A 44,461-nucleotide genomic window follows, 5' to 3' on the forward strand; every position below is an offset into this window, starting at 1 on the left:
TACTTAAATTCAATCAGCTTGGGATCACCCATGATGTGGGGATTTGCGCCTTGCTCGAAGGGCAATTGAATATTGAGGCCAAAGGACTTCTCTGCCCCGGCACCTTCATTGCCCGCCTCCATGATGCCCCCGCCTGCCCCGGTCATCACCATGAATCCCTGAGCCGTAATACAGCGAGCAAAGTCCACGGCCATCTGGTATTCCGGGTTGGAGGCCGAAATTCGGGCGGAACCGAAAATGGTCACTTTACGGACATGGCGATAGGGATAAAACACCCGAAAGGCTCGCTCCATATCCTGTAGAGCCGCACTCAGGATTTTCCAATCCAGGCGATCGGCTTCGACTTCTGCCATACCAACCAACACGGAGAGCGCCCGCTGGATCAGCTCACTGTGGGGCATCCCTGGCAATTGATCCAGTAAATGGTTAACCTCATTACGCAGAGCCGCTAGATTAGAAGAAGAGGTTGATGGAACCATAGTGATCTCAGAAGGAGTGGCATTCTATTTTAGCGAGATTTTAGGCTCCCTGTAAGTTACGGGGCGATCGCCCCACGTTCTACACGCACTAAAAAAGCCTTGATAAAACTTACCAAAGCTTTTCATGCTATAGCTAGAAACTTCAGGGCGAGGAGGATTTACCTCCTCTCAATCTGCGGTCACCATGAAACAAAATGTTGGAAGATCTAATGCTTCATACACCATGCCTAGAGATACTTTTCCAGCGTATTGGCGAGAGTCATCTTTGGCACAGCACCCACAACCATATCGACACGCTGACCACCTTTAAAAATCATCAGAGTGGGAATGCTACGAATGCCGTACTGGCTCGCCACGGCTGGATTTTCATCGGTGTTAACCTTAACAACTTTAACTTGACCCGAATATTGCTCAGAGATTTCGTCAACGACAGGAGCAACCATTCGGCAAGGACCACACCACGGTGCCCAAAAATCGACCAGAACAGGGAGCTCGCTCTCAAGAACTTCTTGCTTGAAGGTGGAGTCTGTAACTTGCGCGGCTTCTGACATTCCTCAATAATCCTTGCTCAATCTACCTTTGCAGAATTCTACCATAGCGAAAACTGGGTTCCGAATGCTACTTCAGGGCTGAAGCAGACACAATAATTGACAAATCCCGCAGATACCGAACAAGCTCCTTTGTTTGGTTCGATGCAGTCCCTAGATGAGCCTCTATGTGAAATCCCAGCTAATTTTTCCATTATTTTTGATCAGTCTTCCATGCCGGGATGCAAGGCTTGATATCAGCACGTAAGCCATAAGAAACGCCTGAACAATATGTCCAGGCGGAGTGTGGTGTGAGGAGTGAACGGAAACATTTGTCTCCGCCATCTTTATTATAATGACACGAACTCAGAAATAGTTGGATGTTCTATTGACAACATATGGTGATTTCATCAACGAAATTGGGGATAAGCAGCGATCGCTAGGCGATCACAGACGCTTCCGGTTTCGCGAAAATCATGCGCCCTGCCGAGGTCTGCAACGACCCTGTAACCACCACTGCAAGCTCATCTCCAACGTAATCACTCGCCTCTTCGACCACCACCATCGTGCCGTCATTGAGGTAGCCGATTCCCTGGGTGGGTTCCTTGCCAGGTTTGAGAATCTTAATATCGATGCTATCTCCCGGTGCATAGTTTGGCCTGACCGCCTGAGCGAGATCGTTAACGTTTAAGACCGTCACTTTCTGAAGACTGGCAACTTTGTTGAGGTTGAAATCATTGGTCAGCAGCGTACCGTTAATTTCCTGCGCTAGCCGCACCAATTTGGCATCCACCGTCGCGATATCGTCGTAATCCGCCGGGTGAATCACAATCCGTTCTGGATGGGTCGCCTGAATCCGATTGAGGATATCTAACCCGCGCCGCCCCCGAATCCGCTTTTGATCATTGGAGGCATCGGCCACCCGCTGAAGTTCGAGCAGCACAAACTGGGGAACCAAAACCTGACCCTCAATAAAGCCCGTATCCAGCAGATCCTCAATCCGTCCATCAATGATGCAGCTTGTATCGAGAATTTTCGTCGTTGCCGGACGGAGCGTTCCCTCCGCAATCAGCATAGACTCGACGCTGTGGGGATTAATCAACCGCAGGAGCGTCCGTCCGTGGGTGTCAGCTAAGTTGATGCCGGAGAAAGCAAAGATCAAACTCGCGAGAACAGCCGTTAGAGGTTTGATAAAGGCAAAATCGTCGGGAATGGGGAGCAAAAACAGGGGAGCCAGCATTAAGTTTGCGATCAAAAGCCCCAAGACCAAGCCCACCGATCGCCCCAAGAGGATATCAACAGGCATCTCCCGAATTTGTCGCTGAATTCTGCGATAGCCTGCTTGGGCCACCAAGCCAATAGCAAACCCGATTAATCCGCCAAAACCAGCAATCACAACACTCAACCCTTCCAAGTTGCTGACTTGGCGAAGGGCATCATCTGGAAGCAGATCAACGCTGTAAAAGCCTATCCCTACCCCTGCTAGAATGAAGGACAAAACTATGATGGCATCAAGCATAGTGGCACTCTGCACTGGGATGTATATGTATTGCGTTCCCGCACTTGGACAAATAACACTGATGCATCAGCGACTTTGCAACTTAGGGCGGGATTGTTCAGATATTAGCTTTGATGTCGTCAAATTGACACCGTTCGCTTCTTTAAATCCACAGTCCAAAGGCTGAAATTGTCGATAAGTGGGGATGATATCTGCAATAAAACTTAGCTTTACATCATCATTATATCCTCCCAGTCAAAATAGCTTTGGAACTGTGCTGAACTTAAACTGGCAGGGCGATCGCCCATGATTTCGTTATCGAGCACCTTTAAAGGCAATTCTCCAAACGAGCGCACCTATCCGCCCTCACCCACGGCAGCCTATCTCCACATTCCCTTTTGCCGCCGTCGCTGCTACTACTGCGATTTTCCGATTGTGGTCGTGGGCGATCGCCCGCCCCTAGCGCGTCAAGGTCAGCCATCCTACGGTGTGATTGACCAGTATCTTCCCGTACTTCAGCAGGAAATTCGAGCCACGCCCTCCCTCGGCACACCGCTGAAAACCGTTTTCTTTGGGGGTGGTACACCTTCGTTACTGACGGCTGAACAACTCAAGGCATTAATGGACACTCTGGATCACCAGTTTGGTCTAGAACCAGATGCGGAATGCTCCATCGAAATTGACCCAGATACGATCAAACCGCAGCAACTAGCGGGATACATTGATGCAGGTATTAACCGAATTAGCCTGGGTGTACAAGCCTTTCAGCCGAAACTCCTCGCCGCCTGCGGACGCACCCACAGCCCCGACGATATTGACGTGGCCGTAGGGCTAATTCGGCAGATGGGTGTGACCAATCTCAGCTTGGATCTGATTTCCGGCTTGCCCAATCAAACGATGGATCAGTGGATTGAGAGTTTAGAACGGGCGATCGCCCTAGAACCGACCCATATTTCAGTCTATGACCTAATCGTGGAACCCATGACCGCCTTTGCCCGCTGGTACGAACCAGGACAGTCGCCTCTTCCATCGGACGAACTGACCGCCGAGATGTACCGCACCACCTCAAATCTTCTGGCGCAGGCAGGCTTTGAGCATTACGAAATTTCCAACTATGCCAAACCGGGCTACCCGTGCCAGCACAATCGCGTGTATTGGGAAAACCGCCCCTATTACGGATTCGGCCTGGGAGCCGCCAGCTTTATCCACGGGCACCGGTTCACCCGTCCCCGCAAGCGACAAGCGTATGAGGAATGGGTGCAAGGTTTGACTGAAACGCGTGTCATACAACAGGTTCAGACCATGGGCGATCGCCTGTTGGATACGCTCATGCTGGGACTACGACTGGCAGAAGGGATAGATCTAACCGTAATCGCAGCAGACTTTGGCGACGCAATCCTGAATCGCCTGCTATCCGTAGTCGCTCCGTTTCAAGAGCAGGGATGGGTCGCGGTGGATGCCCCAAAGGAGGGAAAAGAAGCCCAGGCGCAACATCTCCGACTCACTGATCCAGAGGGTTTTCTCTTCTCGAACGTTGTCCTAAGCACCCTGTTCGAGGCGTTTATGGATGAGGATTCGGTTTTGCGTGCCTAGTTCAATCTCACAATCATTTCCCGCACCGCCAACTCCATCTCCTGAAATGCAGGCGTATCTGAAGGGAACAATTGCTCTCCCATCACAGATTGGTACTGTTCCGTGAGGCCAGCATTCTCCACAGTCGAACCCAGACGCAGGATTAGGTTTTCTTTGTAGGGTTCTAAAACGGTTCCATCCAGAATCATTGTGCCGCCATAGTCCCAGCCAAAGCCATATAGCTCAAATTCCCCCAATTTTTCCCGTAGTTCCGATAAAGACGTACCCACGCCAATCCCAGGATCAACCTGCCACGCCACGCCAAAATCCCGAACGGATTGCACCGCCGTGCGGCTTTCGTCTGTCCAAACCACGGAAAAGGACTGTGCCCCTTGATTCACCCGTGTTCCGGGGGCAACCATGCCTTCACCCAGATGCACCTCCACAGGCTCAAGACTATCCACTCCGTAGAGTGCCACCAAATCGTCGTAGGTCGTTGTAGCCGTTACCGCTCCAACGCGATCGCCCGGAACGATGGTGGTATCGAGTTCGGGGGTATCAAGCGAAGAGGAATCCGCCGGATTTCCCATGCTCTGCGCTTGGGATTCCGTGGGTTGCGGAGTCACAGAGGGTTGGGACTCAGACAACGAACAAGCCGATAGGAACAGACTTGCAGCGAGGAGTAAGCCTGATGCCCGATACAGGGGTTGAACACCAGCGTATAAGCGAATTGTCGTCACAATCTTGACCGTCTAGGGTACTGTTTGCGTCCATCGCCATAGGGGATGGCTCTGACCCTGTTGACGAATTTTTAGCGCCTGCTGTTTCAGGCGCTGACGCTCAGAGGCGGGCAAACCAAACAGGATGGTGCGACTTTGAACAATTAGCACCGCTACCGTCATACCCACACACAAGCCCAGTCCTGCCGCCGCTAAAGGGTTGAATTCGAGGGCAAACCGAGCAGCAGCCCAGGTGAAATACTGGTGCATGAGCTGAATATCATGGCGGAACGTCCACAAACTCCAGACTCCGACCGTTAGCCACAACAGGCCAACCACAACCCACCGGGCATAGATCGTCAGTTCGTAGAGGCGCTGAATATCTGTCTCCAACGATGGATCAAGGAGTTCAGGGCGATCGCCTGATTCAGAAATGGGTGCAAAGTCGTCCATACGGGTGATGACTGAATAGACCGTGTCCCCAACCTAACATTTTTGACCTGCCCTGAACCTTAAAACCGACTGGGAAGGGCGATCGCTCCTCTGCCCAAACCCACTCCTAACTCAAGCCATAAAAAAGCAGTCCCCCGGGATGGACCGCATAGAGCATGATTCAATCTGCAAGTTAGTCTGAAAGTCATTTTAGTACATATATACTATTTTAGCAAGTTATATCTAAATTCTGTTAAGCAATGATCCATCTCAGATAGCTAGGGGCGGATTTTGCCCTCGCCCCTGGTATGTGCTGGGTTCTGTCTGCTAAACCCGCCCGTACAAATCATGGGTATTCAGGCGGATTTGCTATGAGGCGGATTCGTTCCGTTCAATCAGCAGCGAACCGTCATACCCAAAAAGTCAGCTATGGATAAAAGGCTGAATTCCCTGATGGTGAAATGCATTCACAACTCAAAACTGAGAACTTAAAACTCAAAATTGGTATTAGGGATTCACAGGTTGAGTCTGCCACTGTTCATCCATGCGCGTGTACAACGTGCGGTTTTGCGGATCTCCTTTGAGTTCCAAATGATCCACCTCTTCCGGGTCAAGCAGCAACAGACAAAAGGTATCGAGGGGTTGGACAGGATCGGGGGTGGGGGGCGAGAACGCCTCCTGAGAACTGCGGGGATTGCCGGGATGCGGCCACGCAAACTGAAGACGGGCACTGTCCGATAAGGCCACCCACTGCTGCTGACGCGCCCGTTGTAACGCCCTATCGCGGTGATCCGCCGACACGAAGTTTAAAGCCCCACGCAGGCGAAACTGTTCGCGGCTTTTCGGAAAATACCAGCACACTTCTGCCCAGGGGTTCCCTTGGATCTGCCCAAACTTATAACTGCGGCGATCGGTAATAAACTTAAGCTGATTTCCAGGTTCTAAAAACCCGCGAAAAACGACCGTGCGATTGGCAGGGCGACCGCTGGGTTGAACCGTTGCTAACTGCACATAGCGAGCATAGACCAGGGAACGGTTGCGATGCAGCGCACGGGCAAGGGGCGATCGCCAAGGGGCAAGAGCAGACATAGCCAAGCATTCCTCAAATCACACACGTTACCGCAATGTCAGAATAGGCAAAGGCAACTTTTTTGCAAATCACTCGTCAGTACTCTTTGCCGTAGGATTCCTTGCGGTTGTCTAGTTCTTCGTAAAGCATTATGACCTTTTCTCTTCCCCTTCGGTGTGCTAGCGGTTTATTGCTGATGGCGTTGAGCGCTATTGGAGCCGCCGCCCCTGCATTGGCTGCCGATACGATTGTCTTGACCTACGGTGTACTGGAGGCATCCATTTCGGTTGACGAGCTAACCACCTTTGCCGAAACGGGGGAGCAGTCCAGTCGGCTTAAGCGCTACGTGCGGATGTCGGGACAAGAACCGGGAGAGATTCGCCGGACGCTGACCCGCGAAGTCGAAATTGATGGGGTCACGCTGGATGCCGCCCTCAATAATCCGATCGGCGAAGCTGCCCTCGATCAGGTTGGGGACGTGATTCACATGCGCTCAGGCTCGGCCAATCGACAAGCGCTGCGTTCCGCGTTGGTACTCTCTGCGAGTGATGACGATAAACTCAGTCTGTTGGAAGTGATGCAGAACTATCCCACCTCGGAGGTGATGGTAGACGGGAAACGGTTGGCCTCCGCCTACGAACGTATTGCCGATTTGAGCGATCGCGCCCAGGATCTGATGGATCTGCTCAACATCGACTTACTGAACCTTTTGGGGCAGACAACACACTCGCTCTGGGGACGTTAATAGGATTATCGTTGTTGCAGTTGTAGCAGACGGTGCGCTGTCATTGCCAAGCCTCATCGGTACGCATGCTGCCGTTGAAAAATGATGCTATGGTCTTCTGTGATACCCGTGCTAGGGGTAGAAACCTGTAATTCGCGCATTACCTCCCATGTCCAAGCGTTCGTTGTCTCAATAATCATCGCTAGCCTTTGCCAGTGATAGTTCTAAACCTTTTCAAGCGTTGGTTTCTCAGCGCCGGATCCGCAGCAGCGCGGCTGGCAATAGCTTGGATACCGCAACGTCAATTCCGGCCTACAGGGGCGAACAGACCTATCGCGATCGGGTCAGCGCGAAGAGTCCCGATTTTTATAAGCTCCGATTCCTGGATGAGAGCGATATCAATGCTCTATTTCGTAATCGATCGTCATCGACCCTCCTGATCACCGCCTTGGATCGGGATGGAAATCCTGCAAGCTTAGGGGGTACAGATGCCAAGCTCAGAGTTCGGGCGGGCAAGTCTGTTCCAATCGCCATTGTTGAGATTCCCTCTGGAACCTACTACCTCAAGGTATCGACTAGGGGTGGGGAATCGGCATATCGTCTAAATATTGCTATTGAGCGTTCCTGCGGATGCGGCTGAACCAGCCCAAGCATGAGCCTCTAGCAGAAGATGGGCAAAATTTAAAGCAAATCTGGAACTTCTCCCCTCAAAAACTATTCAAAGACAGTGAGCATAGATGTTCACATGTTTCGGCAAGGTCAGTGTGAAAGTATGATTACGTTCCATCGTCACGGGTTTCAATTCCGTCTCTCCAAAGGTCTCAGCCAAGGGTTAGTGGTGCTAGCGTTGGCTGCGGGTGGTATCCTGGCAGATGCAATTCCAACCTTTAGCGTCTCCTCCGGTCTCCAATTCGGCTCCGATGCCTACGCTCAGTCTGCGGTCAGCAGCAACGAGCTCACCAATTACGCGCGATCGCTCCTCGTGATTGAACCCATGCGTCAACAGGCATACGCCGATATTCAGGATATTGTCGGGGCTGGCAACGTGCCCTCCATCGCCTGTCATCGTCCCGATAGCGTTGATAGTTTGCCGAGCAATATCAAACCCATTGCCCGCAATTACTGCGATCGGGCGATCGCCGTTGTAGCAGAGAATAACCTCACCATTCAACGGTTTAACGAGATTACGGTCTTCCTCAATCAGCAGGGCAGCGATTCGGATCTGCACAATCGCCTAGAGCAAGAACTGATCCGCTTACAGCAGTAGCCAACTTGAAAAAATCCCCCACGCCAAGCGTGAGGGACGGGTTCATAATGCACGTATCCAGCAGGTGATGCCCTCTATCCCTAAGCCCTAAGCTTTAGAATCTCGGCAGTGACAGCCAAGCTTTCTTCGTAGAGAACATCGCGCCCCCAGCGACGAAGCTGGCTACTCATGAGTTCTTCCGCTTTCTGGTCGGACAACGTCGTGACCTGCTCCGTCCGGCAATCCTGGGCACTGCCGCCCGCCTCCATCCGCATACAGCCCGTTGACTCCGAGCAGAGGATCGTACAACAGTCTGCCTGAAGGTTTGTAGAGGTCAGCCGCAAGCCCACTAAATCGCCGCTGATTTCGCCCCAATCAGCGGTGGGAATGGCCGCTAATTCCGCATCGATAATGCGTTGGTGGGAGTTTTCAAACTTAACGTGTTTGATATCGTAATCGCCGCCCGTTTCGATAAATTCGATCGGTTTCCACTCTAGGCGACTGGCTAGCCATCCCAAAAACATTAGCGCTTGGGCATCGTTTCCTTTTTCATAATCAATCGAAACTTGATCAACCTCTACAAGTGCCGCGCGGCGTTCAGGGGGATCAAAGGCCGCCGCCGTCAGTTCTTGCCAAGGAAACAGCCGATGCCAGTTCAAGTCAGCGATGTAAATATCTGACTCAATTAGCTCATTCATTTTGGTCAGTTCAGCCTCGGCATCACTGAAGTAACTGGAATCCACGATGATGCAGTTTGCAACGGTGGACAAGCACTTAAACAGTTCTTGCTCTGGGTTGGGCGTTGCTTTCCACCAGACGAAGCGAGGTAGATCGGGAATCATCAGCGACTCAATCAGGTCGGCCACCCGTTCTAGTGCGGCTTTCGTGCCCCGTAAGGTGATGTACTCGCAGCAGACGAGGTTGCTACCCGCGCTGCTTTTCTGCACCGGACAATAGGCCGACACTTGAGCTGTAACCCCCGTATCCTCGCCCATGACGGGACAAAGGGTAATAATGCGACAGGGATTTTCAGCAGCGATCGCCTCGCTAATGCTAAACCCGCGCATATCAATATTAGGAATCACGCGATCGCCCGGTGACTTGTCCGCCACTTCTGACCGCAGGCGATCGACGGTTTCAGGATCCATACGCCCCGTAATCCGCAGGCCGTAGTGCTTTTGAGCATCACGGATGGCTTCTTTGGTCACATTGCCGTGGATACCGTCAATCGGGCCGTCGTAGAAACCAAGTGTTGCCAAGATCTGCTGAAACTCTTCTGGTTCGTAGACAACCATGCTGAAGGTCGCCGCTCGGATAGCCACCGGGGTAGTGCGATCGCCCGAATTTTGGCTGAGCCAGATTTTACTCAGCTCGGCCTCAATCTCATCGAGCGAGATATCAATAGGTTTTTGGAGCGCAACAAGGGGAGTACTCATAGCCTTATAAGAGTCCTTTAATTACAACCGACGCCAATTTCGACCATCCTGGTTTAACAACATCTCTGCCTCAACTGGCCCCCACGTTCCGGCTTCGTACAGCGGAATCGCAGCGGGATCACTAGGCGCATCCCACACCTCCAGCAGCGGGGTTAACAACCGCCACGACGCTTCCACCTCATCACCACGGGTAAACAGCGTTTGATCTCCTAACATACAGTCAACGAGCAGCCGACTATAGGCATCCGTATTCGGTTGACCAAAAGCGGCATCGTAGCGAAAATCCATATTTACAGAGCGAGTCCGGAGTGAAGTTCCAGGCGTCTTCACCTCAAAACGCATGGAAATTCCTTCATTCGGCTGAATCCGCAACGCCAGCACATTACTGTTCATCTGCTTCGCCGCCGACTGAAACATAATGTACGGGACTTCTTTGAACTGGATCGCAATTTCCGATACCTTCTTAGGCATTCGCTTACCCGTTCGCATGTAGAAAGGCACGCCTTTCCAACGCCAGTTATCAATATTGAGCTTCAGCGCGGCATAGGTTGGGGTTGTAGACATGGGCGACGCCCCATCTTCCTCACGGTATGCTGGCACATTTTGTCCTTTCATCCAACCGTTGGTGTATTGTCCTCGGGTGGCCGAACAGAGCAGATCGTCCACATCCGCGAGGTGAGTCGCCTGAAGCACTTTTACTTTTTCACTCCGAATGCTATCGGCATCTAGGGAGTTAGGAGGTTCCATCGCCGTCAGGCAAAAGAGCTGCATCAGGTGGTTTTGCACCATGTCGCGCAGTGCCCCTGAGGTTTCGTAATAGCCTGCCCGTCCTTCCAAACCCACTGTTTCAGCTACCGTAATTTGCACATGATCGACAAACTGACGATTCCAGAGGGGTTCAAAAATGGCATTGGCGAAGCGAAACACCAACAGATTTTGTACCGTTTCCTTACCAAGATAGTGATCGATACGATAGACCTGTTCCTCGGCACACACCTTTTGCACCACTCGGTTCAGTGCCTGGGCTGAGGCCAAATCATGCCCAAAGGGTTTCTCAATCACAAGCCGCTGCTTGCTGGGATTACTGAGCATTCCGGCTGCGCCAAGTTGCAGGGTTGCTTCGGCAAAAAATCGCGGTGCCACCGAGAGATAGAAGACACGATTTCCCCGTGTGCCCCGCATTTCGTCAATTTCGTTCAGCAACGCGTTCAGGTTTTCGTAGCTGCTAGGGTCGTCCATATTGCCAGGGCAGTAGAACAGTCCTTTCGCAAAATCATTCCAAATTTCTTCAGACTGAAGGCCACCACCAAACTCTTCCACACCTTGGCGCAGGTGCTCACGGAAGTAGTCATGGCTCCATTCACGGCGGGCAACACCAACAATGCTAAGTTCGGGGGGCAGTCGTCGCTCTAGCTTCATTTGGTAGATAGCTGGAACCAGCTTGCGCTGAGTGAGATCGCCGGATGCACCAAAAATAGTCAGGATTTGGGGTTCTGGCACCCGATCTTGCTGGAGGCCAACGCGGAGGGGATTTTCGAGAAGAGTAACCATAAGGACATTTCAGAGACTTAGGACACGGGTCAGCAGAGGGATGCTGGAGGTATCACAACCGGAGTTTGTTACGTTGTAGTGTAGTTCAAGACTTTCGGAATCCTAGGAAAGCGAAACGGTTTATTCAGATTCCGCCCGAAATATGGGGGTAAGGCGTATCAGTGGATACTTTATGCGCTTGATCATCTCAACGGTCGCTAGGCTGCTTTCCCTTGGCACTGACTTGGGGGGGATCTATCCAACTCACCCAAAGCGCGGTTGGAATCATCGGTAGCATGGGAATTAGGCAAATCAGCCATTGCTGCCATGTCAAGGGGGCTGTAGCAAAGAGGGTATTCATCACTCGCCACTGGCTGAAGAGCACTTGCAGCACCACAGCAGCAGTAATTCCTAAAAGGAGGATTGGAGCAGGGGCGATCGCCCCCGTTCGCCCTCGCACATACTCAACGATATTTATCCCGAGTTGGCTAATGCTAATCAAATACACAATTCGTGCCGCTACCAGCGCTTGAATTGCCATGGTTCGTGCCACCGTAACGTCCCCCGTCGTAGACGTTGCCCATTCAAAGATTCCAAAAATTAAAGTCCAATTGAAGACGGATACTACCAGAATGCGGCGGAGCAAGTTTGGAGTGAGTAACGGTTCATTGGGGTCGCGAGGGATCTGTTGCATCGTCCCTTGAGATTTCGGTTCAAACGCGAGGGGAACGGTCATGGTGATTGAATTAATCATGTTTAGCCAAAGCACTTGCAAGGACAGGATCGGCAGCGTCCGTGCGAGCAAGGCACTGATCAAAATGGTCATGGATTCTCCGCCATTCACAGGCAGCAAAAAGGCGATCGCCTTCCGCAAGTTCTGATAAACAGTACGACCTTCTTCCACGGCAGCTTCGATAGACGCAAAATTATCATCGGTCAACAGCATGTCCGCCGATTCGCGGGCGACTTCCGTTCCGCCTTTCCCCATCGCAATGCCAATATCAGCCTGTTTGAGTGCTGGGGCATCATTGACTCCATCCCCCGTCATCGCAACGATATGACCCTGGGCTTGGAGGGCTTCTACGAGTTGGAGTTTTTGCGCTGGGGCAACTCTCGCAAAAACAGATCCTTCGGCAGCAGCGGTTTGGATTTCAGACTCGCTCATTGGGGTAAGCTGCTGCCCCTCATAGGCAATCACGCCAGCAGCAGTTTGAATTCCCATCCGTTGGGCGATCGCCCGAGCCGTGGCAACATGATCGCCCGTAATCATCTTGACTTGAATCCCCGCAGACTGACAGGCATGCACCGCGGCGATCGCCTCTGCACGGGGCGGATCAATCATGCCTTGCAGCCCCAAAAATACTAAATCAGTAGCGATGTCTTTATGATCGATCGCATGCTGATGCTCGGCCCTCTTCTGAGCAAACGCTAGCACCCGTAACCCCTGACCTGCCATTGCCTCCACCTCGTGCTGAATCTGGGCTGAAGCCAGAGCGATCGCCTGCCCCTGCCCATCCAGCATCTGGGTACACCAACTGAGCAGTGCTTCTACCGACCCCTTGACATAAATCATCCGCGACGCAGCATCTTGCAGGGTGGCCATATGTTGATAATCAGACTCAAAGGGAATCGCATCTAACCGAGGTATCGCCGCCATGAGTCCCGCTTGACTCAGCCCTGCTTTCTCCGCTACGGCAATCAACGCGCCCTCCGTTGGATCTCCCACCACCGACCAATCGACTCCAGTTTGCTTCAACTGGGAATCGTTGCAGAGAACGCCTGCAACCAAGCACTTTTCTAACGCAGGGGGCAATTCGGCAACATCGAGCGACGTCTCATCGCCGTTGGGTTGATTCACCCGAGAAATGTCGCCTTTAGGACTATAACCACCACCACTGACCCGATACTGCTGTTGACCTGCATAAATGGCTTGAACCGTCATCTGGTTTTCGGTCAATGTCCCAGTTTTGTCAGAACAAATAACCGTGGCACTGCCCAACGCTTCCACGGCTGGTAATTTACGAATAATGGCGTTTCGTTTACGAATAATGGCGTTTCGTTTCGCCATGCGGTTTACCCCAATGGCCAACGTAATCGTTACCACCGCAGGTAAGCCCTCCGGAATGGCACTCACCGCCAACGCCACGGCGGCCTCAAACATATCAATCCAGGACTCGCCTTGCCCCAGCCCAACTACAAAGGTGAAGGCCGCTAAAGTCAAGATGACATAGAGCAGAACACGGCTAAATTTCTCAAATTTACGAGTCAAGGGCGTGCTTAGGCTGACTCGATTTTCCATTGACTGAGAAATCTGTCCCACCTCTGTCGCATTAGCGGTTGCGACCACAATGCCTTGCCCCTGCCCAAAGGTAACAAAGCTGCCAGCGTAAGCCATGTTTCGCCGTTCGGCAAGCGGGGTATCCACCGGGAGAACCTGAACACCCTTCTCCACTGGAACCGATTCCCCCGTGAGGGCGGATTCATCTACCTGTAAATTGCGGACTCGCAGGAGCCGCACATCTGCCGGGACTTTGTCCCCTGAGGTCAGCATCACTAAATCCCCTGGTACCAAATCTCGCGAGGGAATCCGTAGCGGTTGACCGTCTCGCACCACAGTGGTTTCAGTCGTGACCGCCTTTGCTAAGGAAGCGATCGCTCCCTCCGCCTTGGCCTCTTGCACGTAGCCAATGATGGCATTGATCAGGGTTACTCCCCAGATCACCGATGCGTTAGTCCAAGAGCCCAACAACGCCTTCACTATCCCGGCTAGGAGCAAGATGTAGAGCAACGGCTGATGAAATTGCAGGAGAAAACGTAGCCATGCAGGTTTTCCAGGCTTAAATTGCAATTCGTTCCAGCCATACTGTTCATAGCGGCGTGCCACCTCCTCAGGCATTAATCCCGTCTCTGCAAGGCTGCCAAGCTGTTCAAGAATATCCTGGTCAGACAGGGCATGATAGGGGTGGGATTGAGCGAGCATCACATCCTCCACTGAGTAGATACTTTTAGAGTGGGATCCAGTCCCCACCCCTATACCTTAACCATCTTGCAGTCGCCATAACCCCGATCTGAGGGAGGATGTCGAGGGTTAGGGGATGAACAGCGTTTGTTCATCCATTGGCCTACTGGGCAGAAGTGGATTGTGGGGGAGGAGGACTAAGCCCTCTTGAAATACACCATTGGGCGATCGCCCCAGAAGAGTCATCCAGATCAGATCCAAGTCCAATGATCTAAAAGGAAATTCACAGTTATCACTGACATAACAGCTTTCTATCGCCTGATCCCGCGGGTGAGATTTCCTACAATGTAAAAACAAAGTAACATTAGGATGGAAATTCAATAGCGGTCAGTCTAACTGTGTTTGTTCTTAACGGTTACGAGTATTTCCTTGGTTTTCTCATTATTTGCGGGTTGGTTCCAGTCCTAGCCCTCTCAGCATCATGGGTTGTACGACCCAAGCGAATCGGAGCAGAGCGGCGTACCACCTATGAGTCAGGTATGGAACCTGTCGGTGGTGCTTGGATCCAATTCAATATTCGCTATTACATGTTTGCCTTGGTATTCGTCATTTTTGACGTTGAGACGTTATTTCTGTATCCCTGGGCTGTTGCATTTAATCAGCTTGGGATTCTAGCGTTTATCGAGGCACTTGTATTCATTGCCATCCTTGTAGTTGGCTTGGTCTACGCTTGGAGGAAAGGAGCACTGGAGTGGTCATGAACCCAAATTCATCCATTATCGACCCCAAGGTTGAAACGCTGCTAAATCCTGTAGGGGCACCGCAGGTTACCCAGGACTTGTCAGAAAACGTAATTCTGACGACCGTTGAGGACTTACACAACTGGGCACGCCTTTCCAGCTTGTGGCCGCTGCTGTACGGTACAGCCTGCTGCTTTATCGAATTTGCAGCCCTCATTGGATCGCGATTTGACTTCGATCGTTTTGGCTTGGTTCCCCGATCTAGCCCGCGCCAAGCGGATTTGATTATTACGGCGGGCACGATCACCATGAAAATGGCTCCTGCCTTGGTGCGTCTGTATGAGCAAATGCCTGATCCTAAGTATGTAATCGCGATGGGAGCATGCACCATTACTGGCGGCATGTTCAGCACCGATTCTCCCAGTGCAGTGCGCGGCGTGGATAAGCTCATTCCGGTTGATGTTTACATTCCCGGTTGTCCGCCTCGCCCGGAAGCGATCATCGACGCAATTATCAAGCTTCGGAAAAAGATTTCGAGCGAAGCTTTAGCTGACCGAGATGTGATGGATCAAACCCATCGCTACTACACCGTTGAGCACAAGATGAAGGCTGTTGAGCCTATTTTGACGGGTCAGTATCTCCGGTCCAGTACCCGCCAAGCTCCTCCCCGTGAGCTGATGCAGGCGATGGGCATGCCTGTTCCCCCTGCCCTGGAACAAGAAGTGGAGAAGGAGAAGAATCAGTAATGGCGGAAGAGAATACCAAACCATCTGAAGCATTAGCGCCTGAAGGATCGGGCACAATTGTTGAGGCGAGTCCGGTCTCGAAGTGGCTGACGGAAAACGGCTTTGATCATGAGATTATGGAACCCGATCATATTGGCGTTCCGGTGATCAAGGTTGATCCCCAGTTTTTGCTGCCGATTTGTACCGCTTTGTACGCTTACGGGTTTAACTACCTCCAGTGTCAAGGTGGCTATGATGTTGGCCCTGGTGAACCGCTCGTTAGCTTTTATCACTTGATTAAGGTTTCGGATAACGCTACGACTCCAGAGGAAGTGCGGGTCAAGGTGTTTGTTCCTCGCGATAATCCAGTGGTGCCTTCGGTGTACTGGATTTGGAAAGCAGCTGATTGGCAGGAGCGGGAAGCCTACGACATGTACGGCATCGTATATGAGGGGCATCCCAACCTGAAGCGAATTTTGATGCCGGAAGATTGGATTGGCTGGCCGTTACGGAAGGACTACATTTCTCCCGATTTCTACGAGCTTCAAGACGCTTACTAAAGCAAGTAGAGTGTTACGAACCGCGATCGCCCATTGTGCGATCGCGGTTCTGTTTTTCATGGTCAAAAAATTTGGACGATTTGAGCGATCCCTATCCTATTTTTTTATTTTCTTTAAGCGATTCAGGTTTAAGCCTCACGGTGCGGAATAGAGGACTGAAACCATTAACGCTTGTGGCTTCAAGCGGCAGGAACTTTGAAACTGCCGCTTTTTATCTTGGTATCCATTAGGGTTACGGTCAGCATTCCCTCTCAATAAGGACTCTCAGGCAACGGACACCCCAAATTGTGCCATTTCCCAAAGTTTAACGATCAGGTCTTCTAACGGAGTGCTGAGGGAAAATGCAAAAGTACCCTCAACGGTTTCCGGATCACTACAAACCTACACACCGTTAACGCTCACTTCTACATGCCTGGAAGACTCCCTTCATTTGCTCAAGGAATGCAAGAGCAACGCATAATCCCATCGCTACTCTTAGATTTTTGCGAAACAGAAACACTGCCTTGCGGTGACATGGCAAGGTCAGATCGGCACGGGGAATTTTTTCGAGATGAAAATCGCCCTTTCTGCTTAAAACTGTTGGCCTAGAGCCAGGAAATACTGCATTGCGGTGAGCATTGTTGTCCTCCAGTCATGGAATGTAGCCCGTAGCCCTCTAAACGAAGTGCCAGGACTGCAAAGAGTGATCCACTGGCGATCGCCCCCTTTCCGCAATCGAGCCTCAATCGTTCAACATTTTTTTCAAATCAGTCTCGCCCAAGGATGTACCCTTAGCCTCAAGTATTCAAACGCCTAGGGTTTATCTTCAACATCTTGCATCTTGATGTTTAGATACTACACTTGTATTACAAGGATTGTCCAGATTCATGGATCAGTCCCCCCACTCGAACCCTGGGGACGAGTGACGTTATTTGCAAGTTAGACCCTTTGCTGGAGGATGATTATGCCGACAATTAATCGAACAACCGCAACCACCGATATGGAAGTCACCTCGATTCGTTTAGAGCGAGAACTCAAGGAACGGTTGAAGGAGTTGGCCGATAAGCAAGGCTACCAAGCCCTGATTCGCGATATTCTCTGGGACTATGTCCAGCGCAAAGCAGGAGATACGTATCCCGCTCTCTCTATAGCCGATATTCGGGCTAGTGTAGCTGCTACGGCTGAACGAGAAGAAACCTGTGCTTTAACGGGCGATCGCATCTCGCCCCACGAACCGATGTTGCTTGCCCTCACCGTCACTGGTGATATGGTTCCCCTCAGTTCCAAGAGCTTACAGCCGCACAACGGCAAATCGCCTCATTAAATCCCTTGCTGCGGGAAACCACCGTTGCCCCATCAACCTGGCGTGAGCATGATGAGTTGGTTATTCAGGAGCGATCGCACGCCTTCCAGATCCATTGCCGTTTCTGCCATGAGCGTTTTGACAGTTTGCTGACGGTCTTGATTCGCATCGCACGCCTTCAGAAAGACTACCTCTGGTTCCGTCAGGTTGATGACTTGATAATCACAATTAAACAGACAGGGGCTTGGATAGCCCTCAATACACGGGTGCAACGATGGCATCGCAGCCAGTAGTGCTGCATCGGATGACCAATCGGTTCTGGGTAAGGGAAACCGTCCTAAAAAGAATTCGTAATGGGTGATCGCATCCGGGTTCAGCAACTCCAGCAGTCGATACCGCTGGCGATCGCTCAGGTGCGCCACCCGCTCCATCAATTCCGGTGATTCTCCAATCAGGGCGTCCAGCGACCAGGTGCGCGGATTCGAGAACCCCAAAAACTCCAGGCCGGACGCATCAATCAACTCAAACAGCGAATCAATTGAGTAATCAATTTCCTGGGGATGAACGTACATATCTGCAAAGCACTCATCCCGCTGATTTTCCAGCGACCAGCGTTCCTGTTCGCGTCGTACGAGGCGATTCGTATCCGGCAAGGTCGCAAACAGTTTTCGTCCAATGGCCACGCCATCGGTATAGTCTCCTCGTTTCTCACCCTGGAGCAGGGCGATCGCCTCCTGCATCAGCTTAATTTCCCAGCGACCTAGCTCCCCATAGACGAAGATGTGCATGATTCCGCCTGGTGCCAGCTTCCCAGCCAGGGATCGAATCCCTCGAATTGGATCCGGCAAGTGATGAAGCACGCCCACGCAGTTGATCAGGTCAAACTCCCCTGGCAAATTCTCCGCGTCATACAGGCTGAGATGGTGAAATTCCACCCGATCGGCACCCGATCGCTGACAGCGTTCCTTCGCCACCGCTAGCGCCCCAGAACTGAGATCAATCCCCGTTACCTGCGCCTTGGGATTCAGATGAACCAGGTACTCGGTTCCGACACCCGTTCCACACCCCGCATCTAGAATCCGAATATCATCTCTGGATGGTTTCTGTCCGGTGCAAAAGCTATAGGCCGCCTGCCAATTCCATCGCCAGTTATACCCAGGGGGCGGCTCATCTAGAAGCGGTTCAGGCGGAAAGGGATAGGTATCATACAGCTTTTCAACGGCGCGACTGACCGATTGGGCATCTAACATAGCGAAGATTTTTGCTCAGCATTTCTGAGTTTATCGAAAAGGCGATCGCTAAACGCAGTCTTCCCGACTCAAACCTCCAACATGCCACGGCTCAGCTAAACCCTCCACAGGATTACGCCATGACTCCACCTCTACACCTTGAACCATGATGAACAGGTAACAAAACTTATACTTTTTCTCAGGTAGATCACCGTTATCCCCTATGATCGCCTAGGAGACCAAGCATCTGAGGTTAGACACACTTTTTAACAATTCTGTGTGACTTACCCGAAACGTTCTAATCTAAAAATTGAGCTGATTGACCCTAGGTGGTCTTTGGTGGAGCTTTTTCATGAAGCTGTTCATGTGTTTCGGCACGTCTTAGATTAAGAGAGCAGTCAAAAGTGTTCACCAGGTAGCACTCTGGGCATGTTTTATGCAATCAAGATTGATAGGGAGCTTTTGAAATCCAATGAGTGTAAAGGCAAGTGGTGGAAGCTCTGTTGCACGTCCGCTGCTATACCAGACCCTACCCGTTTCAACTATTTCTCAGGCTGAACAGCAAGACCGATTCCTCGGTCTCGGCGAATTGTCGGAACTTTCGAGTTTCTTCGGTTCAGGGCTGAAGCGCCTAGAAATTTCAGAAATTCTTACAAGAAATTCCGAATTGATTGTTTCGCGGGCTGCGAACCGAATTTTTGTTGGGGGATCGCCCATCGCGTTTCTAGAAAAGCCTAAAGATGACGAGCCTGTGCTCATGACGGTGGGTGGTGTTGAAATGAACACCACAGAAGCCATGAAGCTAGGAACAACAACCTACGTAGAAAGCAAGAGTAGCGGTGGTGGCATCTTTGATGGCTTGCGATCGCTCTTTACAGTAACGGGCGGTGGCCCCATCCCCCCTGGTTTTCGCCCCATTAACGTCAGCCGCTATGGCCCCCGCAACATGCAGAAATCCCTGCGTGACCTGAGCTGGTTCTTGCGCTATGTGACCTACGCGATCGTTGCTGGTGACCCCAACATCATCGCGGTCAACGTCCGTGGACTGCGAGAAATCATTGAAAACGCCTGCTCTGGAGAGGCAACCATTGTTGCGCTGCAAGAAATGCGGATAGCGGCACTGGGCTATTTCCGCCAAGATGCTGATGCCGCCGCGATTGTGGCTCAGTATTTTGACGTTCTACTCACCGAGTTCAAGGCTCCAACGCCCTCTGATAAGTTGCGTCAGCGTCCCAGTGCTGATCAGCAGGGTCTACAGCTTCCTCAAATCTATTTCAATGCAGCAGAGCGTCGGCCTAAGTTCGTGATGAAGCCTGGGCTGTCTGCCTCTGAAAAGAACGACGTAGTAAAAGCAGCCTATCGTCAAGTCTTCGAGCGAGACATCACTAGAGCCTATTCACTCGCCATCTCCGACCTTGAGTCGAAGGTAAAAAACAACGAAATCTCGATGAAGGAGTTCATCCGTCGGCTTGCCAAATCGCCGCTGTACCGGAAGAACTTCTACGAGCCTTACATTAACAGCCGTGCGCTTGAGCTGGCATTTCGTCACATTCTTGGTCGTGGTCCTAGCAGCCGCGAGGAAGTCCAGAAGTACTTCTCGATCGTGTCCTCTGGTGGTCTACCCGCGCTCGTGGATGCCCTTGTAGACTCCCAGGAATACGCAGATTACTTTGGTGAAGAAACCGTTCCGTATCTGCGCGGTCTGGGTCAGGAAGCTCAGGAGTGCCGGAACTGGGGACCTCAGCAAGACCTGTTTAAGTACAGCGCACCCTTCCGCAAAGTTCCTCAATTCATCACGACCTTTGCAGCCTACAACCAGCCGCTACCCGATCAACACCCCTACGGTGCTGGCAACGATCCCCTGGAAATCCAGTTTGGCGCGATTTTCCCAAAAGAAACCCGCAACCCGAATTCCAGCCCTGCCTTCTTTGGTAAGGACACCCGCCGGATCTTGATCAACCGTGGCCCTGGCATTAATAACCAGCTCAGCAATCCAGGTGCACGTGGCGTTAATCCGGGTTCTCTCGGTCCCAAGGTCTTCAAGCTGGAGCAAATTCCAACCAAGAAGAACCTCAGCATCAAGTACACCGAAAGCTCGACCCAAGCGGTGATTCGGGCGGCGTATTTGCAGGTCTTTGGTCGTGACCTATACGAAGGGCAACGGCTCAAGGTTGCGGAAATTAAGCTAGAAAACGGTGAAATCACCATTCGTGGATTTATCCGTCAACTCGCGAAGTCGGAAACCTTCCGCAAGATGTACTGGTCGTCTCTCTACATCATGAAGGCGGTTGAATATATTCACCGTCGCCTGTTAGGACGTCCCACCTACGGTCGTCAGGAAACCAACCGCTACTTTGACATCTGTGCGAAGCAGGGCTTCTATGCACTCGTTGATGCCATTATTGATAGCCCAGAGTACAGTGAAGCGTTTGGCGAGGATGTGGTTCCCTACGAGCGCTATGTCACTCCGGCTGGTTTAGCCCTGCGATCGCTCCGGGCTGGCAGCATTGGCTTTACGGGTGCCCTCGTGAAGCCGGAAGAACCCACGCCGAAGTTTATCGAACTGGGAACTCCGGCTGGTGGCGATCGCTCTCAGCCTGATGTTGATTTCCGTTTAGCTCAAGGGGTTAGCAAGCGTCGCGAACAGCGCAAGATCTTCAAGCTCACCAGTACCGTTGATAAAACTCAGGTGAATGGGGTGATTGGTGCAGCCTATCGCCAAATCTTTGAACGCAACATTGATCCGTACATCATTGAGAACGAGTTCTCGGTTCTGGAGAGCAAGTTAGGCAACGGCGAAATCACGGTTAAAGAATTCATCGAAGGGCTAGGCTGCTCGAAGCTCTATATCCGCGAGTTCTACACACCGTACCCGAACACCAAGGTGATTGAACTGGGAACCAAGCACTTCCTGGGTCGCGCACCGAAGGATCAGGCAGAGATTCGTAAGTACAACCAAATCCTGGCAGCCGAGGGTCTTCGCGGCTTCATCGGTGCGATGGTGAACAGCATGGAGTACCTACAAACCTTTGGTGAAGATGTGGTTCCCTACAACCGCTTCCCCACCTTGCCTGCGGCGAATTTCCCCAATACTGAGCGCCTCTACGGTCAACTCACGAAGCAAAACAGCGACTTGGTTGTTCCAAGCTTCACTCCTGTGGTTCCCCGCATGGGTGTTCCCGCAACCGTCTCGCTGACGAACGGTAACCCCCTCTACGTCGATCTCGGTCGTACCCCTGGAAATGATGCGATCGCACCCGTAGTGTCCCAACCTACCCGGATTCACCGCAGAACAGCCAATATGTCCGGTGCTGACGTTGAGGCTCTCATTCAAGCCGTTTATCGTCAGGTCATGGATGTGTACTCCGAGGAGATTCCGTCTGAACTGCGAGTGTTTGATCTAGATAACCAGTTCCGGGTTGGCACTTTGTCTGTCCGAAGCTTTGTGGAAGAGTTGATTAGCTCTGAGGTTTATCGTCGCCGCTTCTATGCAGCCTATCCTACGGAGAAAGTGGCAGAATTCCTGCTACGTCATCTCCTTGGCCGCGCTCCGATGAGTGCTGATGAGTTGACAGCACTGAGCCAAACCATCACTCAGCAGAGTGTTGCGGCGGCGGCTAACTCGATCGTGAATGGAACAGAGTACGCCACCTATTTTGGTCTGGATACGGTTCCGTACAAGCGGTTCTAACCTATGATTCCAACATGCGGTATCCCCAGCGGTGCCGCATGCTTGCTTATCCAGTTAGGTATAAACCCCTTGCCATATCGTTTTCTGGTTGCATAAATGTGCGATCGCTGTCACCCATGTCGGCAATGTTTCCCCTGTGGACAGTGCCTTAGGGTTTGGCTTGCTGTACAGACTGAAATCGATTTTCACGGTGTCAGTCAGTACGTGAGAAACTCGATTACATGGCGTTACAAGCGCGTCAATTAGCAGTAATGTGATCGTCCTGATTCAATGATGAATTGAAGGGGCGATCGCTTTTTGTGAGAACTAAAAGCTTGACAAATCGCGGATTTCGTACATCTTTGCAAAAGATGAGGGGATTATTACGAAATATTGCAACCAGGCGAAGTGGGTGAACTAAATGCCGCAAAATATTTCCGGAAGGTAGCTGAGATTAGGTGCTTGTATCTGTGCTGACATCGATCTGGTGATAGAGGCAGACAGGCTCAAATCAGAAACAGTTCTTCAATAAAATTTAGCCAAGCTACACCACCGTCTTACATGGGGTTGATGGCTCAGGTGTTCCATCGCGATCGCCTGTTTTTGCATATTTGGTTACATCTTTTTTCTGGAGGAATCCATCCATGAGCATTGTCACCAAGGCAATCGTTAATGCCGATGCTGAGGCTCGTTATCTCAGCCCCGGTGAACTCGATCGAATCAAAGCGTTTGTTACCTCTGGCGAAAGCCGTCTGCGGATTGCTCAGGTTCTGACCGAGTCCCGTGAGCGCATCATCAAGCAAGCAGGTGATGCACTGTTCCAAAAGCGTCCTGATGTTGTTTCTCCTGGTGGAAACGCATACGGCGAAGAAATGACTGCAACTTGTCTGCGCGACATGGACTACTACCTCCGTCTGATCACCTACGGTGTAGTTGCTGGTGACGTTACCCCTATTGAGGAAATCGGTATCGTTGGCGTTCGCGAAATGTACAAGTCCCTGGGAACTCCCATCGACGCAGTTGCTGAGAGCGTTCGCGCAATGAAGAGCGTTGCAACCTCTTTGATGTCTGCTGATGACGCTGCTGAAGCAGGTGCTTATTTCGACTACGTCATCGGTGCAATGAGCTAGGTTTTAGCCTTGCTTCTTGGACGGTTACTACTCAAAATTGACGACCTCATTTTTTAAGGAAACGAGATCATGCAAGACGCAATTACTTCTGTTATCAACTCTTCCGACGTTCAGGGTAAGTACCTTGACGGCGCTGCGATGGATAAGCTGAAGAGCTACTTCTCCACGGGTGCATTGCGCGTTCGTGCGGCAACCGCTATCAGCGCTAATGCAGCAGCTATCGTTAAGGAAGCAGTTGCTAAGTCCCTGCTATACTCCGACGTTACCCGTCCCGGTGGAAACATGTACACCACCCGTCGCTATGCTGCTTGCATCCGCGACCTCGACTACTACCTCCGCTATGCAACCTATGCAATGCTAGCTGGCGATCCGTCCATCCTGGATGAGCGCGTTCTCAACGGTTTGAAGGAAACCTACAACTCCTTGGGTGTACCCATCGGTTCTACCGTTCAAGCAATCCAAGCGATGAAGGAAGTAACCGCTAGCCTGGTAGGCGCTGACGCTGGTAAAGAAATGGGCGTTTACTTCGACTACATCTCCTCTGGCTTGAGCTAGGGCAGATTCACGAGTTGAATAGTTTTGGATTCTACGGTTTTAGTTAGGATTCATCGCTAGTAACTCAATCACCTCTAGGGCTGGGAAATTTTGGAGACGTTTTAGGGGGCAAATGGCTTCAATGCTATTGGTCTTTAAGCAATCCCCGAATTCCCAGTCCTACGGGTCTAGATCTACGGAACATAGTCCGTAATTCGATACAAATTTGCTTTAGTTGACACATTGAAGGAGAGCGAGATCCATGCGAATGTTTAAGGTTACGGCTTGCGTCCCTAGCCAGACTCGGATTCGTACTCAGCGTGAGTTGCAGAATACCTACTTTACGAAGCTGGTTCCCTATGACAATTGGTTCCGTGAGCAGCAGCGCATCATGAAGATGGGCGGCAGGATTGTGAAGGTTGAGCTAGCCACTGGCAAGCCCGGAACAAACACAGGTCTGGCGTAACGACGAGACGCTAGGTCTTATTAAAGACAAGTTTTTAATCAAAAAGCATACATAACCCTGTAGTGATACAGGTTTTTATGGGATAGCTGTTCTGTAGCGTTGATGAGAGGCTTTTTAGTCTCTTTTTTTTTATCGGAATTGCCATACATCGCCTCAAAAATCGAACCGCCAACTCCGGTCTAGCTCCCCAATGCAGATGCACATAGGAGGCATGAAGGGAGCGATCGCCCCATCCTTCGGGCACATCGACATGATCCTGGGTGTAGCCGTTGAGATGATACAGCGGTTCTGATGGAACATCAGTGAGGCGCGATCGATGAAATTCGTGTCCCCGGACAGTCTCTTGGGGAATCACCAGGCAAGTCTCCCGTTGAGCTGTTGCCTCTCGATATCCCAGGGTTAGGCGATCGCCCATCACTACCGACGTTGACAACACGCCTGCCATTGACCAAGTATTGCGGTCAAAATCTTGGATACGTTGGCAGAGATACATCAACCCTCCACACTCCGCATAGGTGGGGATACCTCTCTGAATTGCCGATCGGACAGCCTGGAGAGCGTTTTTATTGTTTGAGAGTTCCGCCGCGAAGATTTCTGGGAAGCCCCCACCAAAGTAGAGTCCGTGGATCTCGTCCGGGAAGGTTGAATCGCGCAGGGGACTCCAGGGAACAAGATCCGCTCCTAGCGCGTTGAGCAAGTCCAGGTTGTCCGCATAGTAGAAGTTAAAAGCATCATCCTGGGCGATCGCCACCCTAGGCCGACCAGACACCGGTTCCACCGATCCAAACAAGGATGGAATCGAAGACACCTCGGAACACCTCAGCAGCGGTTCCAGCACTGTCCAGTCGAAACAGGTTGCGCCCAAGGTCGCCAACCGCGAAAAAATTTGCTGCGATTCCGGCAATTCTCCCACCGGAACTAACCCTAAATGGCGATCGCGAATCTGAATCTCATCCTGGCGGCGCAATACTCCCAAGATTGGGATATTTAAAGGAGCGATCGCTTCTTTGAGTAAGGCGAGATGGCGATCGCTCCCGACTCGATTCAGCACTACCCCGGCGATCGTTAGGCGGGGATCAAAGGATCGATAGCCGTGGATAATGGCAGCAACCGATCGGGACAGACGGCTACAGTCCAAAACCAGCGCAACCGGAAGATTCAGCAATCGCGCAATGTGGGCTGTGCTTGCCGTTTCACTTGCCCCGGCTCCATCAAATAAACCCATCACCCCTTCGACGATCGCATAGGCAGCCGTACTCGCATGATGGGCAAAGCAAGTGCGGACGTAATCCTCGGAGGTCAAGACCGGATCGAGATTACGGCAGGGAAGTCCGGTGATGCGCTGATGAAACATCGGATCAATGTAATCCGGCCCCACTTTAAAGGATTGAACTCTCTGCGAGGAGGGCGATCGCCGCTGAGCCAATGCCGCCAACAACGCCAACGTTACCGTTGTTTTACCCGATCCACTGCGATCGCCCGCAATCACTAATGCCACGGCCTAACATTTCCCACTCAGCTTTCGGATCATAAGCGACTGTCGGCTTTTCGGCATACCCAGCATTAACGGGCAAAGGTGCGCCGCCAACGATTCACTTGTAGTTCTCCCAAATGCGCCAGGGTTTGCGATTGACTGAGCTGTTCCTGCAAGGCTACAACCTCTTGTTGAAGGCGATCATGGGCAGTTTGGAGGGTTTGGGTATTTAAACGCTGCATCGATAATTCATGCTGAGCATCGTGTAATTGCTGTTGCAGTGCTGATTTTTCCGATTGCCAGGAATCCTGCATGTCCGTCAAATTAGCAATTTTTTGGTGAAGATGATTCAGCGCTTCGGTGTACTCTGTGTCTTTTTGCTGGAGCTGGGCTTGGAGTTGGGCGATCGCCTTTCCGTTCTCCTCAGCTTGAGTATCCAATTTCATCGTTAGGGTCGCCACTGACGTTTCTAGTTTCGCAGCTTCTTTTTGGAGTTTGGTGTGGGCTTTCTTCAGCACTGCATACTCCTCCACTTGAGCTTCCAGCGCTTGAATTTGGGTTTTGTGGGCGATCGCCTCTTGCTCCAAAGTCTGGCACTGCTGATCCGAGGTCGTTTTCGCATCTTGAGCCGTCTTCAGATCTGCCTGTAGAGCTGCGATCTGGTGCTTCAAGTCCTCAAGTTGAGCCTGTAGCGCTTTATTCTCCTCCTGTTGAACGGCAATTTGCCGATCGCGTTCGTGGATCAATGCCTGGAAATCGGGTGAAGCAGATGGAGCAGGCGCTGCCACCGATGCTTGAGGGGGGGCGATCGCTGCTTCTGCTGGGGGTGTTTCTCGTTTTTCTGGAGCGCTTTCGGGCGTTGAAGTCGGAGACGACGATACCGACGCTGAACCCCGTTTAGCCGTCGATGACGACTGGGTTGCCACACGGTTTTGAGCCGTCGAACCTGCCGATTTAGGTTGTCTTCGTTTTGCCATAACCATCCTCCTTGAAGCATCTAAAATTTAATTCGTTCAGCATACAGTAGGGCTGGAAGTCCTCGGTAAAACTTGACATTTTCTACAATCTTGCGTTGCATATAATGGCTGAGGGTTACGAAATCTCACAAAACGTTAACTAACGATCACCCAGTAGGAGGGATGCGCGTGCAGGTATTAGAGACAGTGGCCGGACGGTCGGTTGAAGATGTATTGGCAATTACCCGATCGATTGGCTGGGGGGCTGCCGACATTTTGCGCGCCTTCTACCGTGGAGAAGCGCCCGATGGTGCAGAACTGGATGTTCACGAAAAGAAAGATGGCCCGATTACCGCTGCGGACTTAGCGGCCAACCATTACATTCTGGATCACCTCACAGACGCCTTAGGTCACGACAGCTTTGGCTATCTCAGCGAAGAAACTTACAAAGCCAAAGGAAAGCAAGAACCGTTTCCCGATCCGTGGCTGTGGATCATTGATCCCCTAGACGGAACTCGTGACTTTATTGATAAGACTGGAGAGTACGCACTGCATATTGCGCTGACCCATCTCGGTCGTCCGGTTCTAACCGTGGTTGTTTGTCCCGAACTGGAAAAACTCTACTTTGCGTCCCTGGGCAACGGTGCGTTTGTAGAAACTCCAGACGGCACTGTAAAGCAATTAACTGTTTCCGATCGCTCAAATCCTGAAGATCTCGTGGTCGTGGTCAGCCGCACCCACCGAGACGAGCGGTTTAACAATTTGCTTAAGCAGTTGCCCTGCCCGAAACAGCTTGCGGTGGGTAGTGTGGGTGGCAAGGTTGCGGCGTTGGTGGATCAGCGGGCGGATATCTACATTTCCCTATCGGGGAAGTCGGCTCCTAAGGATTGGGATATGGCGGCTCCTGAGCTGATTCTGACGGAAGCAGGCGGGAAATTCACCTACCTAGATGGTTCACCGTTGCAGTACAACCGGGGAGATGTGAATCAGTGGGGATGCCTGATTGCCAGCAATGGGCATTATCACGAGTCACTGCTTAAAGAGGCCGCCGAGATTTTAGAAAAAATTGACGCAGGCGTGAAGTAGAGACGGATTGAGCCGATAGATCTTCCTTAAAGATCAGGGTTTCGTTGCAAAACCCGCTTCTAGCGTATACCTCTGTTTCTCCAATAGGTACGGGCGGGTTTAGCCGATCGCTTTTGCTTACTATCAGGGTTTCGTTGCAAAACCCGCCCCTGGCGGTATACATCTATTCCCCATAGATACGGGCGGATTTAGCCGATAATTCTTGCCAAATCTTATGATTTCACCATAAAATCCGCCCCTACATACCTAACATTGAATTCATCCAGGTGAATGCTCCTTACAAAATCTGAACAATTTTCTCCGAAGATAGAAGAAATTTCGCGTAGATATTGCTAGAACCCTTGTCAACCTTCAAGGCTTAACCCAAATTTTACCCCGTCTTGGAGTTCAGCTTTGATAAGCTGAGGATGCCGCGCAAGGAATACGACCTCCGAACGATGCATAAGCTTCTCTCTGGTGCGTTGAGTGTTGAACGGTTAACGATTGAGATTGCCGATTTGCCTGAGCAGTTGCAAGGCGTTACCATTGTCCAGCTTTCTGACCTCCATTACGACGGTTTGCGCTTATCGGATTCGTTGCTAGAAGAGGCGATCGCCCATAGCAATGATATTGATCCGGATATCGTTGTTCTCACCGGAGATCACGTCACGGATGATCCGACGCCAATTAATGCCCTTGTCGAACGACTTCAACAACTACGGAGCAAGGCGGGCGTTTATGCCATTCTGGGAAATCACGATATTGTGCCCAGTTTCGCCAAAGCTCAAATCACCGAAGCGTTTGAAGCAGGTGGGATTTCGGTTTTATGGAATGCGATCGCCTATCCCTTCGAAAACGATCTACCCCTAGTGGGACTAGCCGATTATTGGTCACGGGAATTCAATCCCAGCGCCACCCTCGATCAGCTAGATCCCGCAACACCACGGATCGTTCTCTCCCATAATCCCGATAGTGCCGTCCCCCTGATGCAGTGGCGCGTGGATTTGCAACTGTCCGGGCACACCCACGGCGGCCAAATCGTTTTACCGGGTCTAGGGCCTGTCCCCAGTTGGTATCAACAGGTGCGTCGTCATGTTCCTAAGTCATTGCGTCCTTGGATTCCCTACATGCGGGAGGATTGCCATAAGGTGGTGAAGCACTGGGAGTGGGCACAAGGACTCCACACCGTTGGAAAAAACCAGCTTTACGTGAACCGTGGATTAGGCACATTCCCGCCCGGACGGTTGCTTTGCCCGCCTGAATTGACAGTGATTACCTTAGTTCCTCAAAAGATCCCAACTCCTGCAACCGTTGCACCCAAGCAAGCCGTTAGTCCGGTTTAGAAAATGCATCGTGTCCATCCTCTCCTAATCGTGGGGAATGAAGATTCAAGACTTGCAATCCGATCAGTCTGACCGTATTCAGCAAGCCGCTGTACTACTGCTCGATGGGTTTCAGGACTGGCCGAGCGGATGGAAAACCCTAGAGTCAGCGCTAAAAGAAGTTCATGAGTCGCTAGCCGACGCTCGCCTTAGTCGTGTTGCGCTGGATGCAGCCGGACAGGTGATCGGCTGGATTGGCGCGATTCAAATTAATCCCTATCTCTGGGAACTTCATCCGCTGGTCGTCAAGGAGAGGTATCGAGGGCAAGGGATTGGGCGATCGCTCGTCCAAGATTTAGAACAACAGGTGGCATTGCGCGGAGGCGTCACCCTCTGGCTAGGCACCGATGACGATCATGATTGCACATCCCTCTTCGGAACCGATGTGTATCCCAACGTCTTGGAACGCTTGATGCACCTTACCGCCCATCGTGAGCATCCCTGTGCGTTCTATCGAAAAATGGGGTTCAGCGTCGTGGGCGTGTTGCCCGATGCCAACGGCTGGGGACGCCCCGATATTTTGATGGCCAAACGGATGACGCCCAAGGCTTAATATTCGCTTTACCTGAGCTTCACCTCCGTATGACATAGTGTCTATGCGTTGGCGATCGCCTCTCAACTCCGTATTTCTGCGGCTACTGGCGATCGCCCATAGACTCCGCTCTCCCCGTTGGCTAGCCCTACGTTTATTGTCCTTGAATACACTCAGTTAGAGGCTACGCTGCATCGTCAGCACGCAGCAATCAAAGCTGGCATCGTGAACCCACGGTTTCCGACTCCGCCTTTGGAACAGGCAGCCCCGGCAAGAGCGGTGTCCAACCTTTACTGTTGTTTTCGGTGCAATAAAGCAGATATGGCAAGCCTTAACCTGAAGTTCATTGGACGATATTCTACAGGCGTGTTCGATGAGGGAGCCGCACAGATTTCCACCTATGATCCAAACTCGAAGCGCCTCTTTGCTGTCAATGCGGACAGTCAGACCGTTGATGTTTTAGACCTCAGCAAACCCAATAAGCCCAAGCTGGTGTTCACCATTGATGCGTCTAGTTTCGGAGGCGGCTCCGCAAACAGCGTGGCGGTGAAAGACGGCATTTTGGCGATCGCCATTGAAAATAGTGATACCCAAGCCGATGGCAGTGTTGTCTTCTACGACGTTCGCAAAGAGACACCAAAAGTCCTGAAAACAGTCACCGTAGGCGCACTGCCTGACATGCTGACCTTCACACCGGATGGCAGTAAGGTACTGGTCGCTAACGAAGGCGAACCCAGCAGTGACTACACCGTTGATCCAGAAGGCTCCGTCAGCATTATTGATCTCAGTAACGGAATCAAGCAGGCAACCGTTACCACCGCAGACTTCAGGGCATTCAACGACCAACGTGAGAGTCTTCTGAGTGCAGGCGTACGCATTTTTGGCCCTAATGCAACCGTTGCCCAGGATTTAGAACCAGAATACATTGCCGTTTCACCAGATTCCGCTACCGCATGGGTCACACTCCAAGAAGCCAATGCTCTCGCTGTCGTGGATATCGACGCTGGAACGGTTACCAAGATCGTCCCCTTGGGCTATAAGGATTACTCGGCTCCCGGTAACAAACTGGATGCCAGCAATAAAGATGGCAGAATCAATCTTCAGAACTGGCCTGTATTCGGCATGTACCAACCAGATGCGATCGCCTCCTACAAATCAGGCGGGAAAACCTACCTCGTCACCGCCAACGAAGGCGATACCCGTGACTATGACGGATTCAGCGAAGAAGAACGCATTGCCGACGTTATTCTTGACCCAACGGCGTTTCCCAAGGCCGCAGAATTGCAGGCTGAAGCCAATCTCGGTCGTCTTTTGATCACCAATACGCTTGGCGATACCGATGGAGATGGAGACTTCGACGAACTTTACTCCTTCGGTGGGCGATCGTTTTCGATTTGGAACGCGAAGGGCAACCTTGTGTTTGACAGTGGCGACGATTTTGAAAAGCGTCTCGCAAAACTATTGCCGAATGATTTCAACTCCAACAATGACGCCAACCAGTCCTTTGATAGCCGCAGCGATGACAAAGGCCCCGAACCCGAAGGCGTCGTGCTGGGTTCCATTAACGGACGCACCTTCGCCTTTATCGGTCTGGAACGAATCGGTGGCGTGATGGTATATGACATTACTAACCCAAAAGCCGCAACGTTTGTGGACGACGTGAATCCCCGTGACTTCAGCGTTGTCTTCAATGAGGATAGCGAGGGAAATCCGGATCCAACTGCAGAACAGCTCGCAGCCATCGGCGACCTAGGCCCAGAAGGGCTCACATTCATCGCAGCTCAAGACAGTCCTAGCGGCGTTCCCCTGCTCGTGACCGCCAATGAAGTCAGCGGTACCACCAGTGTTTTCGAGATTAACTACAAGCCCCAAGCCTTCGCTACCAACGGCGATGATCAAATCGAAGGAACCCCGAAGGGCGATCGCATTAAGGGCAAGGGCGGAGATGACACCCTGCTTGGCGTCGCTGGAGATGACAAACTCGTCGGCGATGAGGGCAATGACATCCTGATTGGCGGAAAGGGGGATGACGTAGCCAAGGGCAGCGATGGCAGGGATATTTTTGGCATTGGCGATGGTGATGGCGTTGACCTCATCCGAGACTTCCAGGACGGCAAAGATACCCTCGGACTTCTGAATGGTCTCTCCTTTGGCAGTCTGACCCTAGAAAACGATGGCAAGTTTGCCCTGATTAGCGCCGATGGTAAAGTACTCGCTGAGCTGAAAGGGGTAGACTCAAACGATTTAAGTCGTTCTGATTTTACGAAGCTGTCGATCTAATTGAGCCTGAAGCGTTGATCCGATGCGGTGGTGTGCCCTACACCACCGTTTTTTATGGTTTAGCGACTATGGAATTTCTTGTGCAACCCAGAAATACTTTTGTTTTTCTACTCCCCATCCCCATGCCAGGTACTATGGATTTTGATGTCTCAACGGAATTTATAAATCTTTAGTAAATCATCGTGGCAGGCGTTTACTCTTGACCAGTCGTTGGGAATATTGATTCAATAAGCAGTTTTCTGCTTCAGGGTGTTCATCCAAGTTAGACATATCTTAGACATATCACGGATTGATTGGGTCTGAGCCGTAGACCATAATGCTGAGCGATCGCAGTCTATTGAATCCGTACATGGCGCTGAAGTGTTTCGTAGGCTTCATAGGGCAGCCGCGCATTGCCAGATGAAGCTCTCTAATGGTGATCATTGTGATCGGGTTTGCAGTCTTGACATTGAACACTGCACCCTTGTTGGGCATCTCGCTCATTTGAATCTGGGGAACTAGTTCTTGAGTCAGCTTTCAGGCTCTACCATGACAAACGATTCCACCGATAAGGCTCTGTATGATCAGGGGCGCAAGCTCTATAAGCTCGGTCGCTATGAAGTGGCGATCGCCAAATTTGATAAGCATCTGGCACGCCATCCCGATGACGCCGAGGCGTGGGCCTATCGGGGACATGCTCTCTCGGCCTTAGAGATGCTGCCAGAATCCTTGGAAACCTTTGATCGCGCCATTCGGATTAAATCAAAGCTCGAAACGGCTTGGCATGGTAAAGGTGTGGTCTTAACCAAACTCGAACGCTACAAAGATGCAGTACAAGCCCTGGATCGGGCAACCACACTGGAACGCCAGGATTATCGTGCCTGGTACAACAAAGGTCACGCCTACGTAGGCATGGGACGCCACAAAGATGCGATCGCCTGCTTCGACAAAGCGGTAGAGATCAAACCCGAAAACTACCACGCTTGGTACAACAAGGGGTAGCCCTTTTAGCACTCCATCGCTATGAAGATGCCCTGACCAGCTTTGACATCAGCCTTTCGATCCAACCGAAGTGCTACTACGCTTGGAATTCTCGCGGCCTAGTGCTGGCAAAACTAGAACGGCATGAGGAGGCGATCGCCAGTTTCGATCGTTCGATTCGAGCCAAGTCCGACAATCCTCAAGCTTGGTATGGCAAAGCTCGCTCCTGCGCTGCGCTGGGCGATCTTTCCTCAACAGTTAATAACTTGTATCGAGCCATGATTCTCAGCCCGAACCTGTATAAAGTAATGGCAAAAACGGATTCTGAATTTGACACCATGCGCCATGATCAGAGGTTTCAGGCACTCATGAATACCAGTGGTTAATGTGCCCCAAAACGTCCAACCGCGTATTTTCTAAGCGTGATTAAGCTATAAAAAACTCCGGACAACCCGACCGGAGTACATCACATTTAGGGAGACTTCTGTAATGGAGTTTTGGGAGACTCTATTACCACATTGAGGCTGTAGACAAGAGTTGGCGCAAAACCAACCCTCTATGCCCTTATTTGTAACACAATGTAAACAACTATTGCAATTTTTCACGATGGTTGTAGGCGCTTCTAGCAGCGCTGGGCGATCACCGCATAGAAAGGATCGCCGCTCGGCATCCCCAACAGTTGGAACAGAGAGGGCAACGGAGGCTTGCGCTCAATGACATCTGGCGGACTGAATCCGGCAACCGCATCAAAATAGCCTTTTACAAGCTGAACCCGCCCTTCTTCGGTATTGTCCCGCCAGATCTGGATCGCCTTTTGGTAAAACATCCGGTTTGAGAAGCTGACGATCGCCAGTCCACCGGGTTTCAGCACCCGATAGATTTCGCTAAAGATCGCTTCGGGATATTGCAAATACTGAACTGACACCGTGTTCAGCACCGCATCAAAGGAGGCATCGGGGAACGGTAGTTTTAAATCTTGGTTGAGATTTTGAACGAAATAGTGATCCAATCGTGGGTTTTTAGCCAGTTCCTCTGCATTCAGGCCATGCCCTTCCACATGGGCAAATGCCATCTCATCAGGCAAATGGGACACCCAACTGCTCATCAGGTCAAGAATGCGAGTGTTGGGCGACAGGCGATCGCGATACAGATCCGTAAGCTGGCGAATAAACCCGTCGTCTACGTGGGTGACAAAGCGGGGATAGTCGTAAAAGAACAGATCATTAGTTTCATCAAGTTTGCTGCGGTGATCAGGACGAAGCAGCATAGGGCAGATCGGGCAACGCTACACCTCTTAGTCTAAAGATGTTGTGAAATATTAAGCAAGCGACGGATAGGGCGATCGCCCATCCCATCAAATTCGGTTCATCCATGATTCATCCGTCGTGGAGGGGCGGGTTTTGCCTTTAAACCTTGATGCTGGCTGGGTTCAAGCTGCTAAACCCGCCCGTATAGATAATGGGGATTTCCGTAGATTTGATATCACGTCAAAATCGTGCCGCCCATCAGTTTCTGGTAGCGGTAGACCAGTTCCTTCAGCAAAACCGGATGGGATTGCAGCATCGGGTCGGTCTGGGTGAGGGCTTCGGCGGCCTGCCGCGCAATATCCAACACCGCCTGATCTTCGACCAAACTGGCGAGGGCAAAGTCGGGCAATCCGGACTGACGAGTTCCTAGCACCTCCCCTGGCCCCCGGAACCGCATATCCATTTCCGAAATAAAGAAACCATCCTGTGACTGTTCCAGCACTTTCAACCGCTGGCGTGCTGTTTCCGCCTTGGAATTGCTCATTAGCAAACAGTAGGATTGATCGGCTCCCCGTCCGACCCGTCCCCGCAACTGGTGGAGTTGGGACAGCCCGAAACGTTCCGCGTGTTCAATCAACATTACGCTGGCGTTCGGCACATCAACCCCGACCTCTACCACCGTCGTGGACACTAGAATGTGAGTTTTTTGATCCCGAAATTGGGCGATCGCCTCTTCTTTTTCCGCTGACGACATCCGCCCGTGCAGCAAGCCCACTTGAAACTCTGGAAACACGATCTCCTGCAAGCGATGAAATTCCTCAATCGCCGAACGCAGATCCAGCTTTTCCGACTCATCCACCAACGGCAATACCACATACACCTGGCGACCCTGGGCAATCTCGCGCCGCATTAGATCATAGGCATGGGCGCGATCGCGTCCCCCTAGAACCGTCGTTTGAATCGGTTTCCGTCCGGGGGGCAGTTCGTCAATTTGACTGACATCGAGATCTCCGTGGAGGGTTAAGGCGAGGGTGCGTGGAATCGGGGTTGCGGTCATGGTCAACACGTGGGGGCGATCGCCTTTTTGCTGAAGTTTTGCCCGTTGTGCCACACCAAAGCGATGCTGTTCATCAATCACCACCAGTCCCAACTGCTGGAATTTCACCGGATCTTCGATCAGGGCATGGGTACCAACGAGAAGCGGCAATTCCCCGGTTTCCAGTTCCTGATGAATTTGGCGACGCTTAGCGGTGCGGGTTGATCCCGTCAACAATTCCACCGACAGATGCAGCGCATTAAACCAAGACACAAGCTTGTGGTAATGCTGTTCCGCCAAAACCTCTGTCGGAGCCATAAACGCCGCCTGATATCCCGCCTGGATCGCCGCCAGAATCGCCACCACGGCTACCACGGTTTTTCCAGATCCCACATCTCCCTGGACGAGGCGATTCATAGGGATCGGTTGCTGGAGATCGTTCAAAATATCGTTCACGACTCGCTGCTGAGCATCGGTGAATTTAAACGGCAGAGTTTCATAAAACGCGTCGATCAGCTCGCCTGTGGGAGCCAGTACGACGTTCGTTTGTTCCTGTCGCTGCTGCGCCCGTCGTTGCAGCAAACCTAATTGCAGGTAGAAAAATTCGTCAAACACTAACCGTCGTCGTGCCGCTTGCAGAGCCTCCTGATCTGGGGGGAAATGGATGTGGGCGATCGCCTCCTGAATCCCGATCAGGCCATAGTCCTGGCGAATCTCGTCGGGCAACGCCTCCGGAATGCGGGCGATCGCAGGCAACGCCCCAACCACCGCTTTTCGCACCACATCCGCCGAAATTCCTTCCGAGAGGGGATAGATCGGCACAATCCGCCCCACCGTTAGGGAATCAATGCTGCTCTCTACATGATCGATCAGCTCAATTTGCGGTTCTTCCAGCGTGATCCCGTACTGATTCTGCTTTACCAATCCAGAGGCCGCCACCGTTGCCCCTTTGGGATAGAGGCGCTTTTGCTGTTCCTGCCACCCACGATTGCTAAACCGCTTTCCGGCAAAGAAACGGCTGACCCGCATTTGTCCAGAGGGATCCCGCAGGGTCAGCTCAAAAATCGATAGCTTTGAATTCCGGGGACTGGTGAAACAGTTGCAGCTTTTCACCGTTGCAATGATCGTGACCGTTTCCCCCGGCACTAGATCTTTAATATTGACCTGTCGTGCATAGTCGATGTGGTCACGGGGATAGTAGTAAAGCAGATCGCGAACGGTGTAGAGGCCAAGTTTGGCTAGGCGATCGCTATTTCGTGCCCCAACGCCTGGAAGATAGGTCAGGGCTTGGTCTAGCTCTATCGGGGTGCGCGATCGCACTACTGGTGCAGTTCGTGGGGTTGTGGCTTGTTTGGGGGTTGATCCATGATTCGTTGCACCAGACGGTTCGGCTGTCCGGGAGGATTGAATTGTGGCGGACTCCGTTAACCGCTGCGCCTGATAGATGAAGCGACGGGTATCGGCGACGAGATGCTGGCGTTGGGCAAAGCTGAGATCGGCATACTCGCCATACTGACGGGCAAGGGTCTGACAGCGATCGCGCTCCGCAGAGGGTAGCGTTTCCGGGGGCTGGGCAAGGCTCAATTGCAGGAATTCACTAAATTGGTACTGCTTCCCCATGAGGTTGTTAAACCCCTGCTCAGCCTCGTACCTTAGTGCTTTTTGGAGCCTTAACCAGTCCATGAATCCTATGTCCAAGCCTCTTTAAGTATAGATCACCTGTACTTATAACAGCCGTTCATACGGGTGGTGAGATATAGGAGTCCCCCCCTGCCCTACGCAACCCTTCAGTTGCGACGCCCAAGATCTTGAGGTGACTTTGCGTTGTTCAACACATCAACACCAAAGCGTAACACTTCATTGCAGAGACAGAATTTTTCGGCAGTTCCCGTGATAACGTCTATAACGTTGACTTTTAACAAAAGTAACTTTGTCCCTAGGACAAAGCTCTTGAGAGGAAGCAAGTTTAATGTTGACATCTGATTTTCAATCTAGCTCAGCAGCGCGCGAAGATTTCAGTGAATACGTTGCCCACCTTCAACTTCACATGACCCTGCAAGCTCGGAACTTGGTTCCACCCATGCGGGATGCAGCAGACAGTCGTGAGCAACTCTTGTATCAAACCCAAGCCACATTCGAGAAGTTTATTTCTCGCCAAGGTCGATAGGCATCCCAGCAACGGTTTACACACGGGTCACCCCATTTCCGTTGATTGGCTTGCTGCAAGAAAAAGTTTTTTAGGCAAAGCCCGCCCTTATGCGGGCTTTACTAGTTTTACCAGGGGGGGGTCTACTGAGGACTGTAATACCCCTCATAGGATGATGATGAGTCAGACTCCTGGGGAGCCAAACCTCTAGCCCGACGGAACGCTGCCCGTGCATCTTTCCAGTTGGCGATCGCCGCCTGTGCCTCACCATACAGCGGACGTCCCGGTGCAATCTGCGACGCAATATCGATAGCGACCGAGTACCACTCCCGCATGGCGTACCCATAGGCGCGATCGAGAATTTTCCGATCCTCGGCAATGGCCGCATTGTCAATCGTGGTTTGCCAGGTATTGGCTAAGGACTGTGCCTCGTCGTAAAGCGCCCGCTTGGGCTGAATTCGTTTTGCCGCCTCAATGGCTTCTGATAACCGTCCCTGATTCGCCAAGGCGATCGCGTCATCCAGGAGCGGCTGATCTTCGATGCGTTCAATCTCCAGCTTCCAGTGGGCAATGGAGGTTTGCGCCTCTAGGCGGAGGGCACGCCCCTGCTGGACTTGGCTGGCCTCCGCGATCGCCGCTTGCAGCATCGGGATCGTCCGTTGTCCCGCCATCCGATAGGCGCGATCGAGAATCGGGCGATCTTCCAAGCGTTCAATTTCCAGCTTCCAGTGCGCCATCAGCGTTTGAGCCTGCACCCGCCGGGGGCGATCGCTGCCGATCTGACTCGCCTGCTCAATGGCAAGTTGATAGGTCGAACGCTGCCCCGCATCGGCAAACCAGTCCGCCACTTTTAGATCTAGTAAATCCTGCAACTGTTGCTGCCACGCCTTCGCCTGTCCCTGGGCATCGGCGTAGAGCGGACTTTGGGGATCAATCTGACGCGCCGCCGCGATCGCCGCATTCAGGTTCCACATTTCCTGAAGCGAGGGCATCCACGATTGGTTCTGGGCTGACCTTGCCCAATATTGCGCGTGGCTATAGAGAATCAGATCCGTAGCCTCTGGAAACGCTTTGGTGGAAATCGGGATTTGACGAATCAGATCGACTGCCGTGCTGATATTGCCTTTCTGCCAGTGATCCATCCCCACATTCAGCAATGCCTGACTCCAGCGCTCCTGATCCGTTTGAGCCGTTTCCCAGACAAACGTATTCGGCGAGATGGTGCGTGCAACCGTAATCGCCTTGCCAATATCCGTCAGCTTATTGGTGGCGGCCAGCTTCCGGGCTTGGTCAAGCACCTGCCAAGCCTGCTTTTCATCCACAATCCGCTGTGCTAGGTAGTCGGCCTGTTTCTGTCGCCAAAAATCGTGATGGAGCCGACCCAGATCTAACAGTTTTTCATTCGCCAACGGCCAGTTGCGTGCCTTAATCGCCGCTTCCGCTGCTTTATAGATCGTCTCACCGTTCTGCCATTCCGCCTGCCAATCGGCGATCGCCTGCTGAGCATCGGCATAGACTGCACTATTGCGCGGAATATGGCTCGCGACACTAATCGCGCTGTAGGGATCACTCTGATCAAATTTATCGTTGGCGATCGCCAGTAACGCCTTTGACCACTGGGTTAGCGCTTCCTGGCCTTCTCGATACAGCGGATGTTCTTCCGTCCATCCCTGCACCAGATTAATACCTGCCACCAAATCATTCACTTCGCCGGATTGGGCGGCCTGCTGAGCACAATAGAGCTTATCAATCTCTGGAGATAATGCCGACAGTGCTTGACAGTCGGGGGCAGGGGGTTGATGAGCCAACGTCAAAAAAGCGATCGCCCCCATGCTACTCGATAGGGTCAAAATACCGAGCCACAAGGTCGGAACCCCCCACAGTTTCCGCAATGAGTGCCGCGCTAGCTGTCCAAGATCCTGGGCTTTGTGGGCGATCGCCGCTGGGGAAGGTATGCGCTGAGCTACCGACTGAGCCATGGGCTCCGTTGCCTGCTTCGTATGCAACCATAGGGGCTGAATCGCGTTTTTCTTTGGGCGAATTTGTGGACGAACGCGGGATCGGTGTTGACCCGATTTGGCTTTGGGTAAAGCACTGCTTTGCTCCGATTGACGCAACAGGTCGGGAACCTCGGTTAACGCAGATAAGTCCTGCGGGAGTTTTACACCTTGGAGAGGAGATACCCCAAAATCTACATTATTAAATCGATTAAATCGTTGATCTGAGGGGACAGGTTTAGGCAGCGACGGTTTCAAAGGCGGAATCGCCGCAGGATGAGACGGATTACGTCCATTACGCTCATTGGTTCTACCCCGATCAGTCCGCCTGTTGGGCGATCGCGCGGCGGATTTACCCTGCTGACGAGCCTCTGGTGCAGACGCGGGGGATACCACAGACGCCCCAGATGGCCATGGAGCAACCGATGGATCCTTCAAGCCGTTCCGTGCATCAGGCTCTGGCGTATTCATACGAGCCTCTGGAGTCGGCATTGGCTGAAAGCCAACCCCGTACGGAGCCGTTTCCGAAACGTTTGGCAGATTCGGTATTTCAATCCAGACTTGCCCTTGGGATTGCCGACTCGATGTCGAGTCAATCTCAAAACTGATATGGGCTCCAGTGACATCTGGTCGATCATTCATTGGCTTGAAACAACTTTTAACCCAAATGATTACGAACGTCGCAACACTTCTTTACATTTTCTCAAAATAGCGCCAGCAGACGACGGGCGACTGCTCAAACCTGCGAGTCATCTACTTTTACACCCCTCCCCCAGAACCAATATTGATTTAGCCTGTCAAACGAGAGGGATCGAGAACGCATCCTCAAATCAGGGCTGATGTCCTGATCTTCAGTACATAGCTTTAGGTATCTCAGGTTTATCCAAGCGCTACCCTTAGGGATGTAGGCGAAATATTCCCTAGTTATACACCGTCTGTAGAGTTTGGAGTATGTTTACAGCGCTTCCTTAGCATTCGTCCACACTTTCTATAGTATTCCCCCATGGCGTCAGCAGTGCGATCGCCCTGTCTTTAGCCGTTAGCCCTACATTTCCTGCACAAACACCAGTCGTTGCCCAGCATTGCTCCCCGCTCCTTGGCGTAGTCTTAAGAACTGTAACGGGAGCATCTTATGTATCTATCGCTAGAACCATGACATCCATTCCGTGTTTACGCTGATCCCCCTCTGACCGCTCCTCGCCATTCCCGTAGAAAGACGATGGTGACACCTGAGCAATATTCAGAGAATAGGCACAAATGAAGCATGTTGGTGTCTTAGATGAAGGCTAATCAATCGTCCCTCCGCTCCCACAGTCTAGAATTGCTGATGCAATATCAGCAGCGGCCAACCGTGGCACTGCGTAACAAGCTTGTGCGACTCAATGCAGGTCTAGTCCGTAAGATTGCCCATCGGGTTAGTCAACAATGTCTTGAGCCCTACGAAGATTTGGAACAGATTGGCTATATGGGTTTGATTCGCGCCGTCGAGCGTTTTAATCCCAGTCAAGGCTGTGCATTCAGCTCCTTTGCGGTTCCCTATATTCGCGGCGAAATGCTCCATTATTTACGCGATCGCGGTGCAGCCGTGAAAGTGCCCCGTCGCTTACAAGAAATGCAAAAAGAAGCCCACCGACTCCAACAGAAGATGACCCGGAGCCTCGGACGGGAACCATCCGAAGCAGAAATGGTTGAAGTCATGGGAATCTCGGTTCAGGAATGGCGCGATCTCAAGATTTCTCTCAAGAACCGTTCGCCGCTCAGCCTTGATGCGTTGGTGAGTCAGCAAATAGACTCGCAAATGACCCTGGGCGACCTGTTGCCGGATCAATATTCCCAAAACCTCCAAAACCTGGAAGAAGAACGCCAACTTCTGCAAGGAGCACTAGCGCAGTTGGAAGACAAGACTCGCGCAGCAATTGAGTATGTGTTTTTCAAAGGCATGTCTCGTAAAGAGGTTGCCAAGCACATTGGGGTCAGCCCCATGACCGTATCGCGACGCATCCAGCGGGGGTTGGAGCAAATGGTGGCGCACTTGCAGCCTCAAACGCTGCGGACAGAACCATAAACCGTTCCTCTCCTAAGACCACGAGCAACAGAACGCTCTCTAGACATCTTCATGAGCACTCCGCTCCCTTTGGCAGGATTTTCTACACCAGTAGAGTCCTGCTTTTTTTACATGGTTAAACGATCGCCCCTTCAGAGTTGGTAGCCAAGCTGTCCGCAATCCTTTAGAATGTTGTTTGATCAGCAAATATGCTGCATTGCGGGATGTAGCGCAGCTTGGTAGCGCACTTCGTTCGGGACGAAGGGGCCGCAGGTTCGAATCCTGTCATCCCGATTCATGTTCGCCCTTGATTTTGAGTTGCCATGAATCGCTCTTCCTCCTCTCCTCTGCCGTTGGATATTATGCTTGGAGTGGCAACCATTCCACTTCTAGTAGGGCTAGTGAGCACAAAGCTGATAGCGCGGACTGTGATCGAGCTTGGACAGGCCAGCGAAGAAATTTTCCGGGGCGATCGCCTCCCTCTCCTCAACCTTTCGAATGCATCCACTTCAACGCAATCCTCTCAACCTTGAGGTGATGATCTACGGAGGTTTTACGAGGCTAGTATTTCAGTTGATTCCAAGCGCTTCAGAGTGTTACGCTTTAGCGGCAGGCATAGTGCTTGCACCTATTAAAGTAAAAACTTTGTTTATGCAAGATATCTGCGTTACTGAAGCAAACGCTATTTTCTCTTAAGCTCAAACTACCTAACTTGCTGTTGATTCAAGCACCCAACCCAGTTAAGAGACATATGCTGCTGCTAATAAAACGGAGTTGTCTTAAGTCGCTTGCTCGTTACAACTCATTATCTAACAATATTGGGGTAGACCAATATTCTGGTCGGTTCCTCCCAGTTTCTAAGGATTATCACGTTTAAGTTGAAATTCGCTTACGTTTCTACCCAGGCGTCAGCCTACTAGCTCTACCCACAGTCTCTTGCTTCCGTTTTTTAATATTGCTGACGTTCGCGCCTACATGTTCTATCTCAATCCGCGGTATTGTTGCCAGGGCAGACTATGAGTTCAATTCTTCAATCCTCCGATGACGCCTTCCGTTCTTCTGGTGCAGTAGTAGAGGACAAATTAATGTTGGACGATCAAAATTCTGATCTCTCAAATTCGTCATCCTCTGATCTACTGCTACGACGGCGTATCAAAATGGTCGAAGACTTATGGGAAAGCGTCCTTCGTGAAGAATGTGGACAAGAACTCGTCGATCTCCTACAAGAGTTGCGATCGCTCTGTTCCCCGGAAGGGCAAGCCGCTAGTACTCCAGAAGCGAATGCCCTCCAACTGGTCGAGCAGCTTGATTTAAATGAAGCCATCCGTGCTGCCCGCGCCTTTGCCCTATATTTCCAGCTCATCAACATTGTAGAGCAACACTACGAACAGCGAGGGCAGCAGCAGCAGTATCGTGAAGATAGCGAACGGCTTACTGCAGTGTATGCCGCCATGGAAGAAGAACCTACATCTGCCAACAGCGAAAATCCATCTAGAGGAGCGCAGGCTGAAATTCTTCAAAAAACTCTCCAAGACTCGATGATGGTTCGGCGCGAGTCACGCACCCTACAGGGACTTTTTCCAAAACTTCGCAGCCTGAATGTTCCTCCCCGCCTCATTCAGCGCCTCGTCGATAAACTAGACATTCGCCTCGTCTTCACGGCCCACCCAACCGAGATTGTCCGTCATACCATTCGAGACAAGCAGCGGCGCATTGGTCACATCATGCGGCAACTGGATCAAATCCAGGACGCCTCTGCGTCCCATGTCGCCTACACATCCTGGGAAGCAGACGAGCTCCGCAATCAGCTCACTGAAGAGCTCCGACTTTGGTGGCGGACTGATGAACTCCATCAGTTTAAACCAACGGTGCTAGATGAAGTCGATTACACGCTGCACTACTTCAATGAAGTCCTCTTCGATATTGTTCCCCATCTCTACCACCGCTTTGAGCGGGCATTGCACAGTACATTTCCTCGGCTGCGTCCGCCTCGCCCTGATTTCTGTAAGTTTGGGTCATGGGTAGGTTCCGACCGGGACGGCAACCCATCAGTAACACCAGAAGTAACGTGGAAAACGGCCTGCTATCAGCGAAGCTTAGTCCTTCAAAAGTATATTCAGTCCGTCAAAAATCTAACGCAGCTTCTCAGCATGTCGCTGCATTGGAGTGACGTTCTTCCTGAGCTGCTGGAATCCCTAGAGCAAGATCAAATGCATTTTCCAGCCGTTTACGAGCAGTTGGCCATTCGCTACCGCCAAGAACCCTATCGATTAAAGCTAGCGTACATTCAACAACGGCTGGAGAACACCTACGACCGCAACATGCAGCTTTATAACGGGGATGGCTTCAAAGACGATATTCCTGTCAATTCCAACACCATGTATACCAGCGGCGAGGATTTCTTAGCAGAACTTCGTCTCATCCACCGTAGTCTCAAGGAAACGGGACTCAGTTGCCAAGCGTTGGATAACCTGATCTGTCAGGCTGAAATCTATGGCTTCAACCTTGCTCACCTGGATATTCGGCAAGAAAGTTCTCGCCACTCCGATACGGTCAATGAAATCGTAGAGTATCTTGGCATTCTCGATTGCCCCTACGATGAGATGAGTGAAGAAGCCCGGACAGCTTGGCTGGTTCAGGAACTCAAAACCCGCCGACCGCTGATTCCGAGCGAGCTACCCTTCTCCGATAAAACGTCAGAGACCATTCAGACCTTCCGCATGGTGCGTCGCCTGCATCAGGAGTTTGGTGTGCCGATTTGCAATACCTATGTCGTCAGCATGAGCCACCATGTCAGTGACTTGCTAGAGGTACT

At 51.7% G+C, this 44,461-nt stretch carries 38 protein-coding genes and 1 tRNA gene; 24 read left to right on the top strand and 15 right to left on the bottom strand.

The genetic code is table 11. The features are described from left to right. The 3 genes from IGR76_08795 to IGR76_08805 form a co-directional block, all read right to left on the bottom strand. Positions 1–479, bottom strand: a 479-nt coding sequence (locus IGR76_08795) for a cytochrome D ubiquinol oxidase subunit II (GenBank protein ID MBF2078604.1), incomplete at its 3' end; no start/stop codon positions are given. Positions 480–706: 227 nt separating this feature from the next. Further along, the gene (trxA, locus tag IGR76_08800; protein MBF2078605.1) at positions 707–1,030 is read right to left on the bottom strand and encodes a thioredoxin; all 324 of its coding nucleotides are present in this window, start codon (positions 1,028–1,030) and stop codon (positions 707–709) included. Between the two features lie 415 nt (positions 1,031–1,445). Next, positions 1,446–2,525, bottom strand: a complete 1,080-nt coding sequence (locus tag IGR76_08805; protein ID MBF2078606.1) for a PIN/TRAM domain-containing protein — start codon at positions 2,523–2,525, stop codon at positions 1,446–1,448. A 285-nt stretch (positions 2,526–2,810) separates the two neighbouring features. Here IGR76_08805 and IGR76_08810 point away from each other — a divergent pair, with 285 nt between their 5' ends. Next, on the top strand, positions 2,811–4,097 hold the full coding sequence (locus IGR76_08810) for a coproporphyrinogen III oxidase (protein ID MBF2078607.1): 1,287 nt from the start codon (positions 2,811–2,813) through the stop codon (positions 4,095–4,097). Here the strand turns inward: IGR76_08810 and IGR76_08815 are convergent. The 3 genes from IGR76_08815 to IGR76_08825 all read right to left on the bottom strand — a co-directional run bounded on the left by IGR76_08815 (position 4,094) and on the right by IGR76_08825 (position 6,316). Further along, complete coding sequence (locus IGR76_08815; protein ID MBF2078608.1) at positions 4,094–4,816, bottom strand: hypothetical protein; 723 nt, start codon at positions 4,814–4,816, stop codon at positions 4,094–4,096. The two genes, IGR76_08810 and IGR76_08815, sit on opposite strands and share 4 nt — an antisense overlap. 12 nt (positions 4,817–4,828) lie before the next feature. After that, positions 4,829–5,230 (bottom strand): hypothetical protein, encoded by a 402-nt coding sequence (locus tag IGR76_08820; protein ID MBF2078609.1) that lies wholly within the window; start codon positions 5,228–5,230, stop codon positions 4,829–4,831. A 504-nt stretch (positions 5,231–5,734) separates the two neighbouring features. Further along, complete coding sequence (locus IGR76_08825; protein ID MBF2078610.1) at positions 5,735–6,316, bottom strand: pyridoxamine 5'-phosphate oxidase family protein; 582 nt, start codon at positions 6,314–6,316, stop codon at positions 5,735–5,737. Positions 6,317–6,447: 131 nt separating this feature from the next. Between IGR76_08825 and IGR76_08830 the strand changes: the two genes are divergently transcribed. The 3 genes from IGR76_08830 (at position 6,448) to IGR76_08840 (ending at position 8,287) form a co-directional block, all read left to right on the top strand. Further along, positions 6,448–7,041 (top strand): alpha/beta hydrolase, encoded by a 594-nt coding sequence (locus tag IGR76_08830; protein ID MBF2078611.1) that lies wholly within the window; start codon positions 6,448–6,450, stop codon positions 7,039–7,041. 220 nt (positions 7,042–7,261) lie between these two features. Next, positions 7,262–7,660: a hypothetical protein gene (locus tag IGR76_08835; protein MBF2078612.1), complete on the top strand. Its 399-nt coding sequence runs from the start codon at positions 7,262–7,264 to the stop codon at positions 7,658–7,660. 132 nt (positions 7,661–7,792) lie between these two features. Next, on the top strand, positions 7,793–8,287 hold the full coding sequence (locus IGR76_08840; protein MBF2078613.1) for a DUF4168 domain-containing protein: 495 nt from the start codon (positions 7,793–7,795) through the stop codon (positions 8,285–8,287). An 80-nt stretch (positions 8,288–8,367) separates the two neighbouring features. Here IGR76_08840 and opcA read toward each other — a convergent pair whose 3' ends face one another. The 3 genes from opcA to IGR76_08855 form a co-directional block, all read right to left on the bottom strand. Then, a complete protein-coding gene (gene opcA / locus IGR76_08845; protein ID MBF2078614.1) occupies positions 8,368–9,702 on the bottom strand; it encodes a glucose-6-phosphate dehydrogenase assembly protein OpcA in 1,335 nt (444 codons plus the stop codon). A 21-nt stretch (positions 9,703–9,723) separates the two neighbouring features. Continuing rightward, positions 9,724–11,253 (bottom strand): glucose-6-phosphate dehydrogenase, encoded by a 1,530-nt coding sequence (locus IGR76_08850; GenBank protein MBF2078615.1) that lies wholly within the window; start codon positions 11,251–11,253, stop codon positions 9,724–9,726. Between the two features lie 187 nt (positions 11,254–11,440). Beyond that, positions 11,441–14,215: a cation-transporting P-type ATPase gene (locus IGR76_08855; protein ID MBF2078616.1), complete on the bottom strand. Its 2,775-nt coding sequence runs from the start codon at positions 14,213–14,215 to the stop codon at positions 11,441–11,443. 374 nt (positions 14,216–14,589) lie between these two features. Between IGR76_08855 and ndhC the strand changes: the two genes are divergently transcribed. The 4 genes from ndhC to IGR76_08875 all read left to right on the top strand — a co-directional run bounded on the left by ndhC (position 14,590) and on the right by IGR76_08875 (position 17,519). Beyond that, entirely contained in the window at positions 14,590–14,952 is a 363-nt protein-coding gene (gene ndhC / locus IGR76_08860; protein MBF2078617.1) for a photosynthetic/respiratory NAD(P)H-quinone oxidoreductase subunit C, read from the top strand. Beyond that, complete coding sequence (gene ndhK, locus IGR76_08865; GenBank protein MBF2078618.1) at positions 14,949–15,677, top strand: photosynthetic/respiratory NAD(P)H-quinone oxidoreductase subunit K; 729 nt, start codon at positions 14,949–14,951, stop codon at positions 15,675–15,677. Before ndhC ends, ndhK begins: the two co-directional genes overlap by 4 nt. Beyond that, entirely contained in the window at positions 15,677–16,216 is a 540-nt protein-coding gene (locus tag IGR76_08870; protein ID MBF2078619.1) for an NAD(P)H-quinone oxidoreductase subunit J, read from the top strand. The genes ndhK and IGR76_08870 overlap by 1 nt, the downstream gene beginning before the upstream one ends. A gap of 943 nt (positions 16,217–17,159) precedes the next feature. Beyond that, entirely contained in the window at positions 17,160–17,519 is a 360-nt protein-coding gene (locus IGR76_08875; GenBank protein ID MBF2078620.1) for a hypothetical protein, read from the top strand. 32 nt (positions 17,520–17,551) lie between these two features. Here IGR76_08875 and IGR76_08880 read toward each other — a convergent pair whose 3' ends face one another. After that, on the bottom strand, positions 17,552–18,748 hold the full coding sequence (locus IGR76_08880) for a class I SAM-dependent methyltransferase (protein MBF2078621.1): 1,197 nt from the start codon (positions 18,746–18,748) through the stop codon (positions 17,552–17,554). Positions 18,749–18,759: 11 nt separating this feature from the next. Here IGR76_08880 and IGR76_08885 point away from each other — a divergent pair, with 11 nt between their 5' ends. The 5 genes from IGR76_08885 to IGR76_08905 all read left to right on the top strand — a co-directional run bounded on the left by IGR76_08885 (position 18,760) and on the right by IGR76_08905 (position 24,527). Further along, the gene (locus IGR76_08885) at positions 18,760–18,897 is read left to right on the top strand and encodes a hypothetical protein (protein ID MBF2078622.1); all 138 of its coding nucleotides are present in this window, start codon (positions 18,760–18,762) and stop codon (positions 18,895–18,897) included. A gap of 302 nt (positions 18,898–19,199) precedes the next feature. Further along, positions 19,200–22,418 carry a phycobilisome rod-core linker polypeptide gene (locus tag IGR76_08890; protein ID MBF2078623.1) on the top strand — a complete coding sequence of 1,073 codons (3,219 nt, stop codon included), beginning with the start codon at positions 19,200–19,202 and terminating at the stop codon, positions 22,416–22,418. Positions 22,419–23,041: 623 nt separating this feature from the next. Then, positions 23,042–23,527: an allophycocyanin subunit alpha gene (gene apcA / locus IGR76_08895; protein ID MBF2078624.1), complete on the top strand. Its 486-nt coding sequence runs from the start codon at positions 23,042–23,044 to the stop codon at positions 23,525–23,527. A 69-nt stretch (positions 23,528–23,596) separates the two neighbouring features. Beyond that, a complete protein-coding gene (apcB, locus tag IGR76_08900) occupies positions 23,597–24,082 on the top strand; it encodes an allophycocyanin subunit beta (protein ID MBF2078625.1) in 486 nt (161 codons plus the stop codon). Positions 24,083–24,323: 241 nt separating this feature from the next. Next, the gene (locus tag IGR76_08905) at positions 24,324–24,527 is read left to right on the top strand and encodes a phycobilisome linker polypeptide (protein ID MBF2078626.1); all 204 of its coding nucleotides are present in this window, start codon (positions 24,324–24,326) and stop codon (positions 24,525–24,527) included. 34 nt (positions 24,528–24,561) lie between these two features. Here IGR76_08905 and IGR76_08910 read toward each other — a convergent pair whose 3' ends face one another. Together IGR76_08910 and IGR76_08915 are read right to left on the bottom strand one after the other, a co-directional pair. Beyond that, positions 24,562–26,025, bottom strand: a complete 1,464-nt coding sequence (locus IGR76_08910) for a cobyrinate a,c-diamide synthase (GenBank protein MBF2078627.1) — start codon at positions 26,023–26,025, stop codon at positions 24,562–24,564. Positions 26,026–26,090: 65 nt separating this feature from the next. Then, positions 26,091–26,978 (bottom strand): hypothetical protein, encoded by an 888-nt coding sequence (locus tag IGR76_08915; protein MBF2078628.1) that lies wholly within the window; start codon positions 26,976–26,978, stop codon positions 26,091–26,093. Between the two features lie 162 nt (positions 26,979–27,140). Here IGR76_08915 and IGR76_08920 point away from each other — a divergent pair, with 162 nt between their 5' ends. The 6 genes from IGR76_08920 (at position 27,141) to IGR76_08945 (ending at position 33,562) form a co-directional block, all read left to right on the top strand. Beyond that, the gene (locus tag IGR76_08920; GenBank protein ID MBF2078629.1) at positions 27,141–28,043 is read left to right on the top strand and encodes a 3'(2'),5'-bisphosphate nucleotidase CysQ; all 903 of its coding nucleotides are present in this window, start codon (positions 27,141–27,143) and stop codon (positions 28,041–28,043) included. Between the two features lie 437 nt (positions 28,044–28,480). Further along, positions 28,481–29,365, top strand: a complete 885-nt coding sequence (locus tag IGR76_08925; protein MBF2078630.1) for a metallophosphoesterase — start codon at positions 28,481–28,483, stop codon at positions 29,363–29,365. A gap of 37 nt (positions 29,366–29,402) precedes the next feature. After that, a complete protein-coding gene (locus IGR76_08930; protein ID MBF2078631.1) occupies positions 29,403–29,957 on the top strand; it encodes a GNAT family N-acetyltransferase in 555 nt (184 codons plus the stop codon). A gap of 300 nt (positions 29,958–30,257) precedes the next feature. After that, positions 30,258–32,216 carry a choice-of-anchor I family protein gene (locus tag IGR76_08935; GenBank protein ID MBF2078632.1) on the top strand — a complete coding sequence of 653 codons (1,959 nt, stop codon included), beginning with the start codon at positions 30,258–30,260 and terminating at the stop codon, positions 32,214–32,216. Positions 32,217–32,744: 528 nt separating this feature from the next. Next, entirely contained in the window at positions 32,745–33,197 is a 453-nt protein-coding gene (locus IGR76_08940) for a tetratricopeptide repeat protein (GenBank protein ID MBF2078633.1), read from the top strand. Next, positions 33,179–33,562, top strand: coding sequence for a tetratricopeptide repeat protein (locus IGR76_08945; protein MBF2078634.1), 384 nt, complete (start codon positions 33,179–33,181; stop codon positions 33,560–33,562). The genes IGR76_08940 and IGR76_08945 overlap by 19 nt, the downstream gene beginning before the upstream one ends. 236 nt (positions 33,563–33,798) lie before the next feature. Here IGR76_08945 and IGR76_08950 read toward each other — a convergent pair whose 3' ends face one another. Both IGR76_08950 and recG read right to left on the bottom strand, forming a co-directional pair. Then, positions 33,799–34,443: a class I SAM-dependent methyltransferase gene (locus IGR76_08950; GenBank protein ID MBF2078635.1), complete on the bottom strand. Its 645-nt coding sequence runs from the start codon at positions 34,441–34,443 to the stop codon at positions 33,799–33,801. Positions 34,444–34,658: 215 nt separating this feature from the next. Next, the gene (recG, locus tag IGR76_08955) at positions 34,659–37,142 is read right to left on the bottom strand and encodes an ATP-dependent DNA helicase RecG (GenBank protein ID MBF2078636.1); all 2,484 of its coding nucleotides are present in this window, start codon (positions 37,140–37,142) and stop codon (positions 34,659–34,661) included. Positions 37,143–37,428: 286 nt separating this feature from the next. Here recG and IGR76_08960 point away from each other — a divergent pair, with 286 nt between their 5' ends. Then, positions 37,429–37,626 carry a hypothetical protein gene (locus tag IGR76_08960; protein ID MBF2078637.1) on the top strand — a complete coding sequence of 66 codons (198 nt, stop codon included), beginning with the start codon at positions 37,429–37,431 and terminating at the stop codon, positions 37,624–37,626. Positions 37,627–37,748: 122 nt separating this feature from the next. Here the strand turns inward: IGR76_08960 and IGR76_08965 are convergent, their stop codons facing one another. After that, complete coding sequence (locus IGR76_08965; protein MBF2078638.1) at positions 37,749–40,244, bottom strand: hypothetical protein; 2,496 nt, start codon at positions 40,242–40,244, stop codon at positions 37,749–37,751. Positions 40,245–40,881: 637 nt separating this feature from the next. Here IGR76_08965 and IGR76_08970 point away from each other — a divergent pair. From IGR76_08970 to IGR76_08985, 4 genes are all read left to right on the top strand, one after another. Continuing rightward, the gene (locus IGR76_08970) at positions 40,882–41,667 is read left to right on the top strand and encodes a sigma-70 family RNA polymerase sigma factor (protein ID MBF2078639.1); all 786 of its coding nucleotides are present in this window, start codon (positions 40,882–40,884) and stop codon (positions 41,665–41,667) included. Between the two features lie 199 nt (positions 41,668–41,866). Continuing rightward, positions 41,867–41,940 (top strand) — tRNA-Pro (locus IGR76_08975). Positions 41,941–41,969: 29 nt separating this feature from the next. Then, entirely contained in the window at positions 41,970–42,179 is a 210-nt protein-coding gene (locus IGR76_08980) for a hypothetical protein (GenBank protein MBF2078640.1), read from the top strand. 483 nt (positions 42,180–42,662) lie between these two features. Further along, positions 42,663–44,461 (top strand): phosphoenolpyruvate carboxylase (locus IGR76_08985; GenBank protein ID MBF2078641.1); only part of this gene is annotated, 1,799 nt, incomplete at its 3' end.

The organism is Synechococcales cyanobacterium T60_A2020_003, assembly GCA_015272205.1.
Classification (GTDB): domain Bacteria; phylum Cyanobacteriota; class Cyanobacteriia; order RECH01; family RECH01; genus JACYMB01.

Coding starts and splice junctions, on each gene's coding strand:
- trxA (MBF2078605.1), bottom strand. CDS start 1,030: ATGTCAGAAGCCGCGCAAGTTACAGACTCCACCTTCAAGCAAGAAGTT.
- IGR76_08805 (MBF2078606.1), bottom strand. CDS start 2,525: ATGCTTGATGCCATCATAGTTTTGTCCTTCATTCTAGCAGGGGTAGGG.
- IGR76_08810 (MBF2078607.1), top strand. CDS start 2,811: ATGATTTCGTTATCGAGCACCTTTAAAGGCAATTCTCCAAACGAGCGC.
- IGR76_08825 (MBF2078610.1), bottom strand. CDS start 6,316: ATGTCTGCTCTTGCCCCTTGGCGATCGCCCCTTGCCCGTGCGCTGCAT.
- IGR76_08830 (MBF2078611.1), top strand. CDS start 6,448: ATGACCTTTTCTCTTCCCCTTCGGTGTGCTAGCGGTTTATTGCTGATG.
- IGR76_08840 (MBF2078613.1), top strand. CDS start 7,793: ATGATTACGTTCCATCGTCACGGGTTTCAATTCCGTCTCTCCAAAGGT.
- opcA (MBF2078614.1), bottom strand. CDS start 9,702: ATGAGTACTCCCCTTGTTGCGCTCCAAAAACCTATTGATATCTCGCTC.
- IGR76_08850 (MBF2078615.1), bottom strand. CDS start 11,253: ATGGTTACTCTTCTCGAAAATCCCCTCCGCGTTGGCCTCCAGCAAGAT.
- ndhK (MBF2078618.1), top strand. CDS start 14,949: ATGAACCCAAATTCATCCATTATCGACCCCAAGGTTGAAACGCTGCTA.
- IGR76_08870 (MBF2078619.1), top strand. CDS start 15,677: ATGGCGGAAGAGAATACCAAACCATCTGAAGCATTAGCGCCTGAAGGA.
- IGR76_08875 (MBF2078620.1), top strand. CDS start 17,160: ATGCCGACAATTAATCGAACAACCGCAACCACCGATATGGAAGTCACC.
- IGR76_08880 (MBF2078621.1), bottom strand. CDS start 18,748: ATGTTAGATGCCCAATCGGTCAGTCGCGCCGTTGAAAAGCTGTATGAT.
- IGR76_08890 (MBF2078623.1), top strand. CDS start 19,200: ATGAGTGTAAAGGCAAGTGGTGGAAGCTCTGTTGCACGTCCGCTGCTA.
- apcA (MBF2078624.1), top strand. CDS start 23,042: ATGAGCATTGTCACCAAGGCAATCGTTAATGCCGATGCTGAGGCTCGT.
- apcB (MBF2078625.1), top strand. CDS start 23,597: ATGCAAGACGCAATTACTTCTGTTATCAACTCTTCCGACGTTCAGGGT.
- IGR76_08905 (MBF2078626.1), top strand. CDS start 24,324: ATGCGAATGTTTAAGGTTACGGCTTGCGTCCCTAGCCAGACTCGGATT.
- IGR76_08915 (MBF2078628.1), bottom strand. CDS start 26,978: ATGGCAAAACGAAGACAACCTAAATCGGCAGGTTCGACGGCTCAAAAC.
- IGR76_08920 (MBF2078629.1), top strand. CDS start 27,141: ATGCGCGTGCAGGTATTAGAGACAGTGGCCGGACGGTCGGTTGAAGAT.
- IGR76_08925 (MBF2078630.1), top strand. CDS start 28,481: ATGCATAAGCTTCTCTCTGGTGCGTTGAGTGTTGAACGGTTAACGATT.
- IGR76_08930 (MBF2078631.1), top strand. CDS start 29,403: ATGAAGATTCAAGACTTGCAATCCGATCAGTCTGACCGTATTCAGCAA.
- IGR76_08935 (MBF2078632.1), top strand. CDS start 30,258: ATGGCAAGCCTTAACCTGAAGTTCATTGGACGATATTCTACAGGCGTG.
- IGR76_08940 (MBF2078633.1), top strand. CDS start 32,745: ATGACAAACGATTCCACCGATAAGGCTCTGTATGATCAGGGGCGCAAG.
- IGR76_08950 (MBF2078635.1), bottom strand. CDS start 34,443: ATGCTGCTTCGTCCTGATCACCGCAGCAAACTTGATGAAACTAATGAT.
- recG (MBF2078636.1), bottom strand. CDS start 37,142: ATGGACTGGTTAAGGCTCCAAAAAGCACTAAGGTACGAGGCTGAGCAG.
- IGR76_08960 (MBF2078637.1), top strand. CDS start 37,429: ATGTTGACATCTGATTTTCAATCTAGCTCAGCAGCGCGCGAAGATTTC.
- IGR76_08965 (MBF2078638.1), bottom strand. CDS start 40,244: ATGAATGATCGACCAGATGTCACTGGAGCCCATATCAGTTTTGAGATT.
- IGR76_08970 (MBF2078639.1), top strand. CDS start 40,882: ATGAAGGCTAATCAATCGTCCCTCCGCTCCCACAGTCTAGAATTGCTG.
- IGR76_08980 (MBF2078640.1), top strand. CDS start 41,970: ATGAATCGCTCTTCCTCCTCTCCTCTGCCGTTGGATATTATGCTTGGA.